General features: G+C 71.2%; 51 protein-coding genes and 1 tRNA gene (2 of these 52 only partly in view). 23 read left to right on the top strand and 29 right to left on the bottom strand.

Translation table 11 applies throughout. The features are described 5' to 3' along the window. Together ACGFNI_RS30820 and cdgB are read right to left on the bottom strand one after the other, a co-directional pair. Window positions 1–794, bottom strand: partial view of a carbohydrate-binding protein gene (locus ACGFNI_RS30820; protein ID WP_393688222.1) — the 5' portion only. The gene continues 124 nt to the left of window position 1, outside the view; the window shows 794 of its 918 coding nt (coding positions 1–794); the start codon lies at window positions 792–794; the stop codon falls past the left edge of the window. A gap of 259 nt (window positions 795–1,053) precedes the next feature. Further along, window positions 1,054–2,733 carry a diguanylate cyclase CdgB gene (gene cdgB / locus ACGFNI_RS30815; RefSeq protein ID WP_393688220.1) on the bottom strand — a complete coding sequence of 560 codons (1,680 nt, stop codon included), beginning with the start codon at window positions 2,731–2,733 and terminating at the stop codon, window positions 1,054–1,056. Window positions 2,734–3,033: 300 nt separating this feature from the next. On the opposite strand from cdgB, the gene ACGFNI_RS30810 reads away from it, so the two are divergent. Continuing rightward, window positions 3,034–3,630: a flavin reductase family protein gene (locus ACGFNI_RS30810; protein ID WP_393688218.1), complete on the top strand. Its 597-nt coding sequence runs from the start codon at window positions 3,034–3,036 to the stop codon at window positions 3,628–3,630. Window positions 3,631–3,663: 33 nt separating this feature from the next. Here the strand turns inward: ACGFNI_RS30810 and arfB are convergent, their stop codons facing one another. Then, window positions 3,664–4,092: an alternative ribosome rescue aminoacyl-tRNA hydrolase ArfB gene (arfB, locus tag ACGFNI_RS30805; RefSeq protein WP_393688216.1), complete on the bottom strand. Its 429-nt coding sequence runs from the start codon at window positions 4,090–4,092 to the stop codon at window positions 3,664–3,666. Between the two features lie 203 nt (window positions 4,093–4,295). Here arfB and ACGFNI_RS30800 point away from each other — a divergent pair, with 203 nt between their 5' ends. Then, window positions 4,296–4,871 carry a TerD family protein gene (locus ACGFNI_RS30800; protein ID WP_393688214.1) on the top strand — a complete coding sequence of 192 codons (576 nt, stop codon included), beginning with the start codon at window positions 4,296–4,298 and terminating at the stop codon, window positions 4,869–4,871. A gap of 278 nt (window positions 4,872–5,149) precedes the next feature. Next, on the top strand, window positions 5,150–5,647 hold the full coding sequence (locus ACGFNI_RS30795; protein WP_393688212.1) for a hypothetical protein: 498 nt from the start codon (window positions 5,150–5,152) through the stop codon (window positions 5,645–5,647). Between the two features lie 81 nt (window positions 5,648–5,728). Here the strand turns inward: ACGFNI_RS30795 and ACGFNI_RS30790 are convergent, their stop codons facing one another. Beyond that, on the bottom strand, window positions 5,729–6,406 hold the full coding sequence (locus ACGFNI_RS30790) for a pentapeptide repeat-containing protein (protein WP_393688210.1): 678 nt from the start codon (window positions 6,404–6,406) through the stop codon (window positions 5,729–5,731). A 342-nt stretch (window positions 6,407–6,748) separates the two neighbouring features. Between ACGFNI_RS30790 and ACGFNI_RS30785 the strand changes: the two genes are divergently transcribed. Continuing rightward, complete coding sequence (locus tag ACGFNI_RS30785; RefSeq protein ID WP_393688208.1) at window positions 6,749–7,972, top strand: NAD(P)-binding protein; 1,224 nt, start codon at window positions 6,749–6,751, stop codon at window positions 7,970–7,972. Between the two features lie 172 nt (window positions 7,973–8,144). Here ACGFNI_RS30785 and ACGFNI_RS30780 read toward each other — a convergent pair whose 3' ends face one another. Beyond that, the gene (locus tag ACGFNI_RS30780; protein ID WP_393688206.1) at window positions 8,145–9,260 is read right to left on the bottom strand and encodes a M24 family metallopeptidase; all 1,116 of its coding nucleotides are present in this window, start codon (window positions 9,258–9,260) and stop codon (window positions 8,145–8,147) included. Between the two features lie 363 nt (window positions 9,261–9,623). Here ACGFNI_RS30780 and ACGFNI_RS30775 point away from each other — a divergent pair, with 363 nt between their 5' ends. Beyond that, window positions 9,624–10,733 (top strand): DNA cytosine methyltransferase, encoded by a 1,110-nt coding sequence (locus ACGFNI_RS30775; protein ID WP_393688204.1) that lies wholly within the window; start codon window positions 9,624–9,626, stop codon window positions 10,731–10,733. 27 nt (window positions 10,734–10,760) lie between these two features. Here the strand turns inward: ACGFNI_RS30775 and ACGFNI_RS30770 are convergent, their stop codons facing one another. The 4 genes from ACGFNI_RS30770 to ACGFNI_RS30755 form a co-directional block, all read right to left on the bottom strand. After that, complete coding sequence (locus ACGFNI_RS30770) at window positions 10,761–11,618, bottom strand: PmeII family type II restriction endonuclease (protein ID WP_393688202.1); 858 nt, start codon at window positions 11,616–11,618, stop codon at window positions 10,761–10,763. Window positions 11,619–11,736: 118 nt separating this feature from the next. Further along, on the bottom strand, window positions 11,737–12,042 hold the full coding sequence (locus ACGFNI_RS30765; RefSeq protein ID WP_393688200.1) for an SCO5918 family protein: 306 nt from the start codon (window positions 12,040–12,042) through the stop codon (window positions 11,737–11,739). Window positions 12,043–12,176: 134 nt separating this feature from the next. Further along, window positions 12,177–13,694 carry a DEAD/DEAH box helicase gene (locus ACGFNI_RS30760; RefSeq protein ID WP_393688198.1) on the bottom strand — a complete coding sequence of 506 codons (1,518 nt, stop codon included), beginning with the start codon at window positions 13,692–13,694 and terminating at the stop codon, window positions 12,177–12,179. 368 nt (window positions 13,695–14,062) lie between these two features. Then, on the bottom strand, window positions 14,063–14,266 hold the full coding sequence (locus ACGFNI_RS30755; RefSeq protein ID WP_181763581.1) for a cold-shock protein: 204 nt from the start codon (window positions 14,264–14,266) through the stop codon (window positions 14,063–14,065). Window positions 14,267–15,100: 834 nt separating this feature from the next. On the opposite strand from ACGFNI_RS30755, the gene rox reads away from it, so the two are divergent. Continuing rightward, complete coding sequence (rox, locus tag ACGFNI_RS30750; RefSeq protein WP_393688343.1) at window positions 15,101–16,576, top strand: rifampin monooxygenase; 1,476 nt, start codon at window positions 15,101–15,103, stop codon at window positions 16,574–16,576. 53 nt (window positions 16,577–16,629) lie between these two features. On the opposite strand, the gene ACGFNI_RS30745 is transcribed toward rox, so the two are convergent. Next, complete coding sequence (locus ACGFNI_RS30745; protein WP_393688196.1) at window positions 16,630–18,384, bottom strand: HNH endonuclease; 1,755 nt, start codon at window positions 18,382–18,384, stop codon at window positions 16,630–16,632. A gap of 106 nt (window positions 18,385–18,490) precedes the next feature. Here ACGFNI_RS30745 and ACGFNI_RS30740 point away from each other — a divergent pair, with 106 nt between their 5' ends. After that, on the top strand, window positions 18,491–19,081 hold the full coding sequence (locus ACGFNI_RS30740; RefSeq protein ID WP_393688194.1) for a LysE family translocator: 591 nt from the start codon (window positions 18,491–18,493) through the stop codon (window positions 19,079–19,081). A gap of 150 nt (window positions 19,082–19,231) precedes the next feature. On the opposite strand, the gene ACGFNI_RS30735 is transcribed toward ACGFNI_RS30740, so the two are convergent. Then, window positions 19,232–19,305 (bottom strand) — tRNA-Thr (locus ACGFNI_RS30735). A 176-nt stretch (window positions 19,306–19,481) separates the two neighbouring features. Here ACGFNI_RS30735 and ACGFNI_RS30730 point away from each other — a divergent pair. The 4 genes from ACGFNI_RS30730 (at window position 19,482) to ACGFNI_RS30715 (ending at window position 23,240) form a co-directional block, all read left to right on the top strand. Then, the gene (locus tag ACGFNI_RS30730; protein ID WP_393688192.1) at window positions 19,482–20,618 is read left to right on the top strand and encodes an ABC transporter ATP-binding protein; all 1,137 of its coding nucleotides are present in this window, start codon (window positions 19,482–19,484) and stop codon (window positions 20,616–20,618) included. Window positions 20,619–20,919: 301 nt separating this feature from the next. Next, on the top strand, window positions 20,920–21,339 hold the full coding sequence (locus ACGFNI_RS30725; RefSeq protein ID WP_393688190.1) for a hypothetical protein: 420 nt from the start codon (window positions 20,920–20,922) through the stop codon (window positions 21,337–21,339). Window positions 21,340–21,369: 30 nt separating this feature from the next. Next, window positions 21,370–22,098, top strand: coding sequence for an NDP-sugar synthase (locus ACGFNI_RS30720; protein WP_393688188.1), 729 nt, complete (start codon window positions 21,370–21,372; stop codon window positions 22,096–22,098). Between the two features lie 146 nt (window positions 22,099–22,244). Further along, the gene (locus ACGFNI_RS30715; RefSeq protein ID WP_393688186.1) at window positions 22,245–23,240 is read left to right on the top strand and encodes an alpha/beta fold hydrolase; all 996 of its coding nucleotides are present in this window, start codon (window positions 22,245–22,247) and stop codon (window positions 23,238–23,240) included. A gap of 78 nt (window positions 23,241–23,318) precedes the next feature. Here ACGFNI_RS30715 and ACGFNI_RS30710 read toward each other — a convergent pair whose 3' ends face one another. From ACGFNI_RS30710 to ACGFNI_RS30685, 6 genes are all read right to left on the bottom strand, one after another. Continuing rightward, window positions 23,319–24,965: a DoxX family membrane protein gene (locus ACGFNI_RS30710; RefSeq protein WP_393688184.1), complete on the bottom strand. Its 1,647-nt coding sequence runs from the start codon at window positions 24,963–24,965 to the stop codon at window positions 23,319–23,321. A 167-nt stretch (window positions 24,966–25,132) separates the two neighbouring features. Continuing rightward, complete coding sequence (rlmB, locus tag ACGFNI_RS30705) at window positions 25,133–26,089, bottom strand: 23S rRNA (guanosine(2251)-2'-O)-methyltransferase RlmB (RefSeq protein ID WP_393688182.1); 957 nt, start codon at window positions 26,087–26,089, stop codon at window positions 25,133–25,135. A 150-nt stretch (window positions 26,090–26,239) separates the two neighbouring features. After that, complete coding sequence (gene cysS / locus ACGFNI_RS30700; protein WP_393688180.1) at window positions 26,240–27,634, bottom strand: cysteine--tRNA ligase; 1,395 nt, start codon at window positions 27,632–27,634, stop codon at window positions 26,240–26,242. Window positions 27,635–27,792: 158 nt separating this feature from the next. After that, on the bottom strand, window positions 27,793–28,311 hold the full coding sequence (gene ispF / locus ACGFNI_RS30695; protein ID WP_393688341.1) for a 2-C-methyl-D-erythritol 2,4-cyclodiphosphate synthase: 519 nt from the start codon (window positions 28,309–28,311) through the stop codon (window positions 27,793–27,795). Beyond that, the gene (ispD, locus tag ACGFNI_RS30690; RefSeq protein ID WP_393688178.1) at window positions 28,304–29,053 is read right to left on the bottom strand and encodes a 2-C-methyl-D-erythritol 4-phosphate cytidylyltransferase; all 750 of its coding nucleotides are present in this window, start codon (window positions 29,051–29,053) and stop codon (window positions 28,304–28,306) included. Before ispD ends, ispF begins: the two co-directional genes overlap by 8 nt. 333 nt (window positions 29,054–29,386) lie before the next feature. Next, window positions 29,387–29,869, bottom strand: coding sequence for a CarD family transcriptional regulator (locus ACGFNI_RS30685; RefSeq protein WP_003953493.1), 483 nt, complete (start codon window positions 29,867–29,869; stop codon window positions 29,387–29,389). Window positions 29,870–30,729: 860 nt separating this feature from the next. Between ACGFNI_RS30685 and ACGFNI_RS30680 the strand changes: the two genes are divergently transcribed. Next, a complete protein-coding gene (locus ACGFNI_RS30680; RefSeq protein WP_393688176.1) occupies window positions 30,730–31,392 on the top strand; it encodes a DUF461 domain-containing protein in 663 nt (220 codons plus the stop codon). A gap of 137 nt (window positions 31,393–31,529) precedes the next feature. On the opposite strand, the gene ACGFNI_RS30675 is transcribed toward ACGFNI_RS30680, so the two are convergent. Both ACGFNI_RS30675 and ACGFNI_RS30670 read right to left on the bottom strand, forming a co-directional pair. Continuing rightward, on the bottom strand, window positions 31,530–32,210 hold the full coding sequence (locus ACGFNI_RS30675; RefSeq protein ID WP_030288822.1) for a response regulator transcription factor: 681 nt from the start codon (window positions 32,208–32,210) through the stop codon (window positions 31,530–31,532). After that, the gene (locus tag ACGFNI_RS30670; protein WP_393688174.1) at window positions 32,207–33,532 is read right to left on the bottom strand and encodes a sensor histidine kinase; all 1,326 of its coding nucleotides are present in this window, start codon (window positions 33,530–33,532) and stop codon (window positions 32,207–32,209) included. Before ACGFNI_RS30670 ends, ACGFNI_RS30675 begins: the two co-directional genes overlap by 4 nt. A 450-nt stretch (window positions 33,533–33,982) precedes the next feature. On the opposite strand from ACGFNI_RS30670, the gene phoU reads away from it, so the two are divergent. Further along, a complete protein-coding gene (gene phoU / locus ACGFNI_RS30665; protein WP_393688172.1) occupies window positions 33,983–34,660 on the top strand; it encodes a phosphate signaling complex protein PhoU in 678 nt (225 codons plus the stop codon). 107 nt (window positions 34,661–34,767) lie between these two features. After that, window positions 34,768–34,929 (top strand): hypothetical protein, encoded by a 162-nt coding sequence (locus ACGFNI_RS30660; protein ID WP_393688170.1) that lies wholly within the window; start codon window positions 34,768–34,770, stop codon window positions 34,927–34,929. Window positions 34,930–35,029: 100 nt separating this feature from the next. Here ACGFNI_RS30660 and ACGFNI_RS30655 read toward each other — a convergent pair whose 3' ends face one another. Continuing rightward, window positions 35,030–35,791, bottom strand: coding sequence for a phosphoglyceromutase (locus tag ACGFNI_RS30655; protein WP_393688168.1), 762 nt, complete (start codon window positions 35,789–35,791; stop codon window positions 35,030–35,032). A gap of 261 nt (window positions 35,792–36,052) precedes the next feature. Between ACGFNI_RS30655 and ACGFNI_RS30650 the strand changes: the two genes are divergently transcribed. Beyond that, window positions 36,053–37,333, top strand: coding sequence for an MDR family MFS transporter (locus tag ACGFNI_RS30650; RefSeq protein ID WP_393688166.1), 1,281 nt, complete (start codon window positions 36,053–36,055; stop codon window positions 37,331–37,333). 65 nt (window positions 37,334–37,398) lie between these two features. Here the strand turns inward: ACGFNI_RS30650 and ACGFNI_RS30645 are convergent, their stop codons facing one another. After that, a complete protein-coding gene (locus tag ACGFNI_RS30645) occupies window positions 37,399–39,081 on the bottom strand; it encodes a glycoside hydrolase family 55 protein (RefSeq protein WP_393688164.1) in 1,683 nt (560 codons plus the stop codon). 629 nt (window positions 39,082–39,710) lie between these two features. Here ACGFNI_RS30645 and ACGFNI_RS30640 point away from each other — a divergent pair. The 3 genes from ACGFNI_RS30640 (at window position 39,711) to ACGFNI_RS30630 (ending at window position 42,260) form a co-directional block, all read left to right on the top strand. Further along, complete coding sequence (locus tag ACGFNI_RS30640) at window positions 39,711–40,208, top strand: hypothetical protein (protein ID WP_393688162.1); 498 nt, start codon at window positions 39,711–39,713, stop codon at window positions 40,206–40,208. Continuing rightward, entirely contained in the window at window positions 40,096–40,554 is a 459-nt protein-coding gene (locus tag ACGFNI_RS30635; protein WP_393688339.1) for a GNAT family N-acetyltransferase, read from the top strand. Before ACGFNI_RS30640 ends, ACGFNI_RS30635 begins: the two co-directional genes overlap by 113 nt. A gap of 290 nt (window positions 40,555–40,844) precedes the next feature. Next, complete coding sequence (locus ACGFNI_RS30630) at window positions 40,845–42,260, top strand: alpha/beta hydrolase family protein (RefSeq protein ID WP_393688160.1); 1,416 nt, start codon at window positions 40,845–40,847, stop codon at window positions 42,258–42,260. 25 nt (window positions 42,261–42,285) lie between these two features. Here the strand turns inward: ACGFNI_RS30630 and ACGFNI_RS30625 are convergent, their stop codons facing one another. Beyond that, window positions 42,286–42,837 (bottom strand): YbjN domain-containing protein, encoded by a 552-nt coding sequence (locus tag ACGFNI_RS30625; RefSeq protein WP_393688159.1) that lies wholly within the window; start codon window positions 42,835–42,837, stop codon window positions 42,286–42,288. Then, window positions 42,830–44,233: a D-inositol-3-phosphate glycosyltransferase gene (gene mshA, locus ACGFNI_RS30620; RefSeq protein WP_393688157.1), complete on the bottom strand. Its 1,404-nt coding sequence runs from the start codon at window positions 44,231–44,233 to the stop codon at window positions 42,830–42,832. The genes ACGFNI_RS30625 and mshA overlap by 8 nt, the downstream gene beginning before the upstream one ends. A gap of 265 nt (window positions 44,234–44,498) precedes the next feature. On the opposite strand from mshA, the gene ACGFNI_RS30615 reads away from it, so the two are divergent. Continuing rightward, window positions 44,499–45,326: a class I SAM-dependent methyltransferase gene (locus tag ACGFNI_RS30615; RefSeq protein ID WP_393688155.1), complete on the top strand. Its 828-nt coding sequence runs from the start codon at window positions 44,499–44,501 to the stop codon at window positions 45,324–45,326. Between the two features lie 53 nt (window positions 45,327–45,379). On the opposite strand, the gene ACGFNI_RS30610 is transcribed toward ACGFNI_RS30615, so the two are convergent. Beyond that, a complete protein-coding gene (locus tag ACGFNI_RS30610) occupies window positions 45,380–46,267 on the bottom strand; it encodes a helix-turn-helix domain-containing protein (protein ID WP_393688153.1) in 888 nt (295 codons plus the stop codon). 176 nt (window positions 46,268–46,443) lie between these two features. On the opposite strand from ACGFNI_RS30610, the gene ACGFNI_RS30605 reads away from it, so the two are divergent. Continuing rightward, window positions 46,444–47,451, top strand: coding sequence for an aldo/keto reductase (locus ACGFNI_RS30605; protein WP_393688151.1), 1,008 nt, complete (start codon window positions 46,444–46,446; stop codon window positions 47,449–47,451). Between the two features lie 66 nt (window positions 47,452–47,517). On the opposite strand, the gene ACGFNI_RS30600 is transcribed toward ACGFNI_RS30605, so the two are convergent. Beyond that, window positions 47,518–48,021 (bottom strand): MarR family winged helix-turn-helix transcriptional regulator, encoded by a 504-nt coding sequence (locus ACGFNI_RS30600; protein WP_393688149.1) that lies wholly within the window; start codon window positions 48,019–48,021, stop codon window positions 47,518–47,520. Window positions 48,022–48,080: 59 nt separating this feature from the next. On the opposite strand from ACGFNI_RS30600, the gene ACGFNI_RS30595 reads away from it, so the two are divergent. Continuing rightward, on the top strand, window positions 48,081–49,577 hold the full coding sequence (locus tag ACGFNI_RS30595) for an MFS transporter (protein ID WP_393688147.1): 1,497 nt from the start codon (window positions 48,081–48,083) through the stop codon (window positions 49,575–49,577). A gap of 66 nt (window positions 49,578–49,643) precedes the next feature. Continuing rightward, window positions 49,644–50,834 (top strand): FAD-dependent monooxygenase, encoded by a 1,191-nt coding sequence (locus ACGFNI_RS30590; protein WP_393688145.1) that lies wholly within the window; start codon window positions 49,644–49,646, stop codon window positions 50,832–50,834. Window positions 50,835–50,860: 26 nt separating this feature from the next. Here the strand turns inward: ACGFNI_RS30590 and asnB are convergent, their stop codons facing one another. The 3 genes from asnB to ACGFNI_RS30575 all read right to left on the bottom strand — a co-directional run bounded on the left by asnB (window position 50,861) and on the right by ACGFNI_RS30575 (window position 54,265). Beyond that, window positions 50,861–52,693, bottom strand: a complete 1,833-nt coding sequence (gene asnB, locus ACGFNI_RS30585) for an asparagine synthase (glutamine-hydrolyzing) (protein WP_393688143.1) — start codon at window positions 52,691–52,693, stop codon at window positions 50,861–50,863. A 241-nt stretch (window positions 52,694–52,934) separates the two neighbouring features. Then, window positions 52,935–53,345, bottom strand: coding sequence for a hypothetical protein (locus ACGFNI_RS30580; RefSeq protein ID WP_393688141.1), 411 nt, complete (start codon window positions 53,343–53,345; stop codon window positions 52,935–52,937). Window positions 53,346–53,377: 32 nt separating this feature from the next. Beyond that, a complete protein-coding gene (locus tag ACGFNI_RS30575; RefSeq protein ID WP_393688139.1) occupies window positions 53,378–54,265 on the bottom strand; it encodes a hypothetical protein in 888 nt (295 codons plus the stop codon). A 315-nt stretch (window positions 54,266–54,580) separates the two neighbouring features. Here ACGFNI_RS30575 and ACGFNI_RS30570 point away from each other — a divergent pair, with 315 nt between their 5' ends. Then, window positions 54,581–55,546, top strand: a complete 966-nt coding sequence (locus ACGFNI_RS30570) for a phosphotransferase family protein (RefSeq protein ID WP_393688137.1) — start codon at window positions 54,581–54,583, stop codon at window positions 55,544–55,546. Window positions 55,547–55,599: 53 nt separating this feature from the next. Here the strand turns inward: ACGFNI_RS30570 and ACGFNI_RS30565 are convergent, their stop codons facing one another. Next, window positions 55,600–55,920, bottom strand: partial view of a TetR/AcrR family transcriptional regulator C-terminal domain-containing protein gene (locus tag ACGFNI_RS30565; RefSeq protein WP_393688135.1) — the 3' end only. Its footprint extends 327 nt past the window's final position; only the last 321 of its 648 coding nucleotides appear in the window; the start codon falls outside the window, past its right edge; its stop codon occupies window positions 55,600–55,602.

Genomic DNA, 55,920 nt, shown 5'->3' with positions numbered 1-55,920 from the left:
CACCTGTCCCAGGAACCCTTCTCGGCGTTCGCGAAGTTGCCCATGCTGATGGGCCGCGTCTGCGCCTTGCCGTTGACCGTCACCGTGAGGTTCTCGTCCTCGCCCGGCACGTTGTAGCCGACCCACATCTTGTAGGCGCCGGGCTCGGGGACGTCCAGCGTCCAGGTCGCGGACGCGCCCTGGGCGTTCATGCCCGCGACGTACGTGCCGCCCGCCGAGCGCGCACCCGGAAGGTCCTTCGCCGTGGTCGCGCCGCCCTGGAGCTTGAGGCTGCCCGCGTCGTCCTTGGGAAGCGGGGCGTCGCTGGGCTTGCCGGACGGCTTGTCGCTCGGCTTGACGCTCTCGCCCGCCGTCGGCTCCTTCTTGCCCGCCTGGTCGTCGGTGCTGTCACCCTTGTTGTTGGTGATCATCGCGACGCTGATGCCTATGCACACCACCGCGACCACCGCGACGGCACCGATCAGCAGGCCCTTGTGGCTGCGCCGCGGTTCCTGCTCCTGGAGCGGTCGGCCGGACTGGGGGCGGTCGCCGCCGCCCGGCAGCGTCTCCGGAGCGGCGTAGTTGGCGTGCGGACGGCCGTACGCGGGCTGCTGGGGGGCCTGTTGCTGGCCGCCGTACTGCCGCTCGCCGACCGCGCGCACCTGGTTGTAGGAGGTCCGCGGAACTCCCGGCTGCCGCGCCGTCCCACCGTCGCCCGCCGCTCCCGCGCCGCCCTCGCCGCCTTCCGAGCGGTAGAGATAGCCGAACGGGTCGTCGTTCTCCGGCGTGTCCGCGCCATTGTTGCCGGCCGTCATTCCGTGTCACTCCCCAGCGATATGTACCGCGTCCGTACGCATGCGCAGAGGTCTGCGCGAACTGTCTTTCAGGCCCCCGACGGCGCCGCGCCGCATCGGCGCAGCCTACCTCTTCGACGCCGGCCCCCGCCGGGTCCGTCCAGCCACAAGATCACTACGGATCGGTGAACGACCGGTGTGAGGAGGAGCGATACCGCGGGTGTGAGATACGCGGCAACGGGGCCCGCTCCAGGGCCGGTCCCGTCAGCCTGCCGCCCGCTCAGCCCGCCGCCCGCCGGTTCGCCTTCGACCGGGAGCGCTTCTCGACGTACATCCGCTGGTCCGCCGAGGCCAGGACCTCTTCGGCCGTCATCCCGCAGCTCGCCCAGCTGATCCCGAAGCTGGCGCCGACCCGCACCGCGCGGCCGTCCACCCGGATCGGCGGGATGATCCCGTTCCGCAGCCGTACCGCGAGGTCCTGGGCGTCGGCGGTGCCCAGACCGTCGGCCAGCACCACGAATTCGTCGCCGCCGAGCCGGGCGACCGTATCGCCGTCCCGCACCCCGCTGGTCAGCCGCCTGGCGACCTCGATCAGCACCGCGTCGCCCGTGTGGTGCCCGAACCTGTCGTTGATCGACTTGAAGCCGTCGAGGTCGCAGAAGAGGACCGCGAGACCCTTGGAACCGTCGTCGGCGGGGCCGTCCCCCGGCGCGATGGTGTGCACGTGATGGTCGTACGGCAGCGCACCGCCCACCGACCGCTCCATGCCTTCGAGGCCGTCGAACGCCTCGTCGTCGGCGCGGAAGCCGTGCGGATCCGACGGGTCGGCGAAGACGGTGGCGGAGACCGCGTACGCGTCGGCGGGCGAGCCCGGCGGGCAGCCGCACAGCCGGGCACCGAGCCTGGCCCGCAGCTCGGCGCTGTTGGGCAGGCCGGTCAGCGAATCGTGGCTGGCACGGTGCGCGAGCTGGAGTTCGTGCCGCTTGCGGTCCTCGATGTCCTCGACGTGCGTGAGCAGGAACCGCGGCCCGTCGGCGGTGTCGGCGACGACGGAGTTGCGCAGCGAGACCCACACGTACGTGCTGTCCCTGCGGGCCAGCCGCAGCTCGGCCCTGCCGCCCTCGGCCGAGGTGCGCAGCAGGGTGCCGATGTCCTCGGGGTGCACGAGGTCGGAGAAGGAGTAGCGGCGCATCGCGGACGCCGGGCGGCCCAGCAGCCGGCACAGCGCGTCGTTGGTCCGCAGCAGCCTGCCGTGCTGGTCACCGCCCATCTCGGCCACGGCCATCCCGCTCGGCGCGTACTCGAACGCCTGCCGGAAGCTCTCCTCGCTGGCCCGCAGCGCCTGCTGTTCGCGCTCCAGGCGGACCAGAGCCCGCTGCATGTTCGCCCGCAGCCGGGCGTTGCTGATCGCGATGGCGGACTGGAAGGCGTACATCTGGAGCGCTTCCTGGCCCCAGGCACCGGGGCGGCGGCCGTTGCGCGGCCGGTCGACGGAGATCACTCCGAGGAGTTCGCCGCTGCCGTTGGCCGCGGCGTACATGGGCGCGAAGAGCCGGTCCATCGGATGCCACTCGTCGACGAAGCGGGGCGCGGGCCCCGCGGTGTGCCACTGCGGTACGTCGTCGTCGTCCAGCACCCAGCCCTCGGTGTGCGGGATGAAGCACAGCTCGCCCCACCGCTCGCCCATGGCCAGCCGGCGCTCCCAGGAGGCGCGCGAGCCGACCCGCCCGGCCATCAGCGCCTCGGCGCCCGCGCTGCCGGCCACCGCGGCGACGACGAGGTCGCCGTCGGGGCGGACGAGGTTGACCGCGGCCAGCTCGAAGCCGAGCCCCGTGGTCGCCCCGTCGGCGACGGTCTGCAAGGTGTCCGCCAGGCTACGTGCGGTATTCAGCTCGGCGACCACTTGGTGCAGCTGCCGCAGGGTCGCAAGACGGACGTACGGCTCCGACTCGGCCTCCATCGCTCGCTCTCCCCGAGACCTCGACAGCAACTCCAGAGATTCTTTGTCGTCCGATTCCACGGCCACTGAATCACAGTGAGCTGCCCACTCGGTACACAGGGTCAACAATTACCGTGCGCTGTGACTCAAGTCACAGAATGTGAAGTGTAGTTGACGACCACCCCGGGAACCCCGGCGTTGACATTCCTGCACTTCCTGAAAGCAAATTCCGGCGCCCGCCAACTCAGCCGTCAGACCTAGGACACGAGTGGTCCCCCGGTCCGATGCGCCCTCAGGGCGGATGAGGTTAGCGTTCATGGCGTGTTCACGAAAAGCCCCGCCGCCGCACCCGCCGGCGCCCCCGTCGTCACCCCCGCATCCGTACCGGACGGCGCGCTGATCCCCCATTCTGATGGGGTGAGTGACGACGAGTTCCGAGCCGCCCTGTCCCGCCTCGCCGCCGGGGTGGTACTGATCACCGCGCACGCCGCGGACGAAGGACCGCACGGCGAGGACGTCGGCATGACCGCCACCGCGTTCGTCTCCGTGTCATTGGACCCACCATTGGTGATGGTGAGCGTTCGCAACGACTCCCGGATGGACGACCTCTTGGCGCAACAGCCGCTATGGGCCGTTTCGGTCCTGTCGGAGAGTCAACGGCAGATTGCCGGGCGATTCGCCATGAAGGGCCGCATCAGCGACCGACTGCTCTTTGCCGACCTTCCCCACGTACGGGGCGAAGCGTCCGGCGCACCGCTCATCGGCGGCGCGCTCGCCACCCTGGAGTGCCGCACCGAACAGCGGGTGGTGGCCGGCGACCACACCCTCGTCATCGGCCGCGTCCTGACGGCGTCGGTGCCGGGCGACGACACCGGGCCGCTCACGCACTTCCGCGGAAAATACCGTCATTTGGGGTGAGTTGACGGGGGGCGGGCAGGTGACTGCGACCCCTCAGCCCCAGTCGCGGCCCGAGCGACCGCGCTTGGTGTCGCCGCGCTGCTTCTTCTCGCGCAGCCGGCGTTCGTTGATGCCCCGCGGAATCCGCGACTTGCGGCGCGGCTTGGGCGGCGGCGCGGTCGCCTGCGCCAGCAGCGCGGTGAGCCGGACCGCCGCGGTCTCGCGGTTACGCCACTGGGAGCGGTGGTCGGACGCCCGTACGGACAGCACGCCGTCGACGAGCCGGGCGGCCAGCCGCTCCAGGGCGCGCTCCTTCCACACCTCGGGCAGCGCCTGCGTCCTGCCGAGGTCGAAGCGCAGCTCGACCTGACTGTCGCTGGTGTTGACGTGCTGGCCGCCCGGACCCGAGGAGCGCGAGAAGCGCCACATCAGCTCGGCCTCCGGCAGGACGACCGAACCGCGGATGACATAGGGACCGGACATGTGTCCCATGTTCCCGTGTTTCCCGGCGCCGGTCACCCGCTTTTCGTCGGCGCGCGACCGCCCCGCCATCAGGATTCGGCAAAGAAAGTAAAGCGAGCTGGAACCTCGTGGTCCCCTGAGGGCGTTGAGAGGGAAGACGGTAGCTTCGTCAGTTCAGTACGAAGCCCGACGGTTCGACGATTCGACGAAGAAGGGGACATCCCATGGCTGTAAGCCTGTCCAAGGGCGGCAACGTCTCGCTCACCAAGGAGGCCCCGGGCCTGACCGCCGTCACGGTCGGCCTCGGCTGGGACGTCCGCACCACCACCGGCACGGACTTCGACCTCGACGCGAGCGCCATCGCGGTCAACCCGAGCGGCAAGGTCTACTCCGACCAGCACTTCGTCTTCTTCAACAACAAGGTGACGCCGGACCAGTCCATCGAGCACACCGGCGACAACGTCACCGGCCAGGGCGAGGGCGACGACGAGCAGATCAAGGTCAACCTCGCGGGCCTGCCTGCCGACGTCGACAAGATCGTCTTCCCGGTCTCGATCTACGACGCCGAGAACCGCAGCCAGAACTTCGGCCAGGTGCGGAACGCCTTCATCCGCATCGTCAACCAGGCCGGCGGCGCCGAGATCGCCCGTTACGACCTCAGCGAGGACGCGGCGACCGAGACCGCCATGGTCTTCGGCGAGCTGTACCGCAACGGCGCCGAGTGGAAGTTCCGCGCCGTGGGCCAGGGTTACGCCTCCGGCCTGGTCGGCATCGCCCAGGACTTCGGCGTCAACGTCTGACCGTGCCGACGCACTGAGCCGAGGCGCTGAGCCGACACGCTGAGCCGACGCGCTGACAAGCCGACCGAGGCCGCCCGACCCCACCACGCGCGGGGCGGGCGGCCTCGGGGGTTCCGGGGGCAGAGCGGGCGGCTCGGAGGTTCCGAGGGCAGCCGCCTCGCAGCCGCCTCGCGCGTTCCGGAAGGGGCAGCCGCCTCGTCCGTTCCGGCCTCCCGGGCGCCCGCGCCCGTTCCCCCGCGGCGCCACGCCGCTCCCGCCCTCGTGACACCATCGACAATGTGATCGACCTCGGCTACTCCCTCTCCCGCCGCTTTCCGGATCCTCCGCAGACGGACTACCGGACGGCGGACGTGCGCACCCTGCGTCACGACCTCTTCTGCGGCGATGTCTACATCGCCGACACCAAGGAGGACCGCGAGGTGTCCACCGCCTGGGGGTGGGTGCCGGTCCTCGACTTCGCCTGGGCGCTGTGCGACATCGTCGAGCAGCTCGACACCGACCCGCGGGGCAGCCGCTCCTCCCGGCCGGTCCACGCCGAGCTGGACTTCACCGAGTCATCCGACCGGCTGCTCTTCGAGCGTCGCTTCGGCTGGGTCGACGTGGCCGCCGACTGGATGCCCGCGGACGAGCCGCCGCTCACCTTCAACCACGGCGCGCTGCGCCGCGAGGCCCGCGACTTCCTCCACGACCTGATCGCCGACCTCGCCGACATGCACGACGGACTGGACGACAACCCGGCCGTATGGGCCCTCCAGGCCCGCTTCCCCCGCGTCTGACCGGCCGATCCGACAAGGCCGACAAGGCCACCCAGACCTCTCGGACCGGCCGGGCCGCCCCGACCGCCCGGCACGCCCCCCTCACTCCACCCGCACCCCCACCTGCGCCGCGAACGCCGGTGCCAGGTCCATCAGTTGGGTGGTGCTGATCACCGCGCCCGACAGGCTCTCGATGCCTCGTGCGATGTCCAGTTCGGCCGCGCCCCGCAGGTCGACGTCCTTCATCCGCACCCCGCTGAAGTCCGCCCGCGCGACCGTGCAGCCGTCGAACGTCACCCGCTCCATCTCGGCGCCCGAGAAGTCCGCCTCGACCAGCACGCACCCCTCGAAGACGACGTCCCGCAGCTTCGCCTTGCGCAGGTTCGGGAAGTCGATCTTCCCGCCCCGCACCAGGACCCGTTCCAGCACCGCGCCGTGCAGCTGTATCCCGCCCAGCCGGGCGTCCGTCAGCTCCACATCGCGCAGCGACGCCTGCGACAGGTCCGTACCGACGCCGCGCACCCCGCTCAGCACGCTGTCGATGACGCGCGCCCGGCTCAGCACCGTCTCGTCGAGCGCGCACCGCCGCACCGCGCAGTCCATGAACCGTGCGCCCCGCGCCGACTGCCCCGCCCAGTCGGCTTCGGTGAACTCCAGCCCGTCGTAGTCCCCTTCGGGCTCCAGCTCCGCGCCGTCGTGCGGCGCCAGCTCGGGCAGCCGCACCTCCGCCCGCCGTACCGCCCGCGCCGTCCCCTTGCCCCGCGCCGCCACGGCGCTCACCGCCTTCCGCCTCGCCTGTACGTCCGTACGCCGCCCCGACCGCCCGTCCACGACGAGCGGGCACGGGGCTCGGGCACACGCGGTACGTACGTCCTGTTCCCGCCTGCACACCCATCGTGAACCACCCCACTGACAATTCCCGCCCGTGATCCCCATCCACGCCCCTGACCTGCGGCGATACGGCACCGCTGCACACCCAGCCCGGCCCGCGAACCCCCGCCGGGCGTCCGCATGTCACATCCGGCCCCGCCCTCCCGTCCAATCCGGCACAGGCACGTACCGCACGCACCGGACGCGCAGCGCATCCAGCGCGCCCAGGACACATCGCGACGGAGGAACCCCATGGCACGCACGGCCGACCCCGCAGGCACCGGACACCCCGCGCCCCGTCCCGCCCCCGCCCGCCTCACCGTCATCGGCGGCGGCTTCGCCGGGCTGACCGCCGCCATCTCCGCGGCCGAGGCAGGCGCCGACGTCACCCTGTACGAGGCGCACCGCACCCTCGGCGGACGCGCCCGTACCGCCGACGCGCCCTACCGCACCAACGAAGGTCCGCACGCCCTCTACAGCCGCGGCCCGCACTGGGCCTGGCTCGCCCAGCGGGGGCTGACCGGGCCGCTCGCCCCGCTGCCGCTGCGCGAAGGCGCCCGGCTGCGCTTCTTCCACGGCGGTGCCCTGCGGCGCACTCCGCCGCTCGGCATCCTGCGGCTCCGCACCCGGCGCGACGCCCCCGTGGACCAGGACTTCCACACCTGGGCTGCCGGGCAGGCCGGAGAACGGACGGCCCGCGCCGCGGCCCACTACGCAGGCGTCACGACCTTCCACCACGACCCCGGCAGCCTGTCCGCCGCTTTCGTCCAGGAGCGGCTGCGCCGCACCACCACTCTCGTGCCCGAAGCGCGCTACATCCGGGGCGGCTGGAGCGAGCTGACCGCCCGGATGGCCGGCCACGCCCGTGGCCTCGGCGTACGCATCGAGACCGGCGCACGCGTCGGCACGCTGCCCGAGTCAGGCCCCGTCATCGTCGCCACCCAGCTCGAATCCGCCCGCGCCCTCCTCAAGGACGACGGGCTCACCTGGAGCAGCGCCCGCACCGCGCTGATCGACGTCGCCGTGCGGACCGGGCGCGGCGACGCGTTCCTGGTGTCCGGGCTCGACTTCCCTGGCTGGGTCGAGCGGTTCACCACCCAGGATCCGGGGCTGGCTCCCCGTGGTGAGCAGTTGCTTCAGGGGCAGGTCGGTATCGGGCCAGGCGAGCAGCGTGCCGACGGGATCCGCCGCGCCGAGCGCCTCCTGGACGCCGGATTCCCCGGCTGGCGCGCCCGCACCACCTGGCGGCGCGACTCCCTGGCCACCGGCCGTACGGGTGCGGTGGATCTGCCGGGCACCACCTGGCGGGACCGTCCCGCCATCGACCGCGGCCACGGCGTCTATCTGGCGGGCGACCAGGTCGCGGCGCCCGGTGTGCTGTGCGAGGTGTCCTTCAGCAGCGCCATCGAGGCGGTCTCGCTCGCGCTCGCCTCCGCCCCAGCGATACGGAACACGGCGGGGCCGCGCCGCACTTGAGGCGCCGGCGGGCCATGCCGCTGAGGCGACAACGGGGCCAACGGGGCCAACGGGGCCAACGGGGCCACGCTCCCGGACGGCCGTGGAACCCACACGTGGACGGGGAAGCCGCCCCGCTCCCCGCCCACGCGGCTCACACGCCCACGCGCCCCCGCCCACGCGCCGGACGCGGCTACCGCACCAGCGCCATCCCCCGCTCCGTCTCGTTCAGCCGCCGTCCGCCCGTCTCCGTGCACGTCACGATGTCCTCGATGCGCACCCCGAACCGGCCCGGCAGATAGATCCCCGGTTCGATCGAGAAGCACATCCCCGGTACGAGCGGCAGATGTTCGCCCTCCACCAGGTACGGCGGCTCGTGCGTGGTCACGCCGATGCCGTGGCCGGTGCGGTGGATGAAGTACTCGCCGTACCCCGCCGACTTGATCACCCTCCGGGCGACCCGGTCGATCTCCTGGCACGCCACCCCGGGCCGCACCGCGTCGAACGCCGCCTGCTGCGCCGCCCGTACGACGTCGTGGACCTTGCGCTCCTCTGCGGTCGGCTCGCCCACGTGGACCGTGCGTGAGGTGTCCGAGCCGTACCCGTCCCGCAGCCCGCCGAAGTCGAGCACGACCATGTCGCCGTCGTCGATGTACCGCGCGCCGGCCTCGTGGTGCGGATTCGCGCCGTTGGGCCCCGACCCGACGATGGTGAAGTCCACCTGGCTGTGCCCGTGTTCGGTGAGCAGCCGGGCGAGGTCGGCGGCCACCTCGCGCTCGCGGCGGCCGGCGAACGGCAGGCCGAGGATGTCCTCGTACGTCGCGTCGGCCGCGGCGCCGGCGGCGGCCAGCCGTTCCACTTCGTGCGCATCCTTGACGGCACGCAGCATCGGCAGCACCTCGGACAGCGCGCCGTAGCCGCTGCCGGGCAACGCCCGTTGCAGACCGAGCAGATGCATCGCCCAGGTCGCGTCGGACACGCCGTAGCGCCCCTGGGGGGCGAGCCATTCCGCCAGTTCCCTGTACGGGTCCACGCCGTCGCCCCACCCGGAGATGTCCAGCGCGCCGGCCCCGGCTGCCGCTTCGGCGTCCGGGCGCTCCAGTACGGGCACCAGCAGCCGCGGGCGCCGCCCGGGGACGAGGAACAGTGCGGTCAGCCGCTCGGTGGTCGCGGTGACGCGGTAGCCGCACAGCCATGCCAGATCGGGCCCCGGCGTCACGATCAGCCCGGCAAGACCCGCCTCGGCAGCCGCCGCAGCGGCCCGCCCCATCCGCTGCTCATGATCGTCGCGCGTCGTGGAAGTCGCCATGCCTGGAATGTACGCCCGCCACCGGGCGCGCGGCAGAGCGGAAGCACCCGAACGCCACCCGGGCGCGTCCGGCCCCGCGGCGCTCCGTTTCCGCCGTCCACGCCCCCGGGGAAAACGAGCCCACGCATTCCCCTCCCCTTCCCGACGAAATAAGGGAAGCGATATCCCTCACTTCCCGCACGCGAAGGCGCACCCGCCATTACTCATTCCCCGACCCCTCCCATCGTGTAGAATACGCACGCCCTAACAACCGCATCCGCGCCGGATCCTGGCAGTAGCCACGACCATGAAAACGGCGGAAAAGCGAGAGTTTCGCGTCACGAAAAGGCAGCAGCAATACCACCAGGAGTGAGTTTCCATCCCATGAGCGATGCACCGACCTGCGTATCAGTCTTTTCGGGCGGGATGGGCCTGGACCTCGGCCTCGAACAGGCCGGTTTTTCGATCCGGTTCGGCGCCGACAACATGAGCGCAGCGGTGGAAACAGCGAAATCGAACCGCCCTGGCCTCCCCTTCTACGCGGACGACATCCGCGGACTTTCCACCGCTCACATCTGGAAGGCGTCCGGGCTCCGTGAGGGCCAGCTCGACCTGCTCGCCGGCGGTCCGCCCTGCCAGAGCTTCAGCACCGCGGGAAAGCGCCGTGGCCTCGACGACGAGGAAAAGGGCTCGCTGGTCTTCGAGTTCGTCCGCCTGGTGAAGGACCTCCAGCCCAAGGCGTTCATCATGGAGAACGTCAAGGGGCTGCTCTCGGCATCGGTGAAATGGCGGCAGCTGCCGTACAACAACAACGGCAAGATCATCGATGATCTGCACGGCTCGCTCTTCCGCGAACTCTGCGCCCAGTTGCAGGACCTCGGCTACAGCCTCGACCACCGGCAGCTCAATTCCGCGGACTACGGCGTCCCGCAGACCCGGCAGCGGGTCTTCCTGATCGGCTACCGCGACGGCCGCACGGTCACCTTCCCCGACCCCACGCACGCCAAGGAACCCGGCATCTTCACCGAGCCCTGGCAGACGATCGGCGACGGTCTGGCCGGCCTGGAGTCCGACGACTCGTACTGCGCGAAGTTCAGCGAACGCAAGCTGAAATACCTGCGGATGATTCCCGAGGGCGGGAACTGGCGTGACCTTCCCGAAGAGATACAGAAGGAATCCATGGGCCGCGCCTTCTACGCCAAGGGCGGACGCTCCGGATACTGGCGCCGGCTCAGCTTCGGCACCCCCTCACCCACCATCCTCACCGAACCGCAGAACGCCAGCACGGCCCTCTGCCACCCGGTGGCCGACCGGCCGCTGACCGTACGCGAATGCGCGCGGCTGCAGACCTTCCCCGACGACTGGAAGTTCTACGGACTCGGCCGCGACCAGTACAAGCTCGTCGGAAATGCCGTCCCCGTACACCTCGCCAAGGCACTCGGCACCCATCTGCGCTGCACCCTGGAAAACCAGCCGGCCGCCGCTACCGCCTGACCGGTCCGCCGCGGAAGGACCGACCGCCTACCGATTGACCCGGCGGAAGAGTTTCGCGTAATCGATGTTCCCTTCCGCGTCGCCGATCTCCGGCTGTGCGGCGCGGGTGAGGCGTTCCAGCAGGTCGGGCACGAGAGTGTCCAGCACCTCTTTCCTGAACTCCGAGCACAGCAGCGCGCAGACCTCGCCCACCCGTACGTCGTAGTCGGCGGTGCCACCGCCCACCTGCTCCCAGAACTCCCGACTGGAAAGCGACACATATTCCTGCCCGGGTGCCTTGGACGTCCGCGCCCTGCCGTAACAGGGCGCGAAGTATCCGACGAAATCCTGGCCGGTCTTCTCGTACTCGTCGCGTACCCGGACAATGGTGTGGGACAGGTTCTTCCGGGAACTCATCGGCATGCAGTCCCAGCTCATCTTCACCTGATAGCCCGCCACTTCACCGTCCTCCCCCGGCACTTCGAAGTCGAAGTCGTCGGGGTACTCGGGATGCCGGGCGCCGGGAAAGCATGCCTTGACGATGGCTTCCAGGAGATGCCCGACGGCCTCTTCCTCGGACGCGTACAGGGCGCTCTGCACCTGAAGCGTCGCCCAGTCGCGGACCGATTCCGCATTCCTTATGCGCAGCAGGAAGGGGTTGGTGCGCTTCAGGCGGTCCGCGACCTTCAGTGCCGAGAACCGCTTCCGCATCCGGTTGACGTAGAGCCGCTCGGCTTCCGTCACCACCAGCGTCGCCCGGTCGAGCGGAATCCGCAGCAGCGCGCTCACCTCACCGGCCAGCTCCGCTTCCGGAACGGCCGGGGCCCGCTCCTCGTCGAGGGGGATGGCCTGCTGCGGCACGGCGGCGAGCGCAGGCGTCAGGGCGGGCGTCGTGAGGTCCGGCATGCGCCATTCGTATCATGACCGGCCCATATGCGCCCCGCCCCGTCACCGGCTTCCGCAGGCGGGACGGGGCGGGCGCGCAAACCTCAACTCCGCACGGGCGGCGGGCCCGTGGCGCAGGTCAGCCGCCGGCCGGCCCCAGGAGCGCCGACGCCGTCTCCAGCGCGGTGGGAGCGGCGTCGGAATCCTGCGACGGAGCGGGGCGGCAGGTGAAGCCGAGGCGGCTCAGCGCCCGGGTCACTTCGCCTGCGCTGAAGTCGCGGCGGTCCTGCCGGGTGATGATCTCCCCCACCTGCTTGACGGGGTAGTGGCGGCGGCCGATGATCACGGACTCCCCCGTGATGGGCTCGGGCCTGACGCCCTTCATCGACTGCTGCACCTCACTCTTGATCAGGTCGAAGGGAAAGCGGGCGATGACGCAGCGCATGGGGCCTCAACAGGGTCGAAGAGAATGCCGGCAACGGACGCGCCGCCGGGCGGAGAACAGTGCGGCAGGGGCAGAACCGTACCCGTGAAGCACGGAATTCCGGCCCTGCCGTACGCCACCGGGCCGAAGGCGGGCTACTGCTTCCCGCCCGTCTTCTGCGCGGCGGCGCGCCGGGCACGGGCGGGCCCGCTGCGCCGCCCGCGAGCGGACGAGGCGGACCGCTTGGGGCGTTCGACGACCGGCGCGGCGACGGTGACGGGGACACCGGAGGGAGCCTGCGCGCCGGTGATGCGGCTCAGCTCGGCCTCGCCGGAGCGGACCTGAGTGGTCCGCGGGGTGATGCCGGCGTCCGCCATCAGACGCGTCATCCCCCGGCGCTGACCCGGCAGAACGAGAGTGACGACCCGGCCGGACTCGCCGGCCCTGGCGGTACGGCCACCACGGTGCAGGTAGTCCTTGTGGTCACTGGGCGGGTCCACGTTGACGACGAGATCGAGGTTGTCGACGTGGATGCCGCGGGCGGCCACGTTGGTGGCCACCAGGGCGGTGACGTGCCCGGTCTTGAACTGGGCCAGCGTACGGGTGCGTTGGGGCTGGGACTTGCCGCCGTGCAGCGCCGCCGCCCGCACGCCGCTGCGCAGCAGGTGCTGGGTGAGCTTGTCCACCTCGTGCTTGGTGTCGAGGAACATGATCACCCGGCCGTCGCGGGCGGCGATCTCGGTGGTGGTGGCGTACTTGTCGGCGCCGTGCACATGCAGCAGGTGGTGTTCCATCGTGGTGACCGCGCCCGCCGACGGGTCGACGGAGTGCACCACCGGGTCGGACAGGTAGCGGCGCACCAGAAGGTCGACGTTGCGGTCCAGGGTGGCCGAGAACAGCATCCGCTGCCCGTCAGGACCGACCTGGTCGAGCAGCGCGGTGACCTGCGGCATGAAGCCCATGTCCGTCATCTGGTCGGCCTCGTCGAGCACCGTGACGCACACCTGGCGCAGGTGGCAGTCCCCGCGGTCGATGAGGTCCTTGAGCCGCCCGGGAGTCGCCACGACGACCTCGGCGCCGCCGCGCAGCGCGCCGGCCTGCCGTCCGATCGACATCCCGCCGACGACGGTGGCCACCCGCAGCTTCAGCGAGCGGGCGTACGGCGCGAGCGCGTCGCCGACCTGCTGCGCCAGCTCACGGGTGGGCACCAGGACCAGGGCCAGGGGCTCACGGGGCTCGGCGCGCCGGCCGGCGATACGGGCCAGCAGCGCGAGGCCGAAGGCGAGCGTCTTGCCCGATCCGGTGCGGCCACGTCCCAGGACGTCGCGGCCGGCCAGCGAGTTCGGCAGGGTGGCGGCCTGGATCGGGAACGGCGCAGCCATGCCTTCGGCCGCCAGGGCCGTCAACAGCGCCTCCGGCATGTCCAGTTCGGCGAAGGTCTCCACCGGGGGCAGGGCCGGGGTCAGGGTGGCGGGCGCAGCGAACTCGCCCCGCAGCGCGGTGGGACGCCGGCCGCCGCCGGAACGGCCCTGCGCGCCGGAGCGGTTGGGCGCTCCGCCGCGTCCGGAAGCGCCGGAGCGGCCGGGGGCCTGAGGGCGGTGGCCGCCGCTGCGTCCTGAGCCGGACGAACCGGCGCGGGGTGAGCGGTCGTTGGAGCGTGCTGTGCGGTTCATGTGAACCTTCCTCGATGCGGTACGTCGAGGAATCCTCGGCAGCTGCCAGCCACACACAAGAGAACCGCAAAGACGAACCGAAAAAATAGATGAAACGAAGCGGACGTGAAATACACCGGATCCGCTGTACCGAAAACGATCGGAATTCGCCGTACAGAAGGGCGTTTCCTGCCGATCGCGAGCCGGGCTGACCACCGTTCCGCCGTGGCGGGTGACGGTCCATCGCCCCGAGGGGCGGCCCGGCGCCGCTCGTGCGGCGGCGATGGCACGCACGGGGGAGCTACCGGACACGAGGGAGCTGCCGGGAAAACAACGAGCTGGGGCCCGCACCCAAGGTGCGGGCCCCAGCTGCGTCGTACGCGTCAGCGTCAGGCGGGAACGATGTTCTCGGCCTGCGGGCCCTTCTGGCCCTGGGTGACGTCGAAGCTGACCTTCTGGCCTTCCTGGAGCTCACGGAAGCCCTGGGCGGCGATGTTCGAGTAGTGGGCGAAGACGTCGGCGCCGCCACCCTCCTGCTCGATGAAGCCGAAGCCCTTTTCCGAGTTGAACCACTTCACGGTGCCTGTAGCCATTTTTTTCTCCTTCGGGGCAGTGCCCGGAGCCCACACCGTGTGGACCCCGCGTCGCCGCGATGATCGCCCCGTCCGGAAAATGCACCGGAAAATACAAAAGCACTCCCACCGCGTATGACGGCGGGGGCACTCAAAGTCTCTTGGGAACCACAACTGCAACTGATTACGACAGTAGCACGGTACGGCCGACCGCGCCGGGCAATGTCCAGGAATTTTCCCGCGACCAGCATTTTCCCCGGCCGTCACACCGCATATTCCCGCCGTTTCGACGACGAATATCACCTCACCCGCATCCGCCCCCAGGTGAAGGACCCCGGTGACAAATCCCTCACCCGCCGCCGCACCCCGCACCCCACTCCCCGGAATCCACGGGACGGTGAGCAGCGAAACGCGCCACGGGCCCCGGCAACCGGGACACGCTACGGGCTCCTGCAACGAAGAAGGCGGGCCACCCGGACAACTCGGCAACTCGTGCTGCCGATCCCGTCACCCGCGACACCGGCAAGGGACGTACCCCCTCCTTGCCGTGATCAACGTATAGCTCACCAGGGGGCTTGCGGCAAGGCCCCGGTCGTCCCGCAGAATTGCCGACCAAAGCCAGTACCTGCGGAAATGACAGGTTCGCGAAGTGTGCGCGCTCTTGCCGACGTATGCGCAGCGCGGGGACGTCGAACCGACGGTGCCGAGCCGACGGCGGGACTCCCGGCTCAGTCACGGGCTCCGCGCAGAGGTACAGGGGACAGCAGAGGTACAGGGACACACGCCACCGGCCCACGCCGCGCGGCTGGGCCGGATTTCACCTGTGACGAGTAAGGAACTTCAGTGGGGGACTTCATGTTCGACGTCATCGTGGTCGGCGGCGGACCGACCGGCTTGATGCTGGCCGGCGAGCTGCGGCTGCACGGCGTGCACGTACTCGTGCTGGAGAAGGAGGCCGAGCCGACCGGGCAGTCCCGCGCGCTCGGCCTGCACGCGCGCAGCGTAGAGGTGATGGACCAGCGCGGCCTGCTGGAGCAATTCCTCGCGCACGGCCGGCAGTTCGCGACCGGCGGTTTCTTCGCCGGCATCGACAAGCCGTGGCCCGGCCGGCTGGACACCGCGCATCCGTACGTCCTCGCCATCCCGCAGAGCATCACCGAACGCCTGCTGACCGAGCACGCCACGGAACGCGGCGCCGAGATCCGGCGCGGCTGCGAAGTGGTCGGGCTGACCCAGGACGCGGACGGGGTGACCGTCGAGCTGGCCGATGCGGGCGTCCCCGGCCGGGAAGGCACGCGGCTCGTCCCCGGCGGGGAAAGCACGCGGCTCCGCTCGCGCTACCTCGTCGGCTGCGACGGCGGACGCAGCACGGTCCGCAAGCTGCTCGGCGTCGGCTTCCCTGGCGAGCCCGCCAGGGTCGAGACGCTGCTGGGCGAGGTCGAGGTGGCCGTGCCGCCGAAGACGCTGGCCGCCGTGGTGTCCGAGGCCCGCAAAACCCACGTACGGTTCGGCGCCATGCCCCTCGGGGACGGGATGTACCGCCTCATCGTGCCCGCCGACGGCCTGGCCGATGACCGCACCACCCCACCAACCCTCGACGAACTCAAGCAACGCCTACGGGCAATCGCCGGCACCGACTTCGGCGCACACTCACCGCGCTGGCTCTCCCGCTTCGGCGACGCCACCAGGCTGGCCGAGCGCTACCGGACCGGCCGGGTGCTGCTGGCAGGCGACGCGGCACACATCCACCCGCCGACCGGCGGGATGGGCCTCAACCTCGGCATCCAGGACGCGTTCAACCTCGGCTGGAAACTGGCCGCCGAGGTCACCGGCTGGGCACCGCAGGGGCTACTGGACAGCTACCACACCGAACGGCACCCGGTGGCCGCCGCCGTCCTCGACAACACCCGCGCACAGACCGAGCTGCTGTCCCCCGAGCCGGGCCCCCGCTCCGTACGCCGGCTGGTGTCGGAACTGATGGACTTCGAGGAGGTGAACCGGTACCTGATCGAAAAGATCACGGCACTCGCGGTCCGCTACGACTTCGGCGAAGGCCACGACCTGCTAGGCCGCCGAATGCGCGACCTGCCCCTGAAACAGGGCCGCCTCTACGAGCTGATGCACACCGGCCGCGGCCTGCTCATCGACCGCACCGGCCGCCTCTCGACAACAGGCTGGACAGACCGCGTCGACCACGTCATCGACACCGGCGAAGAACTGGACGCACCCGCGCTCCTCCTACGACCGGACGGCCACGTGGCATGGGCAGGCGAAGACCAGACGGACCTGCTCAACCATCTCCCGAGGTGGTTCGGCACACCTACTGACTGAACTCGCGGTCCCGGCAGCCAAGTTGGGGGGTTGCTTTAGGCCGCCTTGGGTCTTTACGCGGTCGCATCCCTGCCGCATAGAGCGCGTTGGTAGCGAAGGTGTGCTTCGGCGATCGGGTGGGCGGGGAGCCGGCGGAGCTCACCTCGGCGACTGTCGTCCGCGGTGGAACGAACCGTGCCCTCGGCATCGATATAGATCGCCAGGGTGTCGAACTGGACGTGGTGATTCGGGCACAGCACGAGCAGGTTGGGCAGTTCGTCGGGGCCGTTATGAGGCCGGCCGAGACCTCGGATGTGGGCGGCCTCGCTGTACGTACCGAACCCCGTCGACAACTGCAGCCCACAGACTTGGCAGCGATCGTCGTGCAGCTTCTTCACCTTCTTGGCCAGTTCGATATCGCGCGCCACACGAGAGGAAGTGGTGGTGCGCCGTTCGGCAGGACCTCGATGCGTTTCCTCATCCTCTGCGCACTCCCCGACACCGCTCGCATTTTCATAGCCGGCCAGCCCGAGCCGTTCCATCAAGGCATGCTGACCTATGTCGGCAAGGTAGGTCTCCCGTATGACAGCAATCGCCTGCGACCGAACGAAGGGGTCACTCAGCAGCAGCGCCGCCTGCTCGGTCATTCCCCCTTCGGGATTGGACCTGTCGAACGCTGCGGCATGTGGCTTGCCTGCCTGCTCCGGCGGGACACCGCGGACATCCCACAGGCCGCTCGTCCGCAGATGCCAGAACGGATACTCGGGGGTAACGGCCGAATCGGGATGGCCGAACTCGGCCATCAGCCCACCGACCTCGTCACGAAACTGCCGCCAAAGCGCCAGACGTTCCCTTCCTGCGGCGACCCTGGAAATACCCCACAACAGCGCCAGCGGCTTGTGCCTGCTCTGCCGGCCGTTCCGCTGGTGAACCTTGAGGCTCTTGAGCCTGTCAATGAGCTCACTCGGAGTGAGCGTCTCCGCCGCACCGTCCCCTGCAGAAGAGATGGAGGCAACGTCGTCCGACCGGCGAGGCGCCGGAAGCAGCCTCTCGGACTCCTGCTCTCCCCCAGCCGATTGCGAGTCGAAAACCTTGTTCTCCGCGGGGCAGCCGATCTGCCGTCGCACCATGGGCAGTACTGCGTCCCCGTGTTCCACCCACTGACGCCAGGAACTCGGTGCGCGCTCCAGCGCTTCGGCAGCCGAGACCTCTGGGTTACCCCGAGCCTCGATCCATGCCCAATCAACCTGCTCGCGCTCTGCACTCAGGTCCAGAACTGCCAGGTCATAACGGTAATTGGGGAAAAACCGGCCCTCAGTCTCCTGCTCGATCCGCTCGACGCGCTCGATAACCGCCACGCCGCAGAACTCGACGTACTCCTTGGGCGTCTTGTTGCGCGAGACCTCCGCGAACACAAGCAGCGGCACCGCCATTGCCCTCTGCTGTGCAGTCGACGCCTTATGCTCTGCGAAAGCCTCCAACAGCACGGCGTTGCCCGGCGTGGTCCCCACGGGCACCATGTCGTCGCCGCTGTGGTCTCCGAAGTAACGCACGTGGCCGTTGTCCAGGTCGAAAACGTCCCGCCAGGGCGTCTCAGCCGTTCCGGCCTCACACGGACTGGAGCGGATCAGGATTGCCGGAAGCCGCCGCTCGCCTGATGCCCTGACCTTGGCAATCGGATTGATGCCCTTGCTCAGCTGAACCTGAGCGAGAGCCTCGGAGGCCGTGAGGTGGCGATTGTTTGGGTAGCCGTCGATCAACGGTATCGAAGGGTCTCTGTTCCGGGCGGACCGCAGCACCTCTCCGACGCGCAACTGGCTTCCCACCATGCCTCCCCCTTGAAATCGCCACCCTGTGCCACTGATCCTGCCAGGTTCTTCGACTCCGGACGGGGCCTGACGTGCAGCTCGTGCGGAACCATCGGCACTCACTCTCGTGACGGCCAGTGGCCTCGCCGCATTCCTGGCCGCGAGCACCGCGATTTTGAATCTCCTGCGGGTGGTCGGTGGAGGATACCTGGTACTGCTGGGCGCGCTATCGATCTTTTCGGTCGTGCACCGGCCTCGACGGCAATCCATTACGCCACAGTCAGCGCCGGGGAATGTCCGTACCGCAGCATTGCAGGGATTCCTCAACAACGTACTCAATCCCAAAGCGCTGATCTTCTACCTCACATTCATGCCCCAGTTCTTGGTGCAGGGGTCAGCGTTCGAGCAGTCGCTCCTCCTGGGCGGTCTGGTCGTGCTGTGCGCGGCCGCATGGTGGACGTTGTATGTCACTGCGATCGGGTACCTGAGCACGGTTCTGACACGTAAGACGGTGCGTACCGCGATCGACGTGGGGGCCGGTGTTCGCACTGGGCGGCATCGGTGTGACGTTCCTGGCCGGTGGCCTTTAGACCGTGCCCTATGCGCTGAGGCGGAGGAGCCGTCTGTAGCAGCAGAGGGTGGCGGCGAGGCCGACCTGTCGATCGCCGAGACCGCAGCCCGCCTCGTCTCTTCCCCCCCGCACGCAGGGCAAGCGTGACAAAACCCCCCGGAAAATCCGCCGCCATGACGGAACTTGGCGACACGTCCCCTCACGCACCGCTCACGCAAAAGGCCCCGGACACCAGGTCCGGGGCCGATCACAGCGCCCCTGCGGCGAAAACCCGCAGGTCATAACGCTCCCACTCAGAGCCCCCTGTCGGATTCGAACCGACGACCTTCGCTTTACAAGAGCGGTGCTCTGGCCAGCTGAGCTAAGGAGGCGTGCGGAAGCAGTGTACCCAGGCGCGCCGGATGCCGGTCGCCATTTCGTGACCGGTGGGCTACTGACACCGGGCGTCGCCGCAGGTAGCGTCTCCGGGAGCCCGCATTTGTGGGCCACACCACTCCTTTTACTCGGATCGTCCGGCACGTTCCTGCCGGTGAAGGGACACATCACCATGGCTACGGTCACCTACGACCAGGCATCCCGGATCTACCCGGGTTCCGACAAGCCCGCGGTCGACAAGCTCGACATCGCCATCGAGGACGGTGAGTTCCTCGTCCTGGTCGGCCCTTCCGGCTGTGGCAAGTCGACCTCGCTGCGCATGCTCGCCGGTCTTGAGGACGTCGACGGCGGGGCCATCCGCATCGGCGACCGTGACGTCACGCACCTTCCGCCCAAGGACCGGGACATCGCCATGGTGTTCCAGAACTACGCGCTCTACCCGCACATGACCGTCGCGGACAACATGGGCTTCGCCCTCAAGATCGCCGGGGTGCCGAAGGCCGAGATCCGGCAGAAGGTCGAGGACGCGGCGAAGATCCTCGACCTGACGGAGTACCTCGGGCGCAAGCCCAAGGCGCTGTCCGGTGGCCAGCGGCAGCGGGTGGCGATGGGCCGGGCGATCGTCCGGGAACCGCAGGTGTTCCTCATGGACGAGCCGCTGTCCAACCTCGACGCGAAGCTGCGCGTGCAGACCCGTACGCAGATCGCCGGGCTCCAGCGGCGCCTGGGCATCACCACCGTCTACGTCACCCACGACCAGGTCGAGGCGATGACGATGGGCGACCGGGTCGCGGTGCTCAAGGACGGGCTGCTCCAGCAGGTCGACTCGCCGCGGAACATGTACGACAGGCCGGCGAACCTGTTCGTGGCAGGGTTCATCGGTTCCCCTGCGATGAATCTCGTGGAGGTGCCGATCACCGACGGCGGGGTGAAGTTCGGCAACAGCGTCGTGCCGGTCAACCGCGAGGCGCTGGCATCGGCGGCGGACAAGGGCGACACGACGGTCACCGTCGGCGTACGGCCCGAGCACTTCGAGATCGTCGAGCAGAACGGCGCCGCCGCGAAGTCGCTGTCCAAGGCGTCCGCCGACGCGCCCGCGGGCCTGGCCGTCACGGTCAACATCGTCGAGGAACTGGGCGCCGACGGCTACGTCTACGGCTCCGCCGAGGTCGGCGGCGAGGTCAAGGACCTGGTCGTACGGGTCAACGGCCGCCAGGTGCCGGCGAAGGGCACGCAGTTGCACGTCGTGCCGCTGCCGGGCGAGACGCACGTCTTCTCGACGTCATCGGGCGAGCGGCTGAGCGACTGAGCAGGCGGCCGGGCGGCGACAGCAGTGGCGACGACCCGGCGTAGACGAAGAAGACGGAGGGGCGGGGCGGCCAGGTGCCGCGCCGCCCCTCCGTCTGCGGGCGCGCCGCACGAGGCCGGCCGGGTACCGCACCGCCCCTCCCCTGCACGGACGCGCCACACCGCCGGACACCCCAAACCCCCCACCGCAGACCGCTTTTCGAATCTGTACGTCAACATCGCCACTGCCCCGACGGCCGTTCCATCCCTCGATAAGGTGACCAAATGTCGCCACGTCGTCACCCCTCGCTACCATCGCGACCGTGAACTCCGCAGCCCGCCGTATCGGCAGAACTCTCGCCCTCGTCCTTCCCGTCGTCCTCGTCCTCTCCGGGACGCTCGCGGTCACCCGCGTGCCGTGGGCCTCGACGGCCACCGACTCGCAGGTGCTGACCGCGTCCTCAGGCAAGGTCGCCGCCAAGGCCGCCGCCCCCCGCGCCCCGCAGGACGTCCTCCGGGACCGCCTCCTGGTCGAGCTCCAGGAGAAGGATCCGGGGATCGCCCTGACGCATCTTCAGAAGGCCACCACCGAACGGCCTTCCCTCGCCAAGCACTGCATGTCGATCGCGCAGGCGCTGGGCCGGGCCGCGGTCAACAAGTACGGTGCCGCGCATCGCGCCCAGGCGTTCTCCCGCCCGGTCTGCGACACCTCCTTCGCCACCGGCGTCGCCGACGCCCAGTGACCCGGACTCGCACCGCATAGGGTGCGAATCATGACAGTCGCCCCACCCCCGTGCCCCACGCAGGCCGTTGTCCTGGCAGGAGGCCAGGGCTCGCGCCTCCGTCCGTACACCGACGACCGCCCCAAGCCGATGGTCGAGATTCCCGGAACCGGAACCCCGATCATCGGCCATCAGCTCGCCTGGCTGGCCTCGGAAGGCGTCACCGACGCGGTGGTCTCCTGCGGCCACCTCGCCCACGTACTCCAGGACTGGCTGGACGAGACCGAACTCCCCTTGAGCGTCACGACAGTTGTCGAGACCGAACCGCTGGGACGCGGCGGTGGGCTCAAATACGCAGCCGCCGCACTCCCCCGCCCCGACGAACCCTGGTACGCCACCAACGGCGACATCTGGACCCGCTTCCCGCTCCGCGAGATGGCCGCCTTCCACGACGAACGCGGCGTCGACGCCACCCTCGCGCTGGCCCGCCCCAGGATCCCGTGGGGCGTCGTGGAGACCGACGAGTTCGGGCACGTCCTGGACTTCATCGAGGCGCCGCCATCGCCGTACCTCATCAACGCCGGCGTCTACGTCTTCTCCGCCGCCTTCGCCGACCTGCTGCCGGTACGCGGCGACCACGAGCGCACCACCTTCCCGCGGCTCGCCCGCGAGCGCCGCCTGGCCGGCTACCCGCTCCCGCACGGCGCCTACTGGCGGGCCATCGACACCACCAAGGACCTCATCGAAGCCGCCAAGGAGCTTGGCACGCACCCGAGTTGAGACCTCCGGCGTACGTTCTGACCGCCCGGCTTTGCCGGAACGGCAAAATTGCTCACGGCCGCTCCGCCCGCTGCCGCATGCTCCGCCGTACCGGCCGCGCGCAGAGCGGCCGGTCGCCACGAGCCCGCATTCCTCCGGGAGGACGTATGCCGCAGCCCGCCCCCTTGCCGGACGTCACGCACCGCCTGGTGGACGTCCCCGACGGCCGCATCCATCTGGTGGAGCAGGGCTCGGGCCCTCTGGTGCTCCTCCTCCACGGCTTCCCCGAGAGCTGGTACGCGTGGCGCCACCAACTCCCGGCGCTCGCCGCGGCGGGCTACCGCGCGGTCGCGATCGACGTACGCGGCTACGGACGCTCGTCGAAGCCCGCCGACGTCGCCGGCTACCGGATGGCGGCGCACGTCGCCGACAACGTCGCGGTCGTGCACGCCCTGGGAGAACGGACCGCGACGCTCGTGGGTCACGACGTGGGCTCCCCCATCGCCGCCGACACGGCGCTGCTGCGCCCCGACGTCTGCACCGCCGTCGCCCTGCTCGGCGTCCCCTACGCGCCCCGCAACGGCCACCGGCCGACCGAGGCGTTCGCGGCCATCGGCGGCGACGAGGAGTTCTACGTCAGCTACTTCCAGGAACCGGGCCGGGCCGAGGCGGAGATCGAGCCGGACGTCCGTGGCTGGCTCGCGGGGTTCTACGCCTCGCTGTCCGGCGACACGATGCCGGCGGACGGCGGCCACGGGCACTTCTTCGTTCCCGGCGGCGGCCGGATGTCCGACCGTTTCGTCCGCGGCGCCGTACCGTCCTGGCTGACCGAGGCCGATCTCGACGTCTACGCCGAGGAGTTCGAGCGGACCGGGCTGACCGGCGCGCTCAACCGCTACCGGAACGCCGACCGCGACTGGGCGGACCTGAGCGCCCTGGACGGAGCCCTGCTCACGCAGCCCGCACTGTTCATCGGCGGCGCCCTGGACGCCTCCACGACCTGGATGGCCGACGCCATCGACGCCTTCCCCGCCACCCTGCCCGGCCTGGTCTCCTCGCACCTCATCGACGGCTGCGGCCACTGGCTGCAGCAGGAGCGCCCCGACGAGGTCAACCGCCTCCTCGTCGACTGGCTGCGGTCGCTGCTGGACCCCGCGCGGTAGCCGGACCGCACACCCCACGGCCCCCGAACTCCCCTCCGCGTACGGGGTGTTCGAGGGCCGTGGCAGGCGGCGCGCGGGTCAGCCCAGCAGGCCGCCCAGGGTGCCGCCGTGGTGCCGGGAGCCGCTGCCTGAGCCGTCGGACCCTTCGTCGTCCGAGCCGCCGCCGGTGGCGCCGCCGCCGGTGCCGCCCGATGAGGGCGACGCCTGGGTGGGGGCCGGGGCCCGGGTCGGCTCGGTCCGCTGCGGCGCACCGCTGGTGGTCGCGCCGGGCTGCTGCGCGGTGCCGCTGGTGGCGCCGGCCGACGGGGAGCTGCCGGGGGCCGATGCGGACGGCGTGCCCGACGGGCCCGCGGTGTGCGAGGCGCCCGCCGTCGGCGAACCGGCGGGCTGCGGGGCCGCGGTCCTGGACTGCTGGGGCCGGGTGAAGTGACGGCGCGGGCTGGGCAGCGGCGAACCGGGCAGGTTGTTGATCGCCGGCTCACCCGGGCGCGGCACGGGCGGAACCGTCGCGGACCGTACGGCCCCGCCGAGCAGCGAGCCGATGAGCAGTGTGAGGCCCGCGATCACGGCCGTCAGCACGGCGCCCCGGCGCAGTACCCGGCGCCGCAGGTCGCTGACGTCGACGCGCGGGCCGAGCCGCCGCCATGCCTCGCCTGCCAGCCGGGCGTCCATGGAGTAGACCGGCGCACCCGCGATGATCAGCGGGCTCCAGGCGGCGAGGTAGATGATGTCCGGCGCGTCATAGGCCGGGACGGTGCGCCAGGTGACGGTCATCAGCAGGGCGGCGGAGAGCAGTGCCCCGAACGAGGCCGCCAGCCGCTGCCACAGGCCGCAGATGGTCAGGACTCCGACCACGACCTGGAGGAACGCGACGGTCAGGCCGGCCCCGACCGGGTGCCCGACGGCGAAGTCGCGCAGCGGGACGGCCAGCGCCCAGGGGTCGAGCGACAGCATCCACTTGACCATGGAGCCGCGCTCGCCGCCGTCGAAGTAGACGGGGTCGCAGAGCTTGCCCATCCCGGCGTAGATGGAGATCAGGCCGAGGAAGATGCGCAGCGGCAGCAGGACGACGCCGAGGTTCATCCGGCGCCCCGGATAGTAGGCGTGCCGGACGCTGTCGGTGGTGCGCCGCCGGCCCGCCGGGTCGTAGCGCTCCCGCGCTTCGTAGCGGTCCTCGGCGTACGCGTCGCGGGAATACGGGCCGCCGTACGCGCCGTCGTAGGCGTCGTGGCCCGTGCCGTCGTACGCGCCGCCGACGGGCCGCACGCCGCGCAGCAGCGCGGTGTCGGAGTCGGTGGGGCCGCGCTGCCCGACGACGGTGGCCGCGGGGGGCGGTGCCCCGTCGTCGAGCCGCACCCGGGGCAGGACCTGGGTGGTGCCGGTGTCGTCGCCCGGCCTGGCCTGACCGAGGCCCGCATGGCGGACCGCGCGCAGGAGTTGGGTGGTGGCGCCGGCCTGGCCGCCCGGATCCGTACGGCCGCTCCACACCACGGGGGCACGTCGCCTGGCGCCGCCTGCCGTTCCCCCGACGACGGGGAGGCGCGCGGCCGAAGCCATGGCCCGGCTCACGACGGGCGCGGCGAGCTGCACGCGGAAGCTGGCGTGGTTGACGACGACCTGCGCGGGGTCGCACGCCACCTTGACCGAGCTCAGCAGCGGCTCGTCGTCGAAGCCGGGCGAGCGTCCCCCCGTAGGTGTGCGGGGTGTTCTGGTGTCCACGCTCATCTAACCGAGTGACGAGCGGTTAAGACACTGCTTTGACCGCGCCGATCTGTCCGAGACCCGTCAAAAGGTCACGGGATCACCGGAATTCGTACGGAGCGTCATGTCTTGCCCTGGACTGCGGTGCCGTACCGGCCGCCCTCCTGGACGGCCGGTTCCCGCGCACTCCCTCAGCCGCGCCGGCGCGCCGCCTCCCACAGGACGACACCGGCGGCGACACCGGCGTTCAGCGACTCCGCGCCACCCGGCATCGGAATCCGCACCCGCACGTCGCAGGTCTCGCCGACCAGTCGCGACAGGCCCTTGCCCTCGCTGCCGACGACGATGACGACAGGCCCGTCCAGCGCCGCGACGTCCTGCAGCTCCATCTCGCCGTCCGCGGCGAGACCGACGACCGTCAGACCGGCCTTCTGGTACTGCTCCAGCGTCCGGGTCAGGTTGGTGGCACGGGCGACCGGCGTACGGGCCGCGGTACCGGCCGACGTCTTCCACGCACCGGCCGTCATCCCGGCCGCGCGGCGCTCCGGCACGACCACGCCGTGGCCACCGAAGGCACACACGGAGCGGACGACGGCGCCGAGGTTGCGCGGGTCGGTGACCCCGTCGAGCGCCACGATCAGCGGCTCCGCGCCCTCGTCGAACGCGGCGGCGGCCAGGTCCTCGGGGTGCGCGTAGTCGTACGGCGGTACCTGGAGGACCAGCCCCTGGTGGTTGAGGCCGTTGGTCATCCGGTCCAGCTCGGGGCGCGGCGCCTCCATGAGGTTGATGTCGCCGCGCTGCGCGGCGAGCTGGAGCGCCTCGCGCACCCGCTCGTCGGTGTCGATGAACTGCTGGACGTAGAGAACCGTCGCCGGCACCCCGTCGCGCAGCGCCTCGAAGACCGGGTTACGGCCGACGACCAGCTCCGACGTGCCCTTCGCGCCGCCGCGCCGCGGCGCGGGACGGCGCGCAGCCGCCTGCTTCGCCTTGGCGTTGGCCACCCGGTTCTTGACATGCCCCTTGCGCGCGGAGGCGGGCGGGGTCGGCCCCTTGCCTTCCAGGCCCCGGCGTCGCTGGCCGCCGCTGCCGACCTGCGCGCCCTTCTTGTTGGACGTGCGGCGGTTCCTGCGCTGGCTGTTGCCGGCCATGGGTCACCTGTTTCTTCACTGCTCTCGACGTCTCGCGACGTGGAGTGGGTACGAACGTATGGATTGAGTGTCGCCCGCGGCCACCGCCAAGGGCGAATCCGGACGGCGGCCGGGGGTCACGACGGAGATCACGCCGGGCTCACTTCGGGGTCAGGACAGCGACCAGCGCGGCCCGGACGGGGTGTCCTCGATGGCGAGACCTGACTGCTGGAGCTGGTCGCGGATGGCGTCGGCGGTCGCGTAGTCCTTGCGGGTACGGGCGGCCTGCCGCTGGTCGAGCACCAGGCGGACCAGCGAGTCGACCACGCCGTGCAGGTCGTCGCCGCGGTCCGCGCCGCCGCCCGACCAGTGCTCGTCGAGCGGGTCGAGGCCGAGCACACCGAGCATCGCCCGCAGCTCGGCCAGCCTGGCGACGGCGGCTTCCTTGTCGTCGGCGGTCAGCGCGGAGTTTCCCTGCCGGACGGTGGTGTGCACGATCGCCAGCGCCTGCGGGACGCCCAGATCATCGTCCATCGCCTCGGCGAAGGCCGGCGGGACCTCGGGCGCCGGCTCGACGACCCCGGCCTTCTCGACGACCCGCTGGACGAAGCCCTCGATCCGCGCGAACGCCGACTCGGCCTCGCGCAGCGCCTCCTCGCTGTACTCGATCATCGAGCGGTAGTGCGGGGTGCCCAGGTAGTAGCGCAGCACGATCGGCCGCCAGCGCTTGACCATCTCGCTGACCAGCACGGAGTTGCCCAGCGACTTGGACATCTTCTCGCCGCTCATGGTCACCCAGGCGTTGTGCGTCCAGTAGGCGGCGAAGTCGTCGCCGTACGCCTTGGCCTGCGCGATCTCGTTCTCGTGGTGCGGGAAGACGAGGTCGACGCCGCCGCCGTGGATGTCGAAGGCGCTGCCCAGGTACTTGTGCGCCATCGCCGAGCACTCCAGGTGCCAGCCGGGACGGCCGCGGCCCCACGGGGTCTCCCAGCTGGGCTCGCCCTCCTTGGCCGCCTTCCACATGGCGAAGTCCCGGGAGTCACGCTTGCCGGTCTCACCCTCGCCCGACGGCTGCTTGAGCTTGTCAAGCTCCTGGTTGGACAGCTCCAGGTAGCCGGGGAAGGAGCGCACGTCGAAGTAGACGTTGCCGTCGACGGCGTAGGCGTGGCCACGCTCGATCAGGCCGCGCATCATCTCGATCATCTCGGGGATGTGGCCGGTCGCCCGCGGCTCGTACGTCGGCCGCTGGCAGCCGAGCACGTCGTACGCCGCGTTGAAGGCGACCTCGTTCTCGTAACCGATCGACCACCACGGGCGGCCCTGCTCGGCGGACTTCTTGATGATCTTGTCGTCGATGTCCGTGATGTTGCGCACGAACGTCACGTCGTAGCCGCGGTGGGCGAACCAGCGGCGCATGATGTCGAAGTTCAGTCCCGACCTGATGTGCCCGATGTGCGGGGCGGCCTGCACGGTCGCGCCACACAGGTAGATCGAGACACAGCCCGGCGTGAGCGGGGTGAAATCGCGAATCTGCCGGGCGCTGGTGTCGTACAGGCGAATCGTCACGGAACCAGGGTAGTCGGAATGAGGGAGTGCCCCGCGACCCCTTCGGCCACGCGGGGACACAAGCGTGACACTCGCCCGATTCGCGGGGATTCACCCGGCGTACCGGACCCGGCCATTCCGCCGCACGCCCGCGAAACCCGGGCCCCTCGCCGCACGCGCTACGCCCTGCGGACCACCAGTGCCGTCGCCACCGCCGCGAGGCCCTCCGCGCGGCCGGTGAGCCCCAGCCCGTCCGAGGTCGTCCCCGACACCGAGACCGGCGCACCCGCCGCGGCCGACAGCGCCTTCTGCGCCTCGTCCCGCCGCTTGCCGACCTTCGGGCGTACGCCGATGACCTGCACCGCGACATTGCCGATCGCGAAACCCTCGGCCCGCACCAGGCGCGCGGCCTCGGCCAGCAGCGTCACCCCGGAGGCGCCGGACCACTCGGGCCTGCTGGTGCCGAAATGCGCGCCGAGGTCGCCGATGCCGGCCGCGGAGAACAGCGCGTCACAGGCGGCATGCGCGGCCACGTCACCGTCGCTGTGCCCGGCCAGGCCGTACTCCTCGCCCTCCCAGAGAAGCCCGGCGCACCACAGCTCGCGGCCCCGCTCGAAGGCGTGCACGTCCGTGCCGATGCCGACGAGGGGCAGTCCCGGCAGCCCGTCGGCTCCGGATCCGGTGGTCGGCTCAGACATAGCCATCGGTGGCCCTCCTACGGGCGAGTACGGCCTCGGCCAGGACGAGGTCCAGCGGCCGGGTCACCTTGAACGCTTCCTCGTGGCCGGGAACCACCACCACCGGGGCCCCCAGCCGTTCCACGAGCCCCGCGTCGTCGGTGGCACCCTCGCCCTCGACGGCGACCGTCCCGTGCGCCTTGAGCAGGGTCTCCCGGTCGAAGCCCTGCGGAGTCTGCACGGCCCGCAGCAGGGCCCGCTCCGGAGTGCCGGTCACCGGCTCCGGCTCGCCCGGGGAGCCCGGCCCGACCTGCTTGACGGTGTCGGCGAGCGGCAGCGCGGGGACGACGGCCGGGGCCCCGGCCCGCACGGCGGCGATCACCGCGTCGACGGTGTCGACCGGCACCAGCGGGCGCGCGGCGTCGTGCACCAGCACCACGTCGATGTCATCGGGGAGCGCGGCGAGCCCGCGGCGCACGGAGTCCTGCCGGGTCTCGCCGCCCGGGACGACGACGAGTTCGGTGCGATCACCGAGCGGATACTCGTCGAGCAGGCTGCGGACCCCGGGCGCACCGTCCGGCGGCGCGACCACGACGACGAGGGAGACGGCCCGGGACGCGGCCATCGCGCGGACCGCGTGCACGAGCATCGGGGTGCCGCCCAGCGCGCGCAGCGCCTTGGGGGCGCCGGGGCCGAGCCGTACCCCGCGGCCTGCGGCGGGGATGACCGCCGCGGTGCGGATCGGACGGGAAGAATCTGGCATCGAAGGCTCCGGAGTCCGGGGTGTTCCCGGAATTGGCGCAGACAGGTTTGTTGCCTCAGCCGGGGTGGGTATGGCCACAGCGTGCCGGGCGCAACGCCTTGACCGCCCCTTCCGTGACAGTGGTCGAGGCAGCTGCCCCAGCCCGGCACGCCACCTGGCCGGCGATCAGGGCCCGGGACCGGGAAGGGCCGCAGATATGCCGCAGCGCCCGGCAACAGACCTCTCCCGGAGGGGAAGTCGTCACTCGGGCACCGCGGCATTGCTGCGTTGCATCACTGCACCGGGACCATCTGCGTCACCTCACCGCAGATCGCTCCGGCACAGCCTGCGTCGTCAGGACGCGAGGACCTCGTCGAGCAGAGCCTCGGCCTTGTCTTCGTTGGTGTTCTCCGCGAGGGCCAGCTCGCTCACCAGGATCTGGCGCGCCTTGGCGAGCATCCTCTTCTCACCGGCGGAGAGTCCGCGCTCGCGCTCCCGACGCCACAGGTCGCGGACGACCTCGGCGACCTTGATCACGTCACCAGAAGCGAGCTTCTCGAGATTTGCCTTGTAGCGACGGGACCAGTTCGTCGGCTCTTCGGCATACGGTGCACGCAGCACCTCGAAGACCCGGTCCAGCCCGTCCTGGCCGACCACATCGCGTACGCCGACGAACTCCGCATTGTCCGCTGGCACACGAACCGTCAGATCGCCCTGGGCGACCTTCAGCACCAAGTAGGTCTTGTCCACGCCTTTGATCTGGCGAGTTTCGATGGCCTCGATCAGCGCGGCCCCGTGATGGGGATAGACCACGGTGTCGCCAACCTTGAACGTCATGTGACAGGTACCCCTTCCGTGGCTATCCATGCTAACACGTGAACGGGCCGTTCTGAATGGCGTTTTCGCAGGTCAGGGCATATCTCGGGGCTTGACAACTACGCCTGGAACGTGCTGCGAGGGGCCGCCGCGGGCAGGTATTCGCAGGTGGGAGCCCCTTCTCAGGCGAGCGGAAACATGCCCGCGACACGTCGGGAAGTCGTTGATCAACAGGACGAAAGTCCCGGTTTGCGCGGATCCGTATGAGCGACTTCCGCTACTCCGTTCGGTGCGCGCGAGCACCCCGGTCGGGTTTCTCGAATTGATCACCCTCCGGCGGCGGAAGGCACGTGATCAATTCCGTGACGCGTCCGCATTCCCTGCGAATACTCCATTTCATCGGGGAAACCGTCACGGAATCCGGCGGCCCGGCCACCCGAACGGTCTCTTCGCTCGTATTCCCCGGCTTACCGACCTGCGTTCCCTCCCCGCTGCGCAGGGAAGACCACGAAGAGACCGGAGATGTGGACGGAGATGAGGGCGGAGATAGGGCGGGGATACGGCGGGGATTTCGGTGAAGGCGGATGGCGCGAGAGGCGGATGAGGAGAGGCGGATGGGGAGGGGCGGGTGCGGCGCGCGCCGTGCTGTTCGCCGGACGCGTCCGGCCCGTGTCCGCTGCCGCCGATCCGGGGCGTGATCACTCAGGGGCGGGTCGGGTGCGGCGGCGCGAGGGCGGCTCGGTAACCTAGCGGCGCTGACACACCCTTAGGGCGGCTTTACGCACCCGTCGTCATGACGCGTACGCCACGGCCGCCCCAGCCGTCCACCGCGACCGGACGAAGTTCGGCCGCCGAAGCTCGTCCAAGGAGATGCCGCCGCCGTGAGCCGCAGCCTTCGACGCGGCGTCCTCGCCGCCACCGTCCTTACGCTCTCGATCGCCACGCTCTCCGCGTGCGGGGCCGGGAACGACGCCCAGACGCTGGAGGTCAAGCCGGACAACGCCGCGACCACCGTCGGCGACATCAAGGTCCAGAACGCGTCCGTGGTCACCCAGCCCGACATCAAGGCCAAGGGTCCGGCCGCGATCACCGCGACGGTGTTCAACAGCGGCACCAAGGACCAGAAGCTGACCTCCATCACCCTCGTGGGCACCGGCAAGAAGGCCAAGCTCGCCCCGGTGAAGGGCAGCGGCCCGATCACCGTGCCGGCCGGCGGTTCCGTCGTGATCGGCGGCAAGGGCAACGCCACCGCGATCCTGGCGGAAGGCCGGGAGGCCGTCCAGGACGGCAACGCGCAGTCCGTCAGCTTCAGCTTCAGCGAGACCGGCACCGTCCAGCTGGGGGCCTACGTCGTCCCGGCGAACGGCTACTTCAAGGACTACGGCCCCGAGATCGTGCCGCAGCCGGGCGTGACGCCGTCGGGCACCGCCAAGCCGTCGGAGTCCGGCAAGCCTGCCGAGTCGGGCGAGCCGACCGGTACCGGGAGCCCCGCGGGTGCGGGGACGCCTGAGGGCGCGGGCCAGGGGGCGCACGCCGGTCACTGACCGCCCGCCGCCCTCCTGGGCGGCCACCGCGACAGCGCTACGCGTCAGGGGCGCCCCTCCGGCTGGGAGGGGCGCCCCTGACGCGTACTGCGGGCGGCCGGCGCGGCCGGTGGTGGTGCCGCGCCGCCGCGTGGTGTTTACGGCTCGAACTTGTAGCCCAGGCCGCGGACCGTGACGAGGTAGCGCGGCGCGCCCGGGTCCGGCTCGATCTTGGCGCGCAGCCGCTTGACGTGCACGTCCAGGGTCTTGGTGTCGCCCACGTAGTCGGCGCCCCACACCCGGTCGATGAGCTGCATACGGGTCAGCACCCGGCCGGCGTTGCGCAGCAGCATCTCCAGCAGGTCGAACTCCTTGAGCGGCAGGTCGACCTTGCCGCCGCCGACCGTCACGACGTGGCGGTCCACGTCCATACGGACCGGGCCGGCTTCGAGTGCCTGCGGAGTGACCTCCTCCGGTTCGCCGCGGCGCCGCAGCACCGCGCGGATGCGGGCGACCAGCTCCCGCGAGGAGAACGGCTTGGTGACGTAGTCATCGGCTCCTATTTCCAGGCCGACCACCTTGTCGATCTCGCTGTCCTTGGCGGTCACCATGATGACCGGGACGTTGGAGCGGCCACGCAGCTGGCGACAGACCTCGGTGCCGGGCAGGCCCGGCAGCATCAGGTCCAGCAGGACCAGGTCGGCGCCGTTGCGCTCGAACTCGTCCAGTCCGTCGGGGCCCGTAGCCGCGATGGCGACCTCGAATCCCTCCTTGCGGAGCATGTACGACAGTGCGTCGCTGAACGATTCCTCGTCCTCGACGACAAGCACTCGGGTCACGGAAGGACCTCCGGGGCAGGGTGAGCTGGAAGCGGATCGTTGAAGGTCTCGTACGGCCGGTCCTCTTCGTCGAGGACCTCCGTAGCGGTGGGGTCGGCCGGCCGTTCGCGGTCGCGTACGGCTCCGGCTTCCGGGAGACGCAGGGTGAAGGTGGAGCCCTGTCCCTCAGCGCTCCACACCGTGACCTCTCCCCCGTGGGAGGCGGCCACGTGCTTGACGATGGCGAGGCCGAGGCCGGTCCCGCCGGTGGCGCGCGAGCGCGCCGGGTCCACACGGTAGAACCGCTCGAAAACGCGGTCCCGGTCCTTCTCGGAGATCCCGATGCCCTGGTCGGTCACCGCGAGCTCGATCAGGTCGCCGCTGGGGGCGGACACCCGGCGGCCGGCGATCCCGACGCGGGTGCGCGCCGGGGAGTAGTTGACGGCGTTCTCCACGAGATTGCCGAGGGCGGCGGCGAGCTGGCCGCGGTTGCCCCACACGTACAGGTCGGAGGTGTCGGCGGCGCCGCGCACCGGGCTGCCTTCGACGGACGAGCCGGTGGGCACGCCCAGGTTCGACGCCATGGTGATCTGCTTCGCGCCGGCCTGCTGGCGGCAGCGGTCGACCGCTTCCTCGACCAGTTCCTCCACCCGGACCGGTTCGGCGTCCTCCAGGGGGTCGTCGTTCTGGACCCTGGAGAGGTCGATCAGCTCCTGGACGAGGTTGGTGAGCCGGGTCGCTTCGTTCTGCATCCGGCCGGCGAAGCGGGTGACGGCCTCGGGGTCGTCGCTCGCGTCCATCACCGCCTCGGAGAGCAGCGACAGCGCGCCGACCGGCGTCTTCAGCTCATGGCTGACGTTGGCCACGAAGTCGCGGCGCACCGCCTCTATGCGACGGGCTTCCGTGAGGTCCTCGACGAGCAGCAGTACCAGCCGGGAGCCGAGCGGGGCGACCCTGGCGGAGACCGCGAGGGCGTCGCCGCGGCCGGTGCCGCGGCGCGGCAGATCCAGCTCGACCTGGCGTATCTCGCCGTCCCTGCGGGTGTCGCGGGTCATCTGCATCATCGGCTCGACGGCGAGCTTGCCGCCGCGGACGAGACCGAGCGCGTACGCGGCGGAGCTGGCCTTGACGACGGAGTCGGCCTCGTCCAGCACCACCGCGGATGAGCGCAGCACCGAGAGGACGGTGTCGACGCCGGGCGGGAGCACGGCGTCGGTGTGCAGGGATGTCCGCGTGGGCTTGGTCTGGTCGCGCTCGCTCCAGCGGAACGCCAGCATGGCGAAGACGCCGGTGCACAACCCGGCTATCGCTGCCACTGCGGCGACGGCCGCGTCCACGTTCATGACCCCAGGTTATGCGCCTGGTCGGACACTTCCCCAGCCGTGCGAGTGTCTGCTCGAACACCCGTCGCCCAGAGTTCACCGTGGCGTCGGTGGCGGTTCACCCCGGGCTCCGCGAACGGGCCGCCGGGGCGTCCCCGCGAGTCGTCCACCGGCCCCTGTGACGCCCGGAACGCCGCCTTCCCCTACCTCCGGTGGCCCGTTCACGGCACCCGGCGCCGCCCGGGGCCCCCGGTCGCGTCGCCCAGAGTTCACCTTGACGTCAGTCGCGCTTCACTCCGGATGGCACCGCACGTCGCGCGGTCCGCCCACTGTGAGCACCGTGCGGAAGCCTCTTCCCGGAGTCAGGTCCGTGCGCGCACAGACCGTGGGAGCGTGGGAGCGGAGCGTGCACCGAGCCGTTCCGTACCGCGGGATTCCCACACCACCACTCGATGCGAGAGAAGGTCACAGATGCGGGACGCGTACCACGAGGAGCTGGATTCGATCGGCGAAGGTCTGGTCGAGATGGCCCGGCTCGTCGGCTCCGCGATCGGGCGCGCCACCACGGCGATACTCGACGCGGACCTCAAGCTCGCCGAGAGCGTGATCGCCGCCGACGAGAAGGTCGACGGCCTCCAGCGCGATCTGGAGGCGCGGGCCATCACCCTGCTCGCCCGTCAGCAGCCGGTCGCCACCGACCTGCGGATCGTCGTCACCTCCCTGCGGATGAGCGCCGACCTGGAGCGCTCGGGCGACCTCGCCCAGCACGTCGCCAAGCTGGCCAGGCTGCGCTTCCCCGAGACGGCCGTGCCGCGCGATCTGCACGCCACCATCCTGGAGATGGGGCAGCTGGCGCAGCGCCTGATGGCCAAGGCGGCCGAGGTCATCATCACCAAGGACGTCGATCTGGCCCTCCAACTGGAGCAGGACGACGACGCGATGGACCTGCTGCACCGCGCGCTCTTCCAGCACCTGATGGACGACCGCTGGAAGCACGGCATCGAGACCGCCGTGGACGTGACGCTGCTGGGCCGCTACTACGAGCGGTTCGCTGACCACGCCGTGTCCGTGGCCAAGCGGGTCGTCTACCTGGTGACCGGCGAGCACGCCGACGAGATCGCTCCGCCGACGGCGGTCGAGGGCGCGTAGGGGCAGGGCGCACCACCGTGCGCCGCTGCCGCGTGCCTCCACGCGCCGTTGACGCGCCGCTCTGCGCGGGCTTGCAATGGCGGCAGGTGATCCCGAGGAGGCAATTCATGGCACTGCGCACGGACTCCCACGACGCCACCGACCGCGACGAGCCGGCGGACGCCGCCCGCCCACGTCTGCCCCTGCTCGGCGCCTGCGGCTGCGGCTCCGGCTGCGGCTGCGGCTGCCAGTCCGGCGCGCCGTGCCAGTGCGGCGGCTGCTGCGGGTAGCACCGCGGACCTGGCAGAAACCGAGCAGCACCGGAACCGAGCAGCACCGAGCCCCCCGTCGGCGGACGCAACCGCAGGCGGGGGGCTCGGGTGTGGGGTGCTACTTCTTCTTCCCCTGATTCTTCACTGCCTCGATGGCGGCCTTGGCGGCCTCCGGGTCGAGGTAGGTGCCGCCGGGCTTGACCGGGCGGAAGTCGGCGTCCAGCTCGTAGTAGAGCGGGATGCCGGTGGGGATGTTCAGGCCGGAGATGTCCGCGTCGGAGATCCCGTCGAGGTGCTTGACCAGGCCGCGGAGGCTGTTGCCGTGCGCGGCGACCAGGACCGTGCGGCCGGCGACGAGGTCCGGGACGATGCCGTCGTACCAGTACGGCAGCATGCGGGTGACGACGTCCTTGAGGCACTCCGTGCGCGGGCGCAGCTCGCTGGGGATGTCGGCGTAGCGCGGGTCGTCGCTCTGCGAGAACTCGGCGCCGTCCTCCAGGGCGGGCGGCGGGGTGTCGTACGAGCGGCGCCACAGCATGAACTGCTCCTCGCCGAACTCGGCGAGCGTCTGCGCCTTGTCCTTGCCCTGGAGCGCGCCGTAGTGGCGCTCGTTCAGGCGCCAGCTGCGGTGGACCGGGATCCAGTGGCGGTCGGCGGCCTCCAGGGCCAGCTGCGCGGTGCGGATGGCGCGCTTCTGGAGGGAGGTGTGCAGCACGTCGGGGAGCAGGCCGGCGTCCGTGAGCAGCTCTCCGCCGCGGACCGCCTCCTTCTCGCCCTTTTCGTTGAGATTGACGTCCACCCAGCCGGTGAACAGGTTCTTCGCGTTCCACTCGCTCTCGCCGTGGCGGAGGAGGATCAGCTTGTACGGTGCGTCGGCCATGGCATCGAGCGTAATCGAATACCGGCCGTGTCCCTGCCGTGCCCCGGGCGGTTGGAAGGGGCACGGGGGCGCCTCGCGAGGCCGCCGGTGCCGGTCGCCCGACGCTTGACGGCTCCCGTCAATCCGGTGGCGGCGGCTCGCCCGTGATCAGTAGTTTTCGGTCAACGCACCAGCCACTGGGGTGTCGCGCCAGGGCACCGTCCGCACGGCCGGGATGCGGTCCCGCCGCGTCCGCCGCCCACACCGCCCGGGGGAACCTTCATGTCCGCAGCCCGTCTCGCACGAGCCGCCAGGGAGAGCGTTTCCGGTCTCCCCCGCCAGTTCTGGTGGCTGTGGACCAGCACCCTGATCAACCGTCTCGGCGGGTTCGTCGCGACGTTTCTGGCGCTCTACCTGACCGTGGAGCGCGGCTACTCCGCCTCGTACGCGGGTCTCGTCGGCGCGCTGTACGGGCTCGGCGGGGTGGTCGCTTCCGTGGGCTCCGGGATCCTGACGGACCGGCTCGGGCGGCGGCCGACGATGCTGATCGCGCAGCTTTCCACGGCCGCTTCGGTCGCGCTGCTCGGCTTCATGGAATCGCCGGTCGGCATCGCCGCGGTGGCCTGCGTCGTCGGCATGGCGTCGAGCGCTTCGCGGCCCGCGGTCCAGGCGATGATGGCGGACATCGTCGCCCCCGAGGACCGGGTGCGTGCCTACGCGCTCAACTACTGGGCGATCAACCTCGGCTTCGCCTTCTCATCGGCCGCCGCCGGGCTGATCGCCGAGCACGGCTATCTGGCGCTCTTCCTGGGCGAGGCGACGCTGGTGCTGGTCTGCGCCCTGGTCGTCTTCCGGAAGCTGCCCGAGTCGCGTCCCACGGCGGGCTCCGCCGACGCCTCAGGGCCCGCCCCGTCCGCGGTGTCCATGCTGACGGTGCTGCGCGACGGCCGCTTCATGACCGTCGTCGGCCTGAACCTCCTGCTCGCGCTGGTCTTCCAGCAGGCGTATGTCTCGCTGCCGGTCTCGATGGGCCAACACGGCTTCTCCAGTGCCGACTTCGGCCTGATCATCGCCGCCAACGGCGTGCTGATCGTGCTCCTCCAGATCCCGGTCACCCGCTTCATCGAGCACCGCAGCCCCGCCGCGCTGCTGATCGGCTCGGCCCTGCTGGCCGGCTACGGCTTCGGGCTCAACGCGCTGGGCGGATCGGTGGCGCTGTACACGTTCGCGGTGGCGGTCTGGACGCTCGGCGAGATCATCAACGCGCCCACCCAGATGGGCCTGGTCGTCCGCCTCTCGCCGACCCACGGGCGCGGTCGCTACCAGGGCACGTACGCGCTGTCCTGGGCGGTCGCCTCGCTGGCCGCGCCGCTGGTAGGCGGCACGGTCATCGACCATTACGGGGCGGACGTCCTGTGGGCCGGCTGCGCGGTCGTCGGGACCGTCGCGGCCGTCGGCTACGGCCTGCTGCTGCGCAACCTCCCGGCCGCCACGGGCACGACCAGGGCGGAGAGCCGCCCGGGGGCCGGCGAGGCGGCGGCAGCGGCCGAACCGGTGGCGTGAGGCGCCGGACCCGTAAGGGGCTGAGCCCGTAAGGGACCGGCCCCGTAAGGGACCGGCCGCGGCGCTCAGAGCCGCAACTCCCGTTGTGCCTCATACAGGTTGGGCGGGCAGGCCGCCTCCGGGTGGCCGTAGGCGGCGATGCGGGTGTGCAGGGGGCCCGTGAAGTCCGGGGTGTCGATCTGGCCGAACTCCGTCACCTCGCTGAGGGCGACGGTCGCGCTGTACGGGGCGATGCCGTCGAGCTTGACGCAGCCCGCGCGGTGGTTGGTGACGGTGATGTTCCAGTGGGTGAACCGGGCGCCGTAGAGGGGCCCGGCGCTGGCATCGCCGCCGTGCGCACCGTCGTTGGTGACGGTGATGTCGGTGCGGACGTTGGCGAACGGCAGCCCGCGGTGGCTGTCGAAGGTGCCCATCGCCATCCGGCCGCGTGACCAGACGTTGTGGCTGGACAGGCCCTCGACGTTGATGCCGTGCAACTGGGTGCCGGGCGGCGCGGGGACGGTACGCCGTTCGATCGCGAAGCCCTCGACGAGGTTGTCGTGCGAGCCCTCGCGGCAGCAGTACGGGTGGTGGCTGCCGCGCCCGGAGACGCGCGTACGGCGCAGGGTGCACGCCTTGGCGGCGACCAGGAGGAAGCCGTTGTCGGCGTGCCGGACGTGGACGTCGTCCAGCCAACAGTCCCACGCGCACTGGAGGGCGACGCCGTTGTAGCCCTTGTCGAGCAGGTGCGGGGACTGCGGCGTCTCGGTCATTTCGAGGGTGAGTCCCTCGACACCCGCGCCGGTCAATGGGCGTATGGGGGTGGCGAGTCGGGGCTGCCAGGCGGGGCGTGCGTCGAGGGGCAGCGGGCGGTCGATGGTCACGCGGCGGCGGCGATGGTCGACGGACGCGACCCGGCAGGGCCACTCGTAGGGGACGTACGAGGTCAGCTTGGTCTTGTCGCTCCAGGGGTAGGACGCGGCGCCCGGGATGTCGCCGCTCATGTGCCGCAGGAGGGTGTGGCCGGCGTCGTCGGACAGGTGGAGGAGGACGCGGGCGCCGGGCCTGAGGGCGGTGGTGTCCGCCACGGTGAGGGTGTCGTCGCCCTGCCGGGCCGGTGCGGTGACGGCGGTGAGCGTGCGCCACTCGTCGCGGCGGTTGCCCGTCCACCCCTCGAACGGCCAGTCCCGGTCCTTGATCGCGTCGGTCAGCGCATCCCAACGGGCCTGCGGGCAGAGCCAGATGAGGCCGCCCGCCCATGACCAGCTGGATTTGTCGCCGCCGTAGCGGCTCCCGTAGGGGCCGATGAGGTCGGTGAGGCTGCGGGTGGCGTGCAGGGTGGTGCGTCCGCTGCCGGCGCCGCGCAGTACGACGCGGTCGTGGCCGATCCTGATGAGGTCGTCGATGCGGTAGGTGCCGGGCGGGACGTACACCGTCCCACCGCCGTCGCGGCCGGCGTCGCGGATGGCGCGGTTGATGGCGGGGGCGGCGTCGGCCGAACCGTCCGGTGCCGCGCCGTAGTCCCGGACGACGTCGGCCACTACGGGACGTCGGGGGAAGGCGGCGCCGCCGCGGTAGCCGGCCCGGCCCACGTAGGGGATCTGCGGATGGGTGTACGGGGCGGCCTTGAACTCGTCCCAGAGGGTGGTGTGTTGGCGACGCCCACCTCTGGAGGCGGCCTCTGCCGCGGCGGCCGGCACGGTTCCCGCGGCGGCCGTCGCCGCGACGCCGATCGCGCTGCCGAGCAGCCCTCGCCTGCTGATCCCCATGAGCCCGCCTTCCGCCGCCACCGACCGAATTCATATACGTGGACGTTGTTCACGTCACAGACGGCGTGAGGATGCCACGCGACGGGGTCCGACGGAAGGGGGCGGACGGAGGGGCGGGCGCCTCGCCGCTCTTGACCAGGACCGCAGGCCGTCCGGGATCCCCCCTCGGACGTCACCCCGCTCTCCGGACGCGGAGGCGCCGACGAGTGGGACTGTTACGGTTCCAGGAGCAGGGACAACCGGGTCCGCTGCGGGACCAGAAGTGGGAGGTGAGTTGATGACTGCCGTAGAGGCCGCTGCCGTGTGCAGTGCCCGGACCATCCTCACGTCCCGGGCCCCGGTCTGACCTGAAGTTCACGCCCCCGCCCGAGCCTGTCGGCAGGCGGGAGGCCCGCGCTTTGCGCCTATCGGGGTCCTTTCCCAAGGGTCTCCACGTTGTCTCAACCACCTTCTTTCCTTCCCTTTTCGCCTTCCCTCGCGGACTTCGGCCGGGGTGAAGGCGTGCGAGCACGCCTTCACCCCCCACCGGGCCGTGTACCCGTGGTGGCCGTGGTGCTGGAGCGGCGGTCCACGCTGGTGCGCTCCACCGCAACCGCCTGCTGGGCCAGAACCTGTTGGCCGTCGGTGCCGTGCGCGCCACCGACGGCAAGGGCAGGCACACCACCGCCTGGCGAGAGCTGCTCCCGCTGCCCACCGGCGGGGTCCTGCTGGGCACCCCCGGTCTGCGTGCGGTCGGCCTGCACGACGCAGGGGACGGGCCGGACCACACCTTCGCGGAGATCCAACAGCTCGCCCGCACCTGCCGGTTCGCCCACGCCGACCCGGCGCGGCCCGGCATGAGCCAGGCGCTGGCCGCACTACAGGAAGAGAGCACTCTGCGGCGCGAGCACGGCGGCCACGACAACTACGCCGCCTACGTACTCCACCGCCACGACCCCGTCCACACACACGAACGGAACACCCACCATGACCAACTGGACCACCCGCCCCGAGACCGGCGCCGACATCCCCGCCATCCGCGACATCAACCTCGCCGCCTTCGAGACCCCGGCCGAGGCCGATCTCGTCGACGTGCTGCGCGCCGACTCCTCCTGGATCGACGGCCTGTCCTTCGTCTCGACCGATGAGGACGGCAAGGCCATCGGCCACGCCCTGCTGACCCGCTGCCACATCGGCGACACCCCGGCCCTGTGCCTGGCCCCCTGCGCCGTACGGCCCGCGTACCAGAACAGCGGCGCCGGCTCGGCCGCCATCCGCGCCGCCCTCAAGGCAGCCAAGGAGATGGGCGAGTACTACGTCACCGTCCTCGGACACCCCACGTACTACCCGCGCTTCGGCTTCACCCGCGCCTCAACTCACGGCATCGGCCTGACCATCGACGTCCCGGACGAGGCCATGATGGCCCTCACCCTCGACGAGGCCCACCCGCTGCCCAGCGGCACCGTCCGCTACGCAGCACCCTTCGGGATCTGATCCCGGGCTCTCCGTACGCGGGGGCGTCCCGCTCCTTCGCACGGAGAGCCACGACTTCCTTCGCCGTGGTTCCGGGGGTACGGGGTACAGGGTCGTGCTAGCCACACCCCCCGGCCGGGTGCCCCCACCATCGCGCGGCCCCCTCCAGAACACGATCCTGGAAGGGCCACGGCAGGGCGCAGCGCGGGACGGGGCACGGTACGGGGGAATGACGGGACCGCAGCCGCGCCGCCCTGCCGTCGGCGGAAGCAGACGCGCGAATCGGGGGCGAGGACGGGATGGGCTGGGGCATGGGGACGGGCGAGGGTGCCGGGGCGGGTACGGCGGAAGGCGCGGAGCGGGAAGCCCGGCTGGCCAGGGAGCAGCGGTCGGTGCGCCGGTCGGCGGCGGTGGGGGCGCTGGTGATGGCCGTCAGTCTGATCGCCACCTCCGCCGGGGCGTCAGCGGGGGCGGCGGACGGGACACCGGCCGGGTCGTCGCGGCCGGCCGCGGCGCGGACGAGCGCGCCATCGGCCGACTCGGCGCGCCCGGCGCCGAAGTCCGTCCGGATGCACCTGCCGGCCCCTACGGGATCCCACCGAGTGGGCGTGGTGTCCCTGCACTTGACCGACCACGAGCGTCGCGACCCGTGGGTTTCAGGGGAGCGCCGCGAGCTGATGGTGAGCGTGCGCTATCCGGCGGGCGCGGACGCCGGGCGGTATCCGCGTGCGCCGCAGATGCTGCCGGGCGAGGCGGCCGGGTTCGACGCGATGAACGCCTTCTCGGAGTACGTGCCGCGGGGCGCCGTCGACTGGGCGGCCACCCGCACCGCCGCACACCAAGGTGCGCCGCCCGAGCGGTCCCACGGGCGGCTGCCGGTGCTGCTCTACTCCCCCGGCGCCGGCGATCCGCGGTCGCTCGGCAGCACCCTCTGCGACGAACTGGCCTCCCGTGGCTACGTGGTGGTGAGCATCGACCACACCTACGAGGCAGCTGCGGTGCAGTTCCCCGGCGGCCGGGTGGCCCGCAGCGTGATGCCCGCCGAGATGGCCCGCGCGCAGCAGGCGGGGCGGATTCCCGAGCTGCTGAAGAAGGTGACGGATGTGCGGGTGGCCGACACCCGTTTCGTGCTGGACGAGTTGGCGCGGGCCGACGGGCCGTCCGCGGCGGGCGGCGGGCTTCCCGGCGGGCTGCGCGGCGCTCTGGACCTGGACGCGGTCGGCATGCTCGGGCACTCGGCCGGCGGTTTCACCGCGGCGCTGGCCCTGCACGACGACCGGCGGGTCAAGGCGGCGGTGAACATGGACGGCGTCATGGGTTACACGCAGGAGGACGACGATCCCTCGCATCCTTCGCGGGTGGGAACCGACGGCGTGGCCCGGCCGTTGATGCTGATGGGGAAGGACGGCGACAACCGTCACACGGTCGCTTCGTGGGGCGCCGCCTGGGAGCACAGCCGGGGCCGGCACCGCGGAGTGATGCTGGAAGGGGGAGCACATGCGAGCTATACGGACGCCGAGTCGCTGATACCGCAGGTCGCCGCGGCGCTGAAGCTGCCGGGGAAGGACGTCGCGAAGATGGTCGGCACGGTCGATCCCGGGCGGGCGGTCGCCGCGCAGAAGGCGTATGTGTCGGCGTTCTTCGACAAGTGGCTGCGTGGCCGGGACGACGGCGGGCTGCTGGACGGCCCCTCGGGGTGCTACCCGGAGATGCGGTTCGTCCCGTAGGGGTGCGGGGCGGGGCGTCCCGGAGTCAGGGTGTCCGGTCCGGGTTCTGCGGCGCGGGCTGCCGGGTCAGGTGGGCGAACGCGTCGAGGTTGCGGGTGGATTCGCCGCGGGCGACCCGCCAGGTGTACTCCTTGCGGATCGCCGTGGCGAAGCCCATCTCCAGCAGGGTGTTGAAGCTGCCGTCGGCGTTCTCCAGGACCGTGCCCAGGATGCGGTCGAGTTCATCGGCGGTGACGGCCGCGAGCGGGAGCTTGCCGACGAGGTAGATGTCGCCGAGCTTGTCGATCGCGTAACTGACGCCGTAGAGGCGGGTGTTGCGCTCCAGCAGCCAGCGGTGGACGGCTTCGTGGTTCTCGTCGGGGCGGCGGACGACAAAGGCGTTGATGGACAGGGAGTGCTTGCCGACGACGAAGGAGCAGGTGGTGGAGAGCTTGCGGGTGCCGGGCAGCTTGACGACGTAGGTGCCGTCGGCGGGGCTCTCCCAGTCGAGGCCGGCGTCGTCGAGGGTGCGCGCGATCACCGCACCAGCCGTCGCCGTCGGGTCGGCCGCCCGCTCCTTCGCCCTGTCGTCACCCATGGAGTGATCGTAGGTGACGGCGGCGCTCCTGTATCGCGGCGGAGTAGACGTCGCCGGTGGCCGTGGCCGCGGTGTCCCAGCCGAAGGACTGGGCGTGCCGGGCTGCCGCTGCCCCCATCCGGGCGGCCTGCGCGGGGTCGGCAGCGAAGCGGGCGAGCGCGCGGGCGTAGTCGGCCGGGTCGTGGCCGCCGATGAGGTAGCCGCTGACGCCGTCGCGCACCGCCACCGGCAGGCCGCCGACCGCAGCCGCGACGACCGGGGTGCCGCTGGCCTGCGCCTCTATGGCGACGAGCCCGAACGACTCGTTGTAGGACGGCATGACCAGGACGGACGCGGCGCGGTACCAGTCCGCGAGCTGTTCCTGGCCGACCGGCGGCCGGAAGCGTACGACGTCGGCGATGCCGAGCCTGGCGGCCAGCTTCTGGAGCCCTTCGGGCTTGGCGAGACCGCTGCCGCTGGGCCCGCCGACCACCGGGACGACGATGCGCGAGCGCAGCGCGGGGTCATCCTCCAGGAGCACGGCGACCGCGCGCAGCAGGACGTCGGGCGCCTTCAACGGCTGGATGCGGCCGGCGAACAGCGGGATGACGGCGTCCTGCGGCAGCCCGAGGCGGGCGCGGGCGGCGGCCCTGCTCTCGGCGACGGCGGCCTCGCCCGCGGCTCCGGCGAGCCCGGATCCGGTGGCGCCGGTGGGCCGGAAGCGGTCCAGATTCACGCCGGGGTGCACGACGGCGACCCGGCCAGGCTCGGCCTCGTAGTGCCGCACCAGTTCGTCCGCCTCTTCGGATGTGTTCGCGATCAACCGGTCGGCGGCGCGGACGACCTGGGTCTCGCCGATGACCCTGGCCGCGGGCTCCGGGGTGTCGCCGGCCGCGAGCGAGGCGTTCTTGACCTTGGCCATGGTGTGCATGGCGTGCACGAGCGGCACGCCCCAGCGTTCGGACGCGAGCCAGCCGACGTGCCCGGAGAGCCAGTAGTGGGAGTGCACGAGGTCGTAGTAGCCGGGGCGGTGGCCCGCCCAGGTCTGCATCACGCCGTGGGTGAAGGCGCAGAGCTGGGCCGGCAGCTCCTCCTTGGCCAGCCCTTCGTAGGGGCCCGCGTCGACGTGCCGGACGAGGACGCCGGGGGCCAGCTCGACGGAGGGCGGGAGGGTGCCGGTGGTGGCGCGGGTGAAGATCTCCACCTCGATGTTGATCGCGGCGAGCTTCTTGGCGAGTTCGACGATGTAGACGTTCATCCCGCCGGCGTCGCCGGTGCCCGGCTGGTGGAGCGGGGAGGTGTGCACGCTGAGCATGGCCACCCGGCGCGGTCGCCGAGCGGCGCCCATGCGCAGCCTGGCCGGGCCCGGGAACGGGCCGTGCGGACGGCTGCGGAGCCGGGACACGTATGAGCTCACTGCGAGCTACCTCCTACTGGGCGGGCTGCGCGTCTCCGACCCCCTCTAACAACGGAATATGGCCGTCCCATTCCTCCGGGCGCCCCGTGTGCCCGGCTTTGCCAAAGTGTGACCAAGTCGTGGACGGGATCGAGCCACGGCATGATCAGCGGCGGCCCGGGATCCGGCTCCCGGCATGAAGCACCCGCAGCCCGGCGCCCGGCAGGCGGCGCCCCTGACCCGGCCGCCGGACGGGCCCCTTCCGGCCGCGGCTTAGGCTCGTCGCATGGCCCGCCGCTCCTCCGTCTCCGCCGCCCCGGCGCCCGCCCGCCCCGTCGGCAGCGCCACCCGCGGGACCACCAACCCCAACCGCCTGCGCCGGATGGACCGCTGGATCGCCGCCGAACACGCCGCCGTACTGCGGCGCAGCGCCGATCCCGTCGCCGTCGACCTCGGGTACGGGGCGGCGCCCTGGACGGCGGTGGAGCTGCTGACCAGGCTGCGGACGGTCCGCCCCGACGCGCGGGTGGTCGGCATCGAGATCGACCCGGCCCGTGTCGAGGCCGCCCGCCCCTACGAGCGGCCCGGCCTCGACTTCCTGCACGGCGGCTTCGAGGTGCCGCTGCCCGGCGGCAGGCAGCGGGCGCCGCTGCTGATCCGCGCGGCGAACGTCCTGCGGCAGTACGACGAGGACGAGGTGGCGGCCGTCTGGCGGCGGCTGTGCGCGCGGCTCGCGCCCGGCGGGCTGCTGGTCGAGGGCACCTGCGACGAGATCGGGCGCCGGCACGTGTGGGTGGCGCTGGGCCCCGAAGGCCCGCGCACGGTCACCTTCGCGACCCGGCTCGGCTCCCTGGACACCCCGTCCGACCTGGCAGAACGGCTGCCGAAGGCGCTGATCCACCGCAATGTGCCGGGCGAGCGGGTGCACGCCTTCCTGCGCGACTTCGACCGTGCCTGGGCCGCCGCCGCACCGCTCGGCGCCCTGGGTGCGAGGCAGCGCTGGATCGCCGCCGTCCGCGCCCTCGCGGCGGACTGGCCCCTGGCGGGCGACCCGCGCCGCCTGCGGCAGGGCGAGGTCACGGTGCGGTGGGAGGCGCTGGCGCCCAGGACGTGAGGCGGGCGGGCCGCGGGCGCCGCACGCCACCGGTTCGGGCCCCGCCTTCGTCGCTACGCCACCGGTTCCAGCCCCGCCGCATCGCCCGCGTCCACGACCGGCAGCTCCGCCAGCTCCCGCAGCCTGGACTCCGTCACCGAGCCGCGCGGCGCGCTGTACGTCACCAGGATCTGGTCGTCGTCGGTCGTCAGCCGGAAGGTCTCGAAGGTGACGTGCAGCTCGCCGACCCGGGGATGCACGATCCGCTTCGTGCCGCGCAGGCACTCGCTCACCGCCTGCGCCTCCCACACCCTGCGGAAGTCCCCGCTGCGTTCGAGGAGTTCGCCGACCACCGCGCAGATCCGCGGGTCATCGGGGTGCCGCCCGCTCTCGGCGCGCAGATTGCCGACCACTTCCTCGGCGATCAGCTCCCAGTCCGGGTGCAGCGCGCGGGCCGCGGGGTCGAGGAAGACCAGCAGCGCGGAGTTGTGCCGCCCGGGGGCGGTGCCTTCGAGGTCGAAGCCGACCCTGGCGCCCAGGGAATTCCAGGCGAGGATGTCGAGGCCGCGGCCGAAGACCATGGCGGGGACGGTGCAGGACATCGCGTCGAGCAGCTGCCTGACCTCGGGCCGCACGCTCTGTCCCGGTCCCGCGACCGGGGCGCAGTCGCCCGCGCGGTGGTCGAGCGCCGCGACGTTCCGCAGGTACGTCACCTCGCCGCCGGTGAGCCGCAGCGCCCGCGCGATGGCGTCCAGGACGGATGCGGAGATGGCGTGCGCGCGGCCCTGTTCGATGCGGGTGTAGTAGTCGACGCTGATGGCCGCGAGCTGCGCGACCTCCTCGCGCCGCAGCCCGCGCACCCGGCGGCGGCTGCGCCCGCCGGGCAGCCCGAGGTCGGCCGGGTCGAGCGCCGCCCGGCGCGCCTTGAGGAACGAGCCGATCTCCACTTCCCGATGCAGCATCCGTCCAGTATGCGACGCGCGCCCGGTCGGGTGGTTCCGCCGGACCCAGGATGCAACGGGCCTGGCCCGCTCCTGACGGTGGCCGCAGGCTGAGGCACATACCCGCCGGGCACGGCCATCGGCGACTCTCCCTGTGGAACCCACAGAACCCGCAGACCCCTTAGAAGGAGCAGCTCATGAAGCGCAGGACTCTCGGCGGCACCGGCATCTCGGTCAGCGAGTACGCGCTGGGCGCGATGATGCTCGGCGCCCTGGGCAACACCGATCACGACGACGGCGTACGGATCGTGCACCGTGCGCTGGACGCCGGGATCAACCTCGTGGACACCGCCGACGTGTACGCGGCGGGCGAATCCGAGGAGATCGTCGGCAAGGCGCTGAAGGGGCGGCGCGACGAGGTCGTGCTGGCGTCGAAGTTCCGCAGCTCGATGGGGCCCGACGCCAACCAGGGCGGTGGCTCCCGCCGTTGGATCGTGCGCGCCGTGGAGGACAGCCTGCGGCGGCTGGGCACCGACTACCTCGACCTCTATCAGATGCACCGGCCCGACCCGGCCACCGATGTCGACGAGACGCTGGCGGCGCTCTCGGACCTGGTGCGGTCGGGCAAGGTGCGGGCGGTCGGCAGCTCGACGTTCCCCGCCGAGCAGATCGTCGAGGCGCAGTGGACCGCCGAGCGCCGCGGCCATGTCCGCTTCCGTACCGAGCAGCCGCCGTACTCGATCCTGGCGCGGCAGGCCGAGGCCGCCGTGCTGCCGACCGCGCAGCGCTACGGCATGGGCGTGCTGACCTGGGGCCCGCTCAGCGCGGGGCGGCTGTCGGGGCGCGCCCTGTCGGCCAGTTCGCGGGCCGGCATCGAGACGCAGAAGTTCGACCTCTCGCTCCCGGAGAACGCCCGCAAGGCGGAGGCGGTGGACGCCCTGTCCAAGGTGGCGGCCGACGCGGGCCTGACCCTGCCGCACCTGGCGACCGCCTTCGTGCGCGCCCACCCCGCGGTCACGTCCGTGATCATCGGGCCGCGCACCATGGACCAGCTCGACAGCCTCCTGGACGGCGCGGACGTGATGCTGAGCGGGGACGTACTCGACCGCATCGACGCGATCGTCCCGCCGGGCACCGACCTCAACCGCGCCGACAGCTACTACCTCCCGCCGGCCCTGAAGGACCCGTCCCTGCGACGGCGGTAGCGGCTCCCCGGGCCCGGCAGCGGGGCGCCCGACCTCTCCGGAACGGAGGCGGTCGGGCGCCCCGTTTCACGTTTTCGTGGCCTGGTCGTAGACGCCGACGATGCGCTCCAGGAACGCCGCGACGACGGCCTGTTCATCGGGCGAGAGCGCGTCGGCGGCTTCCGTGACGCCCTGGATGACGGGGGCGACGTGCTCGAAGGCGGCGGCGCCCCAGTGGTCGTCGGGGGTGACGATCACCTTGCGGCGGTCGGTGGGGTGCGGCCCGCGGGTGACGTGCCCGGCTGCGACGAGCCGGTCGATGACCAGGGTGGTCGCCGCGGTGGATGCGTCCAGCCTGCGCGCGAGGTCGGTGGGGGTGGTCGGCCCGACGTTGACGAGGTGGTCCATCACCGCGAGGCCGGCCGCGTCCACCTCCATCCGCCGGCCGAGATACCGCTCGAACCGCTGCTGGCGCAGGGTCAGGTTCCGCAGCTGCTCCCGGATGGGGCCGCCCGGCGCGGTCGCGGGGTCCTGCCGGGCGGGGCCGGGGGCGCCTTCCGGAGGGGCGGTGGCGGGCCTTTTGACATCCATGGCCCTCAGGTTACTCTCAATCTTGCTAAGAAAATTGGTAATCAATGAGCTGAGGGAAAATGAGTGCCGACCCGACCGCCGCACCGCCCTACCGGTGGCGCTGGCTGATCCTGGTGGTGATGCTCGTCGCGGAGATCATGGATCTGCTGGACGCGTCGATCGTCAACGTGGCCGGGCCCGCCCTGGAGGAATCCCTCGGCGCGGGCCCCGTCGGCCTCCAGTGGGTGATCGGCGGCTACGCCCTCACCCTGGGCGCCGGGCTGATCCTGGGCGGCCGGCTCGGCGACCGCTACGGGCGCCGCCGTATGTTCCTGACCGGCCTCGCCGCCTTCACCGCCGCCTCCCTGCTGTGCGCGGCGGCCCCGGACATCGAGGCCCTGATCGTCTTCCGGCTGCTCCAGGGCACCGCGGGCGCGATGCTGCTGCCCCAGGGCCTCGGCCTGCTCCGGGAGAACTTCTCCGGGCCCGAACTCACCAAGGTCTTCGGCATCTTCGGGCCCGTCCTGGGTCTGGGCGGCATCATCGGCCCGGTACTGGGCGGCGGCCTCATCCAGGGCGACTTCTTCGGCCTGGGCTGGCGCCTGGTCTTCCTGGTCAACCTGCCGATCGGCATCGCCGCCCTGATCGTCGCCGCGGTCTTCGTCCCCAGGAAGCCGGGCGATGCCACCGTACGGATCGACGGCGTCGGCGCGGCCCTGGTGGCGGCGGCCTGCGCGCTGCTGGTGCTGCCGCTCAACCAGGGCCAGGAGTCCGGCTGGCCGCTGTGGACCTGGCTGTGCATGGCCGCGTCCGTCGTCGCCTTCGCCGCCTTCGCCGTCCGGCAGCGCCGCACCGCAGCCGCCGGCCGTGCGCCGCTGGTGACCCCCGCGCTGCTCCGCAAGCCCGCCTTCACCGTCGGGCTCGGCGGCATCGCGCTGTTCTTCGGCGGGCTGGTCGGCAGCCAGCTCGTGCTGACCCTCTACCTCCAGATCGGGCAGCACTTCACCGCGGGCCAGGCCGGTCTCGGCAACCTGCCGCTCGCCGTGGGCACCGCGATCGGCGGCGCGGTCAGCGGGGCCGTGCTGGCGGACCGGATCGGCCGGGCGGTGCTCCAGGTCGGGCCGCTCGTCCAGCTCGGCGGCGCGGCCCTGCTCTGGTACGAACTCGACGGCACCGGCGGCCCGGCGTCCTTCTCCATCTGGGACGTGGCACCCGGCATCGCGGTCTGCGGCATCGGCGCGGGCCTGGTCATCGCCGCCCTCTTCAGCTTCATCCTCGCCGCCGTCGACGACCACGAGATCGGCTCGGCGTCCGGCGTGCTGTCCGCGGTGCAGTCGGTCGGCGGCTCACTCGGCGTGGCCGTCTTCGGCTCGGTCTTCTTCGGCCGGGCCGAAACCGGCGACTTCACCGGCGGATTCCGCCAGGCCCTGATCGTGCAGAGCTGCCTGCTGGTGGCCTTCCTCGCCCTCACCTTCCTGCTCCCCAAGAAGGCACGCCCCGAAGGCGAACAGCACACCGCACCGGCCACCGGCACGGGCCCGGCCGCCGACGACCCACGGGAGACCGCCGCCGTCTGACGTCCCGGCCGGGCCGCCGTCTCCCCAACTCCCGTACCCCACCTCCCCCTTCACCAGGAGCGCGCCATGTCCCACAGGACCGTCCTGATCGCCGGAGCGGGCATCGCGGGCCCCGCCCTCGCCCACTGGCTCCACCGTCACGGCATGCCAGCCACCGTCGTCGAACGCGCCCCGGGACTGCGGGCGGGCGGCCAGACCGTGGACCTGCGGGGCGCCGGACGCGCCGTCGCCCGCCGGATGGGTCTGGAGGCCGCGGTGCGCGCCGCGAGCACCGGCGAGGCGGGCATCCGCTTCGTCGACGCCAGGGGACGCACCCGCGCCGCGCTGCCTGCGGACGCCTTCGGCGGCCAGGGCCCGGTCACCGAACTGGAGATCCTGCGCGGCGAGTTGTGCCACCTCCTGTACGAGGCCACCCGCGAGCACACCGCGTACGTCTTCGGCGACGAGATCACCCACCTGCACGACGACGGCGACCGCGTCCACGTCACTTTCCGGCACGCCGCCGCCCGCGCCTTCGACCTCGTCATCGCCGCCGACGGCGCCGGCTCGCACACCCGTGACCTGGTCTTCGGCGACACCACCCGCACCCGGCACCTCGGTCTTTGCACCGCGTACCTGACCATCCCCCGCGAGCCGCACGACGACCGCTGGGCCCGCTGGCACAACGCCACCAAGGGCCGGACGGTGACCCTGCGCCCCGACAACCAGGGCACCACCCGCGCCTACCTCTCCTTCACCACACCAACCCACGGCTACGAACGCCTCGAACCCGCCGCCCGGATACGGCTGTTGCGCCGGGTCTTCGCGGACGTCGGAGGCGAGGCGCCCCGCGTGCTGGCCGCACTGGAATCCGCTCCCGACCTCTACGTCGAATCCGTCGCCCAGATCCTGATGCCCCGCTGGTCACAAGGCCGCGTCGGCGTCCTGGGCGACGCGGCCCACTGCGCATCCCCGCTCAGCGGCATGGGCACCAGCCTCGCCTTCGCCGGCGCCTACGTCCTCGCCGGCGAACTGGCCGGGCACGCCCACCACACCGACGCGTTCGCCGCCTACGAATCCGCCCTGCGCCCCTACGTCGCACGCGCCCAGAAGCTGCCGCCCGGCGTGCCCCGCATCGCCTCGCCCCGCACCCGGGCCGGCATCAGGACCCTCAACACGGTGCTGCGCGCCGCCGGGCACCCCCGCGTCAGTCGAGCGCTGGGCCGCTTTCTGGTCCCGCCGGCCGACACCTTCCGGCTGCCCGCCTACGGGGTGTGAACCCGCAGGCGGGCAGCGGCGGGCGGTCAGCCGGTCTTCAGGACGGGCCGGCGCAGGTCGAACCAGGTGGCCAGGTCGAGGGCCCGCTCCAGGGTGGTGCGGTCCTGGGAGGTGACCGTCTCGTGGGCGGCGTGCGCGGCGGCCTTGACCAGGTCGCGGTTGCACAGTTCCAGCGCCGGGTGGCCGGCGGCGAGCAGGTCGGCGGCCTGCGACTGGATCGCCGACAGGTACGCCGGGTCGAACGTCCCGGGGTAGCCGCTCTTCTTGCGGTCGGCGACGGACTGCGGCAGCACGTCACGGGTGGCCGCCCGCAGGATGCTCTTCTCCCGCCCGTCGAACGTCTTGAGCGCCCAAGGGGTGTTGAAGACGTACTGGACGAGCCGGTGGTCGCAGAACGGCACCCGCACCTCCAGGCCGACGGCCATGCTCATCCGGTCCTTGCGGTCGAGCAGGGTCTGCACCATCCGCGTCAGGTGCAGGTAGCAGATCTGCCGCATCCGCTTCTCGACCCCCGACTCGCCGTCCTTGAGCGGAGTCTGCGCGACGGCGGCGAGGTAGTGGTCGTGGACGTAGGCGGGCAGGTCGAGGGTGCGTGCCAGGCCCGCTTCGACCAGGCTGGAGGCGTCGAAGAGCGCCTTCGATCCGGCCAGCCAGGGGAAGGTGTCGGCATGCACCCGCTCGTCGTGGAACCACGGGTAGCCGCCGAAGATCTCGTCGGCCGATTCACCGGAGAGCGCCACAGTCGACCGCTCGCGGACCGCCTTGAACAGCAGGTACAGCGAGTTGTCGCGGTCGCCGAGGCCGATCGGGAAGTCCCGCGCGCCCACGGCGGCCCGGCGGACCTCCGGGTCGGCCAGCTCCGCGCCGTCGAGGATGATGTCGCGGTGCTCGCACTGCACGTGCTCGGCGACCGCGTGCACGTACGGGGTGTCCTGCGTCGGGCTGATGTCGACGGACTGGAAGTTCTTCTCCTGGTCGGGGAAGTCGACGGCGAAGCTGCGGACCTTCTCGCCGACCGCGCCGAGCTGCTGGGCCGCTATGGCGGTCATCGCGGAGGAGTCCAGGCCGCCCGACAGCAGCGTGCAGCGGGGGACGTCGGCGACCAGCTGCCTGGCGATGATGTCGTCCAGCAGCTCCCGCACGTGCGCGACGGTGGTCTGCCGGTCGTCCGTGTGCTCGCTGACCTGGAGCGACCAGTAGGCGTGCGTGCGGATGCCGGACCTGTCGACCACGGCGATGTGGCCGGGGAGCAGTTCGCGCATGCCGTCCCAGATCGCGTGGCCCGGGGTCTTGGCGAAGGAGAACAGCTCGCGCAGTCCGTCGAGTCCGACGACCGGTGCGCACAGCGGGTTGGCGAGGATCGCCTTGGGCTCGGAGCCGAAGAGGATGCCGTCGTCGGTCTCGTAGTAGTAGAAGGGCTTGATGCCCATGCGGTCGCGGATCATGACGAGCCGGTCGGTCCTGGCGTCCCAGATGGCGAAGGCGTACATGCCGTTGAGCCGCTCGGCGAGCGATTCGCCCCATTCCAGGTAGCCGTGCAGCACGACCTCGGTATCCGAATCGGTGGTGAACCGGTGCCCACGGCGGCGGAGTTCGTCGCGCAGCTCGGTGTAGTTGTACGCCTCGCCGGAATACACCATCGCGACCGGCCCGTCATCCGTCTCGACCTGCATCGGCTGGGCGCCGCCCGGCAGGTCGATGACGGCGAGCCGCCGGTGTCCTAACGCGGCGTGCCGGGCCGTCCACGCGCCACGGGCGTCCGGGCCACGGCAGGCCATCGTCTCGGTCATGGTGTCGAGCACCTGCGTATGAGCCGTGAGATTCCGCTGGTAGGCGACCCAGCCGGTGATACCGCACATCGCGATCAACCCCTCTTCATCGAGCGGATGGTTGTATCCACCATGAACTTGCTCGCGGGGGTTGGCTACGGCGCCTCGGGCGGCTGCCCCGTTGCCTTTCTCACAGGTAAATTTGTGTTAATTTCGCGTTTCTCACCGGGACTTCCGAGGAAGCGTTTCGTTCCGCCACGGGCGCCTCAGGCGTCCCCTCCCGGACAGAACCGGGAGGGGACGGAGAAACCAGCCGTCTCCGGGCGGGGCGCTAATCCGGGTCGGGGAGGAAGTAAGGATCGATTCCCATGGCCGTGAGATCGGCGCGCACCCTCTGCACGAAGTCCCGTAGCTCCGTCGTGAGGATTTCCCGGCCGACCGGACGGGTCCAGGAATCCGGCTCGAAGATCGAACCCACCACCCAGCCGCCGTCGCGTTCCACAATGCGCAGCAGTCCGGGATCGGCCGACATGGAATCGAGTACGAAGCCTTCCGAAGGGCCCGCCGTGGTGAGCCACGCGTTCACGCGATAGGCGAGTTCGGCCACCGGGAATCCCGCCTCGGCGAACACATCCCGGCCGCCGTCGGAAAGCGTCAGATCGCCCTCAAGGCTGAGGAGGAGTTCGGCCAGAGTGGGTCCGCTCGATTCCTCGGCATGCAGATTCTCGTACGTGATTTTCATGCTGACTCCTGCATCACGGGCTGACTCCTGCATCACGGGTTGAACGGAAGGGTGTTGAACACCCGGCCATCGCCGGTGACGATGATCCTGATGCCCTTCTGCCCCTTCGTTCCGATGGAGCGTCCGAGGTTGACCTCCACCTTGAACGTATCTTCCGGGTTGTTGGGCTTGAACACCGCGTCCTTCGAGGTGAGCCCCTCCACGATCCAGTCCTTGACCTGGTCCTTGGAGGTGGTGTCGAACTTGGCCCACCGTCCTTCCGCACTGAAGAGGTGCTTGTCCTTGACCGTCATCTTGGAGAGATCCTTCGACGCCTTGAAGGCGGTTTCCGAAACCGTCGCGAGCTTTCCGACCCGCGTCGTCTTCGCAAGCGCCTCCACCCCCTCGATGGCCTTTCCGGCCTTCTTGACCTTTCCGACCGGCGTGACGGCCACGGCGAAGGCGGCGCACCTGGTCACGGTCGGGTCCTTGATGCACTCCTCCAGATCGGAATAACCGATGAAGATGTCACCCGCCATGCGGAGCTGCTGCTTGGCCTGATCGGCATCCATTTCGATCAGGTAGGCGCCGTCCAGCTGGAGACACCAGCCGACACCGGGGCCCGGGGCGCACGGAATCCCCTTCTTCTTTTCCTTCTCCTTCGCCCTTTCCTCCCGCAGACGCTTGGCGTCATCGGCCGCCTCCGCGGCTTCCGCGCTGCGCATCTCCTCGACGTCGCGCCAGGCGTCCGATGCGGCCTTCTTCGTTTCCTTGGCGTCCTTTCCTGCCTTTTCGGCGGAACTCCGGGCCCTGGTAGCCGCGTTGTGTGCCTCCCTGGCCGAATCCCGCGCGTATCCGGCGGAGAATTCCGCACCGGCGGCGGACGCCTCGGCGCTGCTCGCGTCGCGGTCGGCGGCCGACGCGGCATTGCGGGCGGTCACCGCGGACTTGGCGGCCCGCGCGGCCGACGCCTCGGTGCTACGGCTCCCTCTCCACCGGCCGACGCCTTCGGCGGCACCACCCGCCAGGACGACATCGTCACCCTCTGGCCCGGCAGCGGAAAGCTCACCATGAACACCGCCACCACCCTCACCTCGCTTGCGGGGGAACGGACGCTGGTCCCCAAGGGCTGACCCGGCCCCACGGCAGAACGTGCGGTGCGCCCCTTCATCACGGCGAGGGGCGCACCGCACGTTCTGCTCCCACCGCCCGTAATTCCCTCGCAGCACACCCCCGCGCCTGGCACGATCACCGTCATGCCCGCGTCCACGCCCCCCGCCTTCATGACGCCCGACCAGCTCGCCGCCCGCGCGTCACGCGCGCGCGATGCGGCCACCGCCGCGGGCCGCGCTCTCGGGCTGACGGTGACCGACCCGACCGTGCTCCACGACGCGTTCTCCGTCGTCGTACACCTCGCTCCGTCACCGGTGGTGGTCCGGGTACCCACCGTCCTGCCGCCGTACGCAGGACCCGGCATCCAGGCGGCGCGTCAGCGGCTGGAACTCGACGTGGTGCAGTGGCTCGCGGACCAGGGCACCCCGGTGATCCCACCGAGCCCGCTCGTGCCGCGGGAACCCGTACAGCGCGACGGATTCTCCATGACCTTCTGGCAGTTCACCGAGCAGGACACCGGCACCGAACCCGATTACGTCCACCACTCCGGCCTGGTCGCCGACCTGCACGCCGCGCTGCGCGACTACCCGGGCGACCTGCCGTTCCTCTCGGCCGCCGAACCGCAGTTCACCACGGAAGGACTCGCGGCTCTCGCGTCCCGTCCCGACCTCATCGATCCGGCCGCTCTCGACCGCGCGCGACGCGAATGGGAAATCCTGGAACCCGTCGTACGCTCCCGCGCCGCATTCGAGGCGGCGTTCCCCGGCATCGGCCTCCAGCCGCTCCACGGCGACGCCCCCGCCGTCAACATCGTCACCGGCCCGCACGGCGCCCTGTACTCCGACTTCGAACTGGCCACGCTCGGCCCCGTCGAATGGGACCTGGCGTACCTCGGCCCCGAGTGCGAGGCCGCCTACAACGCCGCCGCCAGGCGCCGGGGTCTGCGGCAACTCGACGACCGGGTACTCCGCTTCGTCAACGCCGTGGGCAACTGCCGCGTGATCGCCTGCCTCACCCTCGCCCCCGAACTGCCCCTGCTCGTGGAGGCATTGAAGCCGTCCGTCGAACAGTGGCGCGCGACACCGTTCGACGCGGGGCTGAACGGCTGAAGGGCCGGCACCCCACTCCGGGGAGCTCCAGACCGCACCCTTCTCCCCTCTTCTCACCCCTCCCGCGCCAGCCCCTCCCGTAGCCCTGCCGTGATCGTCCGGAGCCCGAACACGAATCTGGCGTCGAAGTCGAGGAGCGCGGACAGCGGGCTCCTGGCCAGGTGCGGATAGTCCGCATCGGAGAACCCCGCCGTCACTTCCTCCAGGTCGGCCCCGGTGCGCCCCTGCTGCTCCAGCACCTCACCCAGGACGTAGGAGAAGACCGTGGTGACGGCGTACACCGCCGCCTCTCCGGTGAACCCCGCCTCCTCCATGGCGGCCAGCAGGGAGTCGGCGAGCGTCAGCGTGGGCTGCCGGCTGGTGTAGGAACCGCC

Source organism: Streptomyces sp. NPDC048644, assembly GCF_043199105.1.
In the GTDB taxonomy this organism is placed as follows: Bacteria; Actinomycetota; Actinomycetes; order Streptomycetales; family Streptomycetaceae; genus Streptomyces.
Note: the sequence above shows the minus strand (reverse complement) of the source record. Positions and strands in the feature narration are given on the sequence as shown.

Bases quoted from the DNA above. Each gene is read 5' to 3' on its own strand.
- asnB (WP_393688143.1), bottom strand. From the start codon at position 52,693: ATGTGCGGTATCACCGGCTGGGTCGCCTACCAGCGGAATCTCACGGCT.
- ACGFNI_RS30625 (WP_393688159.1), bottom strand. From the start codon at position 42,837: ATGGGTGACGACAGGGCGAAGGAGCGGGCGGCCGACCCGACGGCGACG.
- ACGFNI_RS30730 (WP_393688192.1), top strand. From the start codon at position 19,482: ATGGCTACGGTCACCTACGACCAGGCATCCCGGATCTACCCGGGTTCC.
- ACGFNI_RS30715 (WP_393688186.1), top strand. From the start codon at position 22,245: ATGCCGCAGCCCGCCCCCTTGCCGGACGTCACGCACCGCCTGGTGGAC.
- ACGFNI_RS30615 (WP_393688155.1), top strand. From the start codon at position 44,499: ATGGCCCGCCGCTCCTCCGTCTCCGCCGCCCCGGCGCCCGCCCGCCCC.
- ACGFNI_RS30710 (WP_393688184.1), bottom strand. From the start codon at position 24,965: ATGAGCGTGGACACCAGAACACCCCGCACACCTACGGGGGGACGCTCG.
- ACGFNI_RS30770 (WP_393688202.1), bottom strand. From the start codon at position 11,618: ATGCCGGACCTCACGACGCCCGCCCTGACGCCTGCGCTCGCCGCCGTG.
- rlmB (WP_393688182.1), bottom strand. From the start codon at position 26,089: ATGGCCGGCAACAGCCAGCGCAGGAACCGCCGCACGTCCAACAAGAAG.
- ACGFNI_RS30595 (WP_393688147.1), top strand. From the start codon at position 48,081: ATGAGTGCCGACCCGACCGCCGCACCGCCCTACCGGTGGCGCTGGCTG.
- rox (WP_393688343.1), top strand. From the start codon at position 15,101: ATGTTCGACGTCATCGTGGTCGGCGGCGGACCGACCGGCTTGATGCTG.
- ACGFNI_RS30605 (WP_393688151.1), top strand. From the start codon at position 46,444: ATGAAGCGCAGGACTCTCGGCGGCACCGGCATCTCGGTCAGCGAGTAC.
- ACGFNI_RS30745 (WP_393688196.1), bottom strand. From the start codon at position 18,384: ATGGTGGGAAGCCAGTTGCGCGTCGGAGAGGTGCTGCGGTCCGCCCGG.
- ACGFNI_RS30760 (WP_393688198.1), bottom strand. From the start codon at position 13,694: ATGAACCGCACAGCACGCTCCAACGACCGCTCACCCCGCGCCGGTTCG.
- ACGFNI_RS30600 (WP_393688149.1), bottom strand. From the start codon at position 48,021: ATGGATGTCAAAAGGCCCGCCACCGCCCCTCCGGAAGGCGCCCCCGGC.
- ACGFNI_RS30775 (WP_393688204.1), top strand. From the start codon at position 9,624: ATGAGCGATGCACCGACCTGCGTATCAGTCTTTTCGGGCGGGATGGGC.
- ispF (WP_393688341.1), bottom strand. From the start codon at position 28,311: ATGTCTGAGCCGACCACCGGATCCGGAGCCGACGGGCTGCCGGGACTG.
- cdgB (WP_393688220.1), bottom strand. From the start codon at position 2,733: ATGGAGGCCGAGTCGGAGCCGTACGTCCGTCTTGCGACCCTGCGGCAG.
- ACGFNI_RS30685 (WP_003953493.1), bottom strand. From the start codon at position 29,869: ATGACGTTCAAGGTTGGCGACACCGTGGTCTATCCCCATCACGGGGCC.
- ACGFNI_RS30645 (WP_393688164.1), bottom strand. From the start codon at position 39,081: ATGGGGATCAGCAGGCGAGGGCTGCTCGGCAGCGCGATCGGCGTCGCG.
- arfB (WP_393688216.1), bottom strand. From the start codon at position 4,092: ATGTCCGGTCCCTATGTCATCCGCGGTTCGGTCGTCCTGCCGGAGGCC.
- phoU (WP_393688172.1), top strand. From the start codon at position 33,983: ATGCGGGACGCGTACCACGAGGAGCTGGATTCGATCGGCGAAGGTCTG.
- ACGFNI_RS30650 (WP_393688166.1), top strand. From the start codon at position 36,053: ATGTCCGCAGCCCGTCTCGCACGAGCCGCCAGGGAGAGCGTTTCCGGT.
- ACGFNI_RS30780 (WP_393688206.1), bottom strand. From the start codon at position 9,260: ATGGCGACTTCCACGACGCGCGACGATCATGAGCAGCGGATGGGGCGG.
- ACGFNI_RS30800 (WP_393688214.1), top strand. From the start codon at position 4,296: ATGGCTGTAAGCCTGTCCAAGGGCGGCAACGTCTCGCTCACCAAGGAG.
- ACGFNI_RS30720 (WP_393688188.1), top strand. From the start codon at position 21,370: ATGACAGTCGCCCCACCCCCGTGCCCCACGCAGGCCGTTGTCCTGGCA.
- ACGFNI_RS30570 (WP_393688137.1), top strand. From the start codon at position 54,581: ATGCCCGCGTCCACGCCCCCCGCCTTCATGACGCCCGACCAGCTCGCC.
- ACGFNI_RS30765 (WP_393688200.1), bottom strand. From the start codon at position 12,042: ATGCGCTGCGTCATCGCCCGCTTTCCCTTCGACCTGATCAAGAGTGAG.
- ACGFNI_RS30590 (WP_393688145.1), top strand. From the start codon at position 49,644: ATGTCCCACAGGACCGTCCTGATCGCCGGAGCGGGCATCGCGGGCCCC.
- ACGFNI_RS30610 (WP_393688153.1), bottom strand. From the start codon at position 46,267: ATGCTGCATCGGGAAGTGGAGATCGGCTCGTTCCTCAAGGCGCGCCGG.
- ACGFNI_RS30755 (WP_181763581.1), bottom strand. From the start codon at position 14,266: ATGGCTACAGGCACCGTGAAGTGGTTCAACTCGGAAAAGGGCTTCGGC.
- ispD (WP_393688178.1), bottom strand. From the start codon at position 29,053: ATGCCAGATTCTTCCCGTCCGATCCGCACCGCGGCGGTCATCCCCGCC.
- ACGFNI_RS30580 (WP_393688141.1), bottom strand. From the start codon at position 53,345: ATGAAAATCACGTACGAGAATCTGCATGCCGAGGAATCGAGCGGACCC.
- ACGFNI_RS30670 (WP_393688174.1), bottom strand. From the start codon at position 33,532: ATGAACGTGGACGCGGCCGTCGCCGCAGTGGCAGCGATAGCCGGGTTG.
- ACGFNI_RS30655 (WP_393688168.1), bottom strand. From the start codon at position 35,791: ATGGCCGACGCACCGTACAAGCTGATCCTCCTCCGCCACGGCGAGAGC.
- ACGFNI_RS30785 (WP_393688208.1), top strand. From the start codon at position 6,749: ATGGCACGCACGGCCGACCCCGCAGGCACCGGACACCCCGCGCCCCGT.
- ACGFNI_RS30660 (WP_393688170.1), top strand. From the start codon at position 34,768: ATGGCACTGCGCACGGACTCCCACGACGCCACCGACCGCGACGAGCCG.
- ACGFNI_RS30630 (WP_393688160.1), top strand. From the start codon at position 40,845: ATGGGGACGGGCGAGGGTGCCGGGGCGGGTACGGCGGAAGGCGCGGAG.